Source organism: Cupriavidus mimosae (genome assembly GCF_023952485.1).
GTDB classification, from domain to species: Bacteria; Pseudomonadota; Gammaproteobacteria; order Burkholderiales; family Burkholderiaceae; genus Cupriavidus; species Cupriavidus taiwanensis_C.
The window spans coordinates 1-56,907 of the sequence record NZ_JALHRY010000002.1 but is presented as its reverse complement, the minus strand read 5'-3'; the positions used below and the strand labels follow the sequence as shown (position 1 = coordinate 56,907).

Annotated in this window: 48 protein-coding genes and 1 tRNA gene; 26 read left to right on the top strand and 23 right to left on the bottom strand. The window is 68.3% G+C overall.

What is annotated here, in order from left to right; genetic code table 11:
- Positions 1-51 precede the first annotated feature (51 nt).
- Positions 52-321, bottom strand: coding sequence for a hypothetical protein (locus MKD50_RS04250; RefSeq protein WP_240072402.1), 270 nt, complete (start codon positions 319-321; stop codon positions 52-54).
- 56 nt (positions 322-377) lie between these two features.
- Positions 378-647, bottom strand: a complete 270-nt coding sequence (locus MKD50_RS04245; protein ID WP_115704065.1) for a hypothetical protein — start codon at positions 645-647, stop codon at positions 378-380.
- Positions 648-1,055: 408 nt separating this feature from the next.
- Here MKD50_RS04245 and MKD50_RS04240 point away from each other — a divergent pair, with 408 nt between their 5' ends.
- Complete coding sequence (locus MKD50_RS04240; RefSeq protein ID WP_115704063.1) at positions 1,056-3,140, top strand: serine/threonine protein kinase; 2,085 nt, start codon at positions 1,056-1,058, stop codon at positions 3,138-3,140.
- Positions 3,141-3,189: 49 nt separating this feature from the next.
- On the opposite strand, the gene MKD50_RS04235 is transcribed toward MKD50_RS04240, so the two are convergent.
- On the bottom strand, positions 3,190-4,281 hold the full coding sequence (locus tag MKD50_RS04235; RefSeq protein WP_371925292.1) for a formylglycine-generating enzyme family protein: 1,092 nt from the start codon (positions 4,279-4,281) through the stop codon (positions 3,190-3,192).
- A 419-nt stretch (positions 4,282-4,700) separates the two neighbouring features.
- Here MKD50_RS04235 and MKD50_RS04230 point away from each other — a divergent pair, with 419 nt between their 5' ends.
- The 9 genes from MKD50_RS04230 to MKD50_RS04190 all read left to right on the top strand — a co-directional run bounded on the left by MKD50_RS04230 (position 4,701) and on the right by MKD50_RS04190 (position 17,402).
- Positions 4,701-5,126, top strand: a complete 426-nt coding sequence (locus MKD50_RS04230; protein WP_115704059.1) for a DUF4399 domain-containing protein — start codon at positions 4,701-4,703, stop codon at positions 5,124-5,126.
- Between the two features lie 57 nt (positions 5,127-5,183).
- The gene (locus MKD50_RS04225) at positions 5,184-5,612 is read left to right on the top strand and encodes a DUF4399 domain-containing protein (RefSeq protein ID WP_092307142.1); all 429 of its coding nucleotides are present in this window, start codon (positions 5,184-5,186) and stop codon (positions 5,610-5,612) included.
- Between the two features lie 302 nt (positions 5,613-5,914).
- Positions 5,915-6,181, top strand: coding sequence for a hypothetical protein (locus MKD50_RS04220; protein ID WP_115704057.1), 267 nt, complete (start codon positions 5,915-5,917; stop codon positions 6,179-6,181).
- 207 nt (positions 6,182-6,388) lie between these two features.
- Complete coding sequence (locus tag MKD50_RS04215; protein WP_115704055.1) at positions 6,389-7,822, top strand: efflux transporter outer membrane subunit; 1,434 nt, start codon at positions 6,389-6,391, stop codon at positions 7,820-7,822.
- Positions 7,823-8,050: 228 nt separating this feature from the next.
- On the top strand, positions 8,051-10,750 hold the full coding sequence (locus tag MKD50_RS04210; RefSeq protein ID WP_252666501.1) for an FHA domain-containing protein: 2,700 nt from the start codon (positions 8,051-8,053) through the stop codon (positions 10,748-10,750).
- Positions 10,747-12,129, top strand: a complete 1,383-nt coding sequence (locus MKD50_RS04205; protein WP_240072397.1) for a beta-barrel domain-containing protein — start codon at positions 10,747-10,749, stop codon at positions 12,127-12,129. The genes MKD50_RS04210 and MKD50_RS04205 overlap by 4 nt, the downstream gene beginning before the upstream one ends.
- Positions 12,130-12,206: 77 nt before the next feature.
- Complete coding sequence (locus MKD50_RS04200; RefSeq protein WP_252666500.1) at positions 12,207-12,959, top strand: peptidylprolyl isomerase; 753 nt, start codon at positions 12,207-12,209, stop codon at positions 12,957-12,959.
- On the top strand, positions 12,940-16,053 hold the full coding sequence (locus tag MKD50_RS04195; RefSeq protein ID WP_252666499.1) for a peptidase domain-containing ABC transporter: 3,114 nt from the start codon (positions 12,940-12,942) through the stop codon (positions 16,051-16,053). The genes MKD50_RS04200 and MKD50_RS04195 overlap by 20 nt, the downstream gene beginning before the upstream one ends.
- A complete protein-coding gene (locus MKD50_RS04190) occupies positions 16,050-17,402 on the top strand; it encodes a sigma-54 interaction domain-containing protein (RefSeq protein WP_240072394.1) in 1,353 nt (450 codons plus the stop codon). Before MKD50_RS04195 ends, MKD50_RS04190 begins: the two co-directional genes overlap by 4 nt.
- Positions 17,403-17,443: 41 nt before the next feature.
- Here MKD50_RS04190 and MKD50_RS04185 read toward each other — a convergent pair whose 3' ends face one another.
- Together MKD50_RS04185 and MKD50_RS04180 are read right to left on the bottom strand one after the other, a co-directional pair.
- Entirely contained in the window at positions 17,444-18,220 is a 777-nt protein-coding gene (locus MKD50_RS04185; RefSeq protein ID WP_240072393.1) for a PP2C family protein-serine/threonine phosphatase, read from the bottom strand.
- A gap of 65 nt (positions 18,221-18,285) precedes the next feature.
- Complete coding sequence (locus MKD50_RS04180; RefSeq protein WP_252666498.1) at positions 18,286-18,852, bottom strand: hypothetical protein; 567 nt, start codon at positions 18,850-18,852, stop codon at positions 18,286-18,288.
- A gap of 37 nt (positions 18,853-18,889) precedes the next feature.
- On the opposite strand from MKD50_RS04180, the gene MKD50_RS04175 reads away from it, so the two are divergent.
- From MKD50_RS04175 to MKD50_RS04165, 3 genes are all read left to right on the top strand, one after another.
- Positions 18,890-18,964, top strand: a tRNA-Arg gene (locus MKD50_RS04175).
- A gap of 177 nt (positions 18,965-19,141) precedes the next feature.
- Positions 19,142-19,363, top strand: a complete 222-nt coding sequence (locus MKD50_RS04170; RefSeq protein ID WP_115704041.1) for a DUF2188 domain-containing protein — start codon at positions 19,142-19,144, stop codon at positions 19,361-19,363.
- Positions 19,364-19,486: 123 nt separating this feature from the next.
- Positions 19,487-19,765: a hypothetical protein gene (locus MKD50_RS04165; protein ID WP_111521460.1), complete on the top strand. Its 279-nt coding sequence runs from the start codon at positions 19,487-19,489 to the stop codon at positions 19,763-19,765.
- A 97-nt stretch (positions 19,766-19,862) separates the two neighbouring features.
- On the opposite strand, the gene MKD50_RS04160 is transcribed toward MKD50_RS04165, so the two are convergent.
- Complete coding sequence (locus MKD50_RS04160) at positions 19,863-20,195, bottom strand: DMT family transporter (RefSeq protein ID WP_252666671.1); 333 nt, start codon at positions 20,193-20,195, stop codon at positions 19,863-19,865.
- Positions 20,196-20,454: 259 nt separating this feature from the next.
- On the opposite strand from MKD50_RS04160, the gene MKD50_RS04155 reads away from it, so the two are divergent.
- Positions 20,455-20,973, top strand: a complete 519-nt coding sequence (locus tag MKD50_RS04155) for a hypothetical protein (RefSeq protein ID WP_115704039.1) — start codon at positions 20,455-20,457, stop codon at positions 20,971-20,973.
- Between the two features lie 20 nt (positions 20,974-20,993).
- Here MKD50_RS04155 and MKD50_RS04150 read toward each other — a convergent pair whose 3' ends face one another.
- Positions 20,994-22,172: a benzoate/H(+) symporter BenE family transporter gene (locus tag MKD50_RS04150; protein WP_115704682.1), complete on the bottom strand. Its 1,179-nt coding sequence runs from the start codon at positions 22,170-22,172 to the stop codon at positions 20,994-20,996.
- Positions 22,173-22,513: 341 nt separating this feature from the next.
- On the opposite strand from MKD50_RS04150, the gene MKD50_RS04145 reads away from it, so the two are divergent.
- Positions 22,514-24,448 (top strand): ATP-binding cassette domain-containing protein, encoded by a 1,935-nt coding sequence (locus MKD50_RS04145; protein WP_240072392.1) that lies wholly within the window; start codon positions 22,514-22,516, stop codon positions 24,446-24,448.
- An 83-nt stretch (positions 24,449-24,531) separates the two neighbouring features.
- On the opposite strand, the gene MKD50_RS04140 is transcribed toward MKD50_RS04145, so the two are convergent.
- A complete protein-coding gene (locus MKD50_RS04140) occupies positions 24,532-24,672 on the bottom strand; it encodes a hypothetical protein (protein WP_252666497.1) in 141 nt (46 codons plus the stop codon).
- Positions 24,672-25,883 carry an MFS transporter gene (locus MKD50_RS04135; RefSeq protein WP_115680706.1) on the bottom strand — a complete coding sequence of 404 codons (1,212 nt, stop codon included), beginning with the start codon at positions 25,881-25,883 and terminating at the stop codon, positions 24,672-24,674. The genes MKD50_RS04140 and MKD50_RS04135 overlap by 1 nt, the downstream gene beginning before the upstream one ends.
- 347 nt (positions 25,884-26,230) lie before the next feature.
- On the opposite strand from MKD50_RS04135, the gene MKD50_RS04130 reads away from it, so the two are divergent.
- The 3 genes from MKD50_RS04130 (at position 26,231) to parC (ending at position 31,558) form a co-directional block, all read left to right on the top strand.
- A complete protein-coding gene (locus tag MKD50_RS04130) occupies positions 26,231-28,222 on the top strand; it encodes a DNA topoisomerase IV subunit B (RefSeq protein WP_115680705.1) in 1,992 nt (663 codons plus the stop codon).
- Between the two features lie 95 nt (positions 28,223-28,317).
- On the top strand, positions 28,318-29,139 hold the full coding sequence (locus tag MKD50_RS04125) for a lytic transglycosylase domain-containing protein (protein WP_115704031.1): 822 nt from the start codon (positions 28,318-28,320) through the stop codon (positions 29,137-29,139).
- 79 nt (positions 29,140-29,218) lie between these two features.
- Complete coding sequence (parC, locus tag MKD50_RS04120; protein WP_252666496.1) at positions 29,219-31,558, top strand: DNA topoisomerase IV subunit A; 2,340 nt, start codon at positions 29,219-29,221, stop codon at positions 31,556-31,558.
- A gap of 68 nt (positions 31,559-31,626) precedes the next feature.
- On the opposite strand, the gene MKD50_RS04115 is transcribed toward parC, so the two are convergent.
- Positions 31,627-33,456, bottom strand: coding sequence for an ABC transporter ATP-binding protein (locus MKD50_RS04115; protein ID WP_252666495.1), 1,830 nt, complete (start codon positions 33,454-33,456; stop codon positions 31,627-31,629).
- A 179-nt stretch (positions 33,457-33,635) separates the two neighbouring features.
- A complete protein-coding gene (locus tag MKD50_RS04110) occupies positions 33,636-35,318 on the bottom strand; it encodes an L-lactate permease (RefSeq protein WP_115704026.1) in 1,683 nt (560 codons plus the stop codon).
- 413 nt (positions 35,319-35,731) lie between these two features.
- Here MKD50_RS04110 and MKD50_RS04105 point away from each other — a divergent pair, with 413 nt between their 5' ends.
- Positions 35,732-36,385 carry a LysE family translocator gene (locus tag MKD50_RS04105; RefSeq protein ID WP_240072386.1) on the top strand — a complete coding sequence of 218 codons (654 nt, stop codon included), beginning with the start codon at positions 35,732-35,734 and terminating at the stop codon, positions 36,383-36,385.
- A gap of 27 nt (positions 36,386-36,412) precedes the next feature.
- On the opposite strand, the gene MKD50_RS04100 is transcribed toward MKD50_RS04105, so the two are convergent.
- From MKD50_RS04100 to MKD50_RS04070, 7 genes are all read right to left on the bottom strand, one after another.
- Positions 36,413-37,057 carry a glutathione S-transferase family protein gene (locus tag MKD50_RS04100; protein WP_115704024.1) on the bottom strand — a complete coding sequence of 215 codons (645 nt, stop codon included), beginning with the start codon at positions 37,055-37,057 and terminating at the stop codon, positions 36,413-36,415.
- A 39-nt stretch (positions 37,058-37,096) separates the two neighbouring features.
- The gene (locus tag MKD50_RS04095) at positions 37,097-38,281 is read right to left on the bottom strand and encodes an aminotransferase-like domain-containing protein (RefSeq protein ID WP_240072385.1); all 1,185 of its coding nucleotides are present in this window, start codon (positions 38,279-38,281) and stop codon (positions 37,097-37,099) included.
- A 71-nt stretch (positions 38,282-38,352) separates the two neighbouring features.
- Positions 38,353-38,820 (bottom strand): RidA family protein, encoded by a 468-nt coding sequence (locus MKD50_RS04090; protein ID WP_115704021.1) that lies wholly within the window; start codon positions 38,818-38,820, stop codon positions 38,353-38,355.
- A gap of 11 nt (positions 38,821-38,831) precedes the next feature.
- On the bottom strand, positions 38,832-39,755 hold the full coding sequence (locus MKD50_RS04085) for a DMT family transporter (RefSeq protein ID WP_252666670.1): 924 nt from the start codon (positions 39,753-39,755) through the stop codon (positions 38,832-38,834).
- A gap of 119 nt (positions 39,756-39,874) precedes the next feature.
- Positions 39,875-40,537 carry a LysE family translocator gene (locus tag MKD50_RS04080; protein ID WP_240072384.1) on the bottom strand — a complete coding sequence of 221 codons (663 nt, stop codon included), beginning with the start codon at positions 40,535-40,537 and terminating at the stop codon, positions 39,875-39,877.
- A complete protein-coding gene (locus tag MKD50_RS04075; protein WP_115704015.1) occupies positions 40,534-41,247 on the bottom strand; it encodes an alanyl-tRNA editing protein in 714 nt (237 codons plus the stop codon). Before MKD50_RS04075 ends, MKD50_RS04080 begins: the two co-directional genes overlap by 4 nt.
- Positions 41,248-41,277: 30 nt before the next feature.
- Positions 41,278-41,955, bottom strand: coding sequence for a VOC family protein (locus MKD50_RS04070; protein ID WP_252666494.1), 678 nt, complete (start codon positions 41,953-41,955; stop codon positions 41,278-41,280).
- 84 nt (positions 41,956-42,039) lie between these two features.
- Between MKD50_RS04070 and MKD50_RS04065 the strand changes: the two genes are divergently transcribed.
- From MKD50_RS04065 to MKD50_RS04040, 6 genes are all read left to right on the top strand, one after another.
- The gene (locus MKD50_RS04065; protein WP_240072382.1) at positions 42,040-43,614 is read left to right on the top strand and encodes an aminotransferase-like domain-containing protein; all 1,575 of its coding nucleotides are present in this window, start codon (positions 42,040-42,042) and stop codon (positions 43,612-43,614) included.
- 119 nt (positions 43,615-43,733) lie between these two features.
- On the top strand, positions 43,734-45,635 hold the full coding sequence (gene htpG / locus MKD50_RS04060; RefSeq protein WP_252666493.1) for a molecular chaperone HtpG: 1,902 nt from the start codon (positions 43,734-43,736) through the stop codon (positions 45,633-45,635).
- Between the two features lie 84 nt (positions 45,636-45,719).
- Positions 45,720-46,223 (top strand): DNA-deoxyinosine glycosylase, encoded by a 504-nt coding sequence (locus MKD50_RS04055; protein WP_115704008.1) that lies wholly within the window; start codon positions 45,720-45,722, stop codon positions 46,221-46,223.
- A 231-nt stretch (positions 46,224-46,454) separates the two neighbouring features.
- Positions 46,455-46,892, top strand: a complete 438-nt coding sequence (locus MKD50_RS04050) for a universal stress protein (RefSeq protein WP_111521449.1) — start codon at positions 46,455-46,457, stop codon at positions 46,890-46,892.
- A 224-nt stretch (positions 46,893-47,116) separates the two neighbouring features.
- Positions 47,117-47,869, top strand: coding sequence for a tetratricopeptide repeat protein (locus MKD50_RS04045; protein ID WP_252666492.1), 753 nt, complete (start codon positions 47,117-47,119; stop codon positions 47,867-47,869).
- Between the two features lie 40 nt (positions 47,870-47,909).
- Entirely contained in the window at positions 47,910-48,782 is an 873-nt protein-coding gene (locus tag MKD50_RS04040; RefSeq protein WP_252666491.1) for a class I SAM-dependent methyltransferase, read from the top strand.
- 253 nt (positions 48,783-49,035) lie between these two features.
- On the opposite strand, the gene MKD50_RS04035 is transcribed toward MKD50_RS04040, so the two are convergent.
- The gene (locus tag MKD50_RS04035) at positions 49,036-50,685 is read right to left on the bottom strand and encodes an ABC transporter substrate-binding protein (RefSeq protein WP_252666490.1); all 1,650 of its coding nucleotides are present in this window, start codon (positions 50,683-50,685) and stop codon (positions 49,036-49,038) included.
- A gap of 118 nt (positions 50,686-50,803) precedes the next feature.
- Between MKD50_RS04035 and trmB the strand changes: the two genes are divergently transcribed.
- Positions 50,804-51,490, top strand: coding sequence for a tRNA (guanine(46)-N(7))-methyltransferase TrmB (gene trmB / locus MKD50_RS04030; RefSeq protein WP_115704001.1), 687 nt, complete (start codon positions 50,804-50,806; stop codon positions 51,488-51,490).
- Between the two features lie 61 nt (positions 51,491-51,551).
- Here the strand turns inward: trmB and MKD50_RS04025 are convergent, their stop codons facing one another.
- From MKD50_RS04025 to MKD50_RS04010, 4 genes are all read right to left on the bottom strand, one after another.
- Positions 51,552-52,754, bottom strand: coding sequence for a DUF2863 family protein (locus tag MKD50_RS04025; protein WP_115703999.1), 1,203 nt, complete (start codon positions 52,752-52,754; stop codon positions 51,552-51,554).
- A gap of 108 nt (positions 52,755-52,862) precedes the next feature.
- The gene (locus tag MKD50_RS04020; protein WP_165835099.1) at positions 52,863-53,018 is read right to left on the bottom strand and encodes a hypothetical protein; all 156 of its coding nucleotides are present in this window, start codon (positions 53,016-53,018) and stop codon (positions 52,863-52,865) included.
- Positions 53,019-53,235: 217 nt separating this feature from the next.
- Positions 53,236-55,941 carry an aconitate hydratase AcnA gene (gene acnA / locus MKD50_RS04015; protein WP_252666489.1) on the bottom strand — a complete coding sequence of 902 codons (2,706 nt, stop codon included), beginning with the start codon at positions 55,939-55,941 and terminating at the stop codon, positions 53,236-53,238.
- A 214-nt stretch (positions 55,942-56,155) separates the two neighbouring features.
- Positions 56,156-56,716, bottom strand: a complete 561-nt coding sequence (locus MKD50_RS04010; protein WP_115703995.1) for a hypothetical protein — start codon at positions 56,714-56,716, stop codon at positions 56,156-56,158.
- Between the last annotated feature and the right edge of the window lie 191 nt (positions 56,717-56,907).

Here is a 56,907-nt window from a genome sequence, read left to right as displayed (position 1 = left end):
CGCGGAGATCGCTGCGGTCAGGCAGGCGCTCCGCGCGCTGCGCATCGGCGATCAGCCGAAGATGTTGTTGGTGGCGTTCTGGTTGGTGTGCACGTCGGACTTGACGTGGTCCAGGAAGGCCGAGCCATTGCCGTTCAGGTTGGTGACGGACTGCATCTGCGCGATGCTTTGCACGGCGCTGATGCTCTTGTCGACCGACGCCTTGATCGGCATGTAGACGGCGGCGAAGGGCAGGTACGACATGCCGCCGCGCACGGCGTGCATGCGCTTGCTGTCGAGGGTTGCGGCGGCGGACAGGTCCTGGATGGTCAGCGTGGTCATGATGGTCTCCGGTATCGGTAGTCAGTGTCTGGATTCAGTCAGCGGAGCGCAAAGGCTCAGCCGTAGATGTTGTTGGTGGCGTTCTGGTTGGTGCGCACGTCGGACTTGACGTGGTCCAGGAAGGCCGAGCCGTTGCCGTTCAGGTTGGTGACGGACTGCATCTGCGCGATCTCCTGCACGGCGGTAATGCTCTTGTCGAGCGACAGCTTGACCGGGCTGTAGACGGCGGCGAACGGCATGTAGGCGATGCCGCCGCGCACGGCGTGCATGCCCTTGCGGTCCAGGGTTGCGGCGGAGGACAGGTCCTTGATGGTCAGCGTAGTCATGATGGTCTCCAGTAGAGGAAGGTGTTGCCTTGGGTTTGGGGTTCGAGCATCGGGTTGGTGTCGCGCTCGGGAGGGACAATCGCAGGGACTGTGCCAGGGCCATCGGCCCTAGCGCCGCGCATACGCAAGTGCCTGAATACAAGGGATATTTTCAGCCGATGTCGACTCGCGGGCACGGCCCGCGCGGCGCCGCCGGCGGTCCGGTGTGACGGGCCGCGGCCAACACCGGCGGCGCCGGTGTTGGCGCCGCCGCGACAGTGCCGGATTCATCAGGCCATGGCGCATGCAAAGCGCGCCAGGGTGCGGTCGCATGCCGCCTTCTCATGGTTTGCGCATGCCTTGGGTGCGCACTAGTATCCAGCGAGGAGAGGGCATATCCGCAGGGTGGGACAGGCCCTGCCAGCAACCATGTCAGGGCATCCCGTGGCCAGTCTCAAAGACCTGATCCGCAAGTTCCAGAACGGTGGTCTCTCCGACGACGAGTTCGTCGCGTCATTCGAAACGGCCCTGGCGCAAGATCCCACCACGCCGAGCCAGGCAGCACGGGTGGTGATCGAGGAAAACACGCGCTTTCCGTTTCCGCCCGCGGTCTATGCCGAAGTGATGCGGCGCATCGAGCGCCGCGGCGCCACCCAATACGACGGTGCCAGCGACGCCACGCGGCTGGCCGGCACGGAGACCGGCTCGATGTATGCGGCCTCGCCCGAGCCCGGCACGTTGCCGCAGACGCCGGCCACCAAGGGCGTGGGCGATACGCTCAATGGCCGCTTCGTGCTGGAGGAATGCCTGGGCGTCGGCGGCATGGGCACGGTCTACAAGGCGCTCGACCTGCGCAAGCTGGAAGCCTCGGACCGCCGGCCGTACATCGCCATCAAGGTGCTGAACCTGCAATTCAGCGGCCATCCCAAGTCGCTGATGGCGCTGCAGCGCGAGGCGCGCAAGGCGCAGACGCTGGCGCACCGGAATATCGTCACGGTCTATGACTTCGACCGCGACGGGCCGGTGGTCTTCCTCACCATGGAGTACCTGTCGGGCTCGTCGCTCAACCATGTGCTCAAGGCCCCGGGCTTTGCCGGCATGCCGATGGCGCGCGCCATGCCCATCATCCGGGGCATGGGCAATGCACTGGCGTATGCGCACGAACGCGGCTTCGTGCACTGCGACTTCAAGCCCGCCAATGTCTTCCTGACCGACAACGGCGAGGTCAAGGTGATCGACTTCGGCATCGCGCGCGGCTTCCTGCCGCCGGCCGACGAATCCGATCGCACGGTGTTCGATCCCGGTTCGCTGGGCGGCATGACGCCCGCGTATGCCAGCCCCGAGATGTTCGAGCATCGCGAGCCCGACCCCCGCGACGACATTTACGCGCTGGCCTGCGTGACCTACGAGCTGCTGAGCGGCAAGCATCCCTACCAGCGGCTGTCGGCCAACCAGGCGCGCGAAGCCGGGCTCAAGCCGGCGCCGCTGCCGCAGCTGGGCCGCACGCAATGGAAGACCCTGCGCGAAGCACTCTCGCTCGACCGCGAGACGCGCACGCCCACGGTCGCGCGCTTCCTGCAGGGCATGAGCGCGGCGCCGGCCGACGTCAGCGGCCCGGCGCGCCGCTCCGGGCCGCTGGTGGCGGGTGGCGTGCTGACCGCGCTGGCAGGCGTGGCGGCACTCGGCTACTACGCCTGGCAGTCGCAACGGCAGGCCGAAGCCCCGGCCGCGGATGCCGGCACCACGGCGCCGGTCAGCGCTGCCGCGCCGGCGGCGGAGCCGCCCGCTGCGCCAGCGCCTGCGCCGCCAGCGCCCGCGCCGGCCGTCGCGGCGGAACTGTCGATGGCCGAGGTCGGCAAATTGCTGGCCGCGGTGCCGTGCTCGCTGCTTGCCGGCGCGCGCCGGGACCAGACGCTGCACGTGCGCGGCTACCTGGCCGAGAGCGTGGGTGCCGCGCGCCTGCGCGAACAGCTCAGTAGTTTGCCCGGAGCCAAGGCGCTGCGCGAGGTGGTGGTGGACGCGCAGCCGCTGGCCGCCGACAAATGCGAGGTGGCCAGGATGATCGCGCCGTACTGGTCTGGCAACCGTCAGGGCGAGACGGCGTCGTCGCTGCAGTTGCGCGGCAAGGGCACGCAACTGACCGAGGGCGCGCCGATGGTGCTCGACCTGCGCACGCCGGCGCAGGATTCTTATGTCTATGTCGATTACTTTGCCGCCGACGGCAAGGTGGCGCATATGGTGCCGAGCCAGCGCATACCGGCCCACCAGGCGCCGCCGGCGTATCAGGCCACCATCGGCGACAGTGGCGACTGGATCGTCTCAGCGCCGTTCGGCAACGAACTGGTGGTGCTGCTGACCACGCCGGCGCCGCTGTTCGCGGCGCGCCGGGCCGAGGTGGAGTCGCGGCAGGAGTATTTGCGGGCGCTGGAAAAGCCGCTGGCGCAGATGGCGCGCACGTATGGCCGCGACCGCATCAGCGCGGACCTGGTGCAGATTTCCACGCGCGCACGCTGACGGCGCCGACCACGGTCCCCGGGCTTGCGCTTCACGCCGCAGCGGCCTCCTACTTCATGTCCCGCGCCACGCGGAAGCCGTTCTGCGATTGCCGCACGCTCGGGCTGTACTTGAAGCGGGTCGACGACACCATGTAGCTGGCGCCTTCGCGCCATGAGCCGCCGCGGATGACGCGCGCCCCGCAGGCGTTCTCGTTCCATGCGCGCCCGTCCGTGGGCGCCCCCTTGTAGGAGCTGTGCCAGCAATCGGCCACCCATTCCCACACGCTGCCGTTGACGTCATGCAGGCCGTAGGGGTTGGCCGCGAACGAGCCTACCGGCGCCGGCGCATCCTGGTTCCATGGGTCGCCGCAGTCCTTGCAGTTGGCATTGCCCTTGCGCATCTGGTCGCCCCACCAGTAAGTGCTGGCACTGCCGCCGCGCGCCGCGTATTCCCATTCTGCCTCGGTAGGCAGCCGGTAGCTTTTGCCGGTGGTCTTGCTGAGCCAGGCCACGTACTGCTGCGCGTCGTCCCAGCTGACGTCGCGAACCGGTGCGTTCCTGGCGCTGTCGGCGACGGTGGGAATGCGCTGGCAGCCGCCGGCGTCGGCACAGGCGTTCCACTGTTCGACCGTGACTTCATAGCGGCCGATGGCAAAGGGCTGGGCGATCGAGACTTGATGGGGCGGCTTTTCGGCAGGGTCGCTGGCGCTGCTGCCCATGGTGAAGCTTCCCGCCGGCAGCGTGACCAGCGCCGGGCAGGCCGGACAATCGCGGATCTCCGCGGTGCGCAGCGTGGTACTGACCACGCCGTCGCCCGCCGTGCCGGCGCGCGGCGCCGCGGGCGCTGGTGCTGGTGCTGGACGCGCGGCCGCGGGCGCGGCCGGTGCAGCCTTGGCCGGCGGTGCCGAAGCCGTGGCGGGCGCCGGGGATCGCGAAGCCTGTGCGCCGGCGCCGGTGCCGGCGCGTGGCTGCGGCGCGGGCGCCTGCGGCTTGGGCGCGGGAGCGCTGCCCGCCAGGCGCTCGAGCCGCGCCCTGGCCAGTCCCGCGAATCGGCCGTTGGGGTACTGCTTCAGGTAGGCCTCGTAGTCGGCGGCGTAGTTGCTGTTCTTGATCGATTCCCAGAAGCTCAGCTCATACTGCTCGTCGGTGTTCTTCGGCATGATGCCGGCGAGCAGTGTCCGGTCTTGCGCCGATTCGCCGGCCGCGGGCATTGCGGTGGCGAGCAGCGCTGCCGTGGCGGCCATCGGGATCATCGCAGCCACGCGTACGACTGGTAGGTTGCGCCACATCTTCACACCTCGCTGGAGCCGCCGCGATTCCATTGCATGCCGTACCCGCCGGCATGCGCTGGGCACATTGGGGTGTGGCCAGGACGTCGACCGGCTTGCTTCAAGATAGCACAGCGCGTGTGGATGCGGCGGAGCTTTGCGAGGCCGCCGCCGCACGCCGGGGTCGCCTTTTCCGCGCTTGCGTTCTAACCTGAATGACGAATCGCCGAGCGCTGACCAACAAGCAACAACAAGGGGCTTTCGGGACAACGTGATCGGGTTTCGGGATAGATCTCGGGGAGGCGACGCGTATGTCCAGACGATTCCTGCTCCGCCTGCTGGCGGCCGCCACGCTGGCTGCCGCGCCTTCGCTGTCGTTGCCGACGGCTGCCCCGCCCAATGCCGAGGTTTATATCATCTGGCCGTACGACGGCGCCGTCATCGGCGGCGGCAAGTTCTGGGTGCGCATGGGCCTGCGCAATATGGGCGTATGCCCGAAGGGCGTCGAATCGCCGCGCTGCGGCCACCATCACCTGCTGATCGATACCGAGCTGCCACCGCTCGACAAGGAAATTCCCTCGGACAAGAACCACCTGCACTTCGGCGCGGGCGAAACCGATGCGCGCGTCGAACTGCCGCCGGGCAAGCACACGCTGCAATTGCTGATGGGCGACGCCAGGCATGTCCCGTTCGAGCCGCCGATCTATTCGAAGAAGATCACGATCACGGTGAAATAGCGCCGCAGCGCGCCGCGCACGCCAGCAGAGGCCGATCAACAAACAGGGGAGAGCGCCATGTCCCGACTACTTGCCGCGGCTGTCTTCGCCGTCAGCCTGTTGCTGTCCGCGTGGGTGCAGGGCGGCCCCACGGCCGCGCCGCCCAATGCCTATCTCTACATCGGCTGGCCCAATGACGGCCAGACCCTGCCCGCCGGCAAGCCGTTCAAGGTGTGGTTCGGGCTGCGCAACATGGGGGTGGCGCCCAAGGACGTGAAGTTTCCCAATACCGGGCATCATCACCTGCTGATCGACGTGGAGTTGCCGCCGATGGACAAGGAGATTCCCAACGACCGCAACCATCTGCATTTCGGCGCGGGCGAGACCGAGACCATGATCGAACTGGCCCCGGGCAAGCACACCCTGCAACTGCTGATGGGCGATGACAAGCACATACCGACCAACCCGCCGGTATATTCGAAGCGGATCACGATCTACGTGAAGTAAGCCTGCAGCACGCAGGCTGGTGAATCGGCCTGAATCGGACCAGGTTGTTGGCCCGCTCCCAACACGCATCCTTCCATCTGTTGGTGGCCTCCCGCCACCACGCTCCGCGTCAAGCGCGCAGCAGTCGTCCCTGGCCACGCGCCGGAAACGAAAAACCCCCGTGTTTACAGGCACTTCAGCGATCTAGCCCGGCATCGCGGGCGCGCTGGCACAGTCCCTGCGTTTGTCCCTCCCGAGCGCGACACCAACCCGATGCTCGAACCCCAACCCAAAGGCAATACCTTCCTCTACCGGAGACCATCATGACCAAGCTGACCCTCACCGACCTGAGCACCGCCGAAACCCTGGACCGCAAGGGCATGCAGGCCGTGCGCGGCGGCCGCGCGCTGCCGTTCGTGGCCGTGTTCCAGCCGCTGAACCTGTCGTTCGACAAGAGCATCACCGCCGTGCAGGAGATCGCGCAGATGCAGTCCGTCACCAACCTGAACGGCAACGGCTCGGCCTTCCTCGACCATGTCCGTTCGCATGTGGATACCAACCAGAACGCCAGCAACAACATCTATCGTTGAGAGGATGGTTGAGATGGCGCAGCGCCGCGGGGCGTCCCCGCGGCGCTTTTGCCGACCCCGTGCCGATCGGGGTTGGAGCGCGCGCCCGCGCGCACCACAATACAGACAGACGTGGCGGCCCCGTTGTACCGGAACCGGTACAGCCCTGCCGACCGCCGCCGTCGCACGCAGGAAGACATCGTGCCCGCATTCCCTCTTGTTCCGTCCATGCTTGCGGTGATGCGCGCGCCGCGCCGTGCTGCCTGGCTTGCCGCGCTGGCGGGCCTGGCGCTGCTGGCGGGTTGCGCCGATTTCCGCCCGCCGGTGTACCAGCGTCCCGAAACGCCCGCCAAGGCTGAATGGTCGCGCCAGGACTCGATCACGGTGGCGCCGTCCGAAGCGGTGCAGCCCAACTGGTGGCTGGGCTTCAAGGACCCGTATCTGAACCAGCTGATCGAACGCGCGCTGGCCGGCAACTACGATATCAAGGTGCTGGCGGCGCGCATTCGCGTGGCCAACGCGCAGATCGGCGAGGCCCGCGCCGGCGGGCTGCCGGTGATCGACATCGGCGCGGGCGCGAGCTTCGAAAAAAGCACCGGGCAGAAGTCCACATGGACCTATAGCGCCGGCGCCCAGCTGAACTGGGACATCGATATCTGGGGCAAGGTCGAGAAGGGCGTGCAGGCGCAGACGGCCGAGTTCCGTGCCACCGAGGCGGACTGGCGCGCCGGCTACCTGACGCTGGTGGCCAATATCTCCACCACCTACTTCCAGATCCTGCAGTTCGACGAGCAGATCGAGCAGCAGTCGCGCACCGTGGGCAAGAACCAGCAGATTCTGTCCACCTACCAGGCCATGTACCAGAACGGGCTGGTGCCGAAGATCCGCGTGATGCAGCAGCAGGCCGAGATCAATCGGCTGAACAAGGACCTGCTCGAACTGCGCCGTTCGCGCGATGTGGCGGAGAACGCGCTGGCGACGCTGGTGGGCGTGCCCGCCGGCAATCTCAAGGTGCCGGCAGGGCGGCTGCAGGACCGCGTGCAGCCGCCGGCGGTGCCGGCGGGCCTGCCGTCGCAGCTGCTGGCGCGGCGCCCGGACGTAGTGGCGGCGGAGTACCGCGTGCTGGCCGCCTACAACATCGTCGGCCAGGCGCGCCTGGCGCAGCTGCCCAGCATCAGCCTGACCGCGCGCGGCGGCACCGCCAGTTTCGCCCTGAGCGACCTGCTCAAATCCTTCACCTTCGGCTTCATGCCGAGCATTAACCTGCCGATGCTGGACCCGAACGTGCGGGCACGGGTGAAGACCACCGAAGCGCAGGTGGGCGTGGCGGAAAACGAATATGGCCGCACCGTGATGACCGCGTTCGAGGAAGTCGAAACCGCGCTGGTCAACGTCGACGCCCACAAGAAACAGCGCATCGAGCTGCAGCAGCAGGTGGAACAGCTGCGCGTGGTATCCGCGCAGATCGAGGCGCAGCTGAAGGAAGGCGTGGTCTCGCAGCTTGAAGTGTTCGAAACCGAGCGCTCGCTGCTGGCCGCGCAGCTGCAGTTGTTGGCGGTCCACCAACAAATCCTGGGCGACACCATCACGCTCTACAAGGCGCTCGGCGGCGGCTGGCCCGAGGCCGATGTGCGCAACACCGCCCTGAATCCACCGCAGTAGGTGGTGCCGGCGATGCCGTGCCGGTGCAAAGGTGATGCCGGCGCAAGCAACGCGTTGCGTAACACCTGTGCGCACGCCAGCCACTGACTTCAAGCCGATGCCGCTGCCACCCCAACCACGCCTGCCGTGGCCGATTGACTAGCCTAGGCCGTCGCCTACTATGTTCTTAGTCGCTTCATCCCCCCTGGCCCGCCGCCGCGGCAGCCGCGCTGTTGGCTCGCTGGAAACATGGCTCCTGACGAAGCACTGATCATGGAAATGCCGGTGAAAATGGCCCAGGGATCCGCACGGGAACTCGCGCAGCATGCGGCGCCGAACGTGGCGCCGAACCTGGCGCAAAACGCGGGGCAGGAATTCGATGTATTCCTGACGCCGGTGGCGCGCCCCGAGCTCGGCGAGATCCGCATCGACGAAGCGCTGTTCGCGGTCGGCCGCAGCGAGCTGCCTTTCGCCGCCTACCCCGAAGCACTGGCCGCACCGCTGTCGCGGCGCCATGCACGCATTTTTGCCGAGCATGGCGCGGTCTATGTAGCGGACCTCGGCAGCAAGAACGGCACGCGCGTAAACGGCGTGGCCGTGGCGCGCCAGCCGGCGCGCCTCAGCGATGGCGATGAAGTCGCGTTCGGGCCGATGCTGTCGTTCCGGGTGCGGCTGTCGCCGCGCGCGCTGCGGCCCGAGCCGCCGCGCGTGGCGCTGACGCTGGTACCGGAACGCCATGACGTCGGGCTGCAGCCGCTGCACGTGGAGCAGTTCCCGTACCTGATCAGCAAGGGCGACGATGCCTTCGCGCGCTTTCGCGACAGCTATCCGCACCAGGTCAACTACCTGTCGCGACGCCATGCGCATATCTACCTGAAGGGCGGCACCCCCTTCGTCGAGGACCTGGGCAGCACCAATGGCACCTTCGTCAACGGCAAGCGCCTGGCCGACCACGGTGTGCCGCTCGACGATGGCGACCTGATCGCGTTTGGCGGCAACCACTTTGTCTACCAGGCGCAGGTGCGGTCTGACGGCGCCGGCGATGCCACGGCGACGCGTTCGCTGCTGCAGCTTCCAGACACGCCCGACCCGCCCGGCCCGCCCGCATCGTCTGCCGCCGTGGCTGCCACAAGCGCCACGGCTCCCGCCCGCGACGACGGCGACCGCACCACCTTTGTCGGCGCGCCCGATTCCTTCCTCGACATCTTTTGCGTCGACTACGCCGCCCATCAGGAGGATGAGGTCAACGCAGAAGCGGAGGCCCAGGCCGCGGCAGCCACCAGCGCCGGCGACGGCGCGCGCGGGGGCCATCGTGCGCGCGGCCGTGCCGCGCTGCTGCTGGCGGAAGGGGCGCGGCTGTTCGGACTGGACCAGCCGGCGCGCACGCGGTACGCGGCGCGCTGGGGCGGAGCCTTGCTGCTGCTCGTGCTGGTCGCGGGCGCTGCGTTCTATTGGCGTGGCGCGCCGGAGCGCGCGGTGCAGTCGCGCTTTGCCGCGGGCGATCACGCCGGCGCGGCGCAGGCGGCCGACAGCTACCTGGCGCGGCATCCCGGAGATATCGAGGTCCAGGCCGTCGGTACCGAAGCCCTGTTGCGCGCGTACGTGCCCGACTTTGCCGCCAGGCTCAAGGCCGGCGACATGGCCGGCGCCGATGCCGTGCTGGCGCGCTTGCGCCAGCTCAGCACGCACAACGCGGAAGCGCGGCCGCTGGTGGCCGAGCTCGACTGGATCGGCAGGCTCGAGCGCTTCGCCGCGACGCGCGGCACCGATGCGCCGATCCGGCTCTACACCGACGAAACGCCGATGCGCCAGCTGCTGGCGTACTGGAACCAGGACACCGCCGCGCATCAGCGCGCGCTCGGGCGCATTGCCGCCGACGTGCCCGCGTTCCGCGACCTGTATGCCGATGCGCTCAGCGATGTGCGACGGCTGCAGAACGACGCCTCGGTCTATCTGGCGGCGATCGACCGGCTCAATGCCACCATCGCTGCCGAACTGGGCCGCGACCGCCCGGAGGCCTTGCAGCCGGTGCTTGCCGAATACCGCGAGAAATATCCGCGCCTGGCCGGCCTGGACCGGCTGCAGTCGGACCTGGATCGCTACACGGGCCTGCTGCAGGCATTGCGCTCGCGCCGGCCGGGGCCACTGGTGGCCCGGCTGGCCGACAGCCGTTTCGCCACGCCGCCGTTCCAGGCGCAACTGGCCAGCCTGGGCGCGCGCCTGCCGCCGCCGGAGGTGGCGCGCCCGTATGCGAACGCAGCCGGGGCGTGGCAACGCGGCGACAGCACTGCCGCGCTGGCGGCGCTCGGGCAGATCCGCGGCGGGCCGTGGGCCGAGGACCTGGCGCGCGACGTGGCGCACAAGCAGCAGGTCGCGGCGCAGTACGCCGCGTTGCAGTCCGCGCGCGGCAGCCGTGGCTACGAGGACCGCCTGCTGGATTTCTATGCGATGCTCGAGGCGGAGGAAGACGGCTATTTCGCCAAGGCGGTCGAGGCCGATGTCAATGGCGTGCGCGACAGCGCCCTGCGTCGCGCGCGTGAGCTGATGGCGAGCGCGCTCGCGGCGTGGAAGCAGTATCGCGCCAACGGCGTGATCGGCGGCGAGCAGCGGCTCGAGCCCGGCATCTCGCCCAAGTTCCGCGCGCAGGCGCGGCTGCTGTCACAGGCGCAGGACGACGCGCGCCGCGGCATGCGCATCTTCACGCAACTGCGTGCGGGCGAAAGCGCCGACCTGGCGCAGCTGGCCAAGGTCGAGCAGGAGATCCGCGCCGAGGCCGAGCAGCAGCGGCACGCGCTGCGCGAACTGGGCACGGTGCTCGATCCCGCGGTGCTCAAGGCCAAGCTCGCGCTGATCGGCGGTGAAGACACCGGCAAGGCGCCCGAGTCGGTCGCGCCTGCGTCTGCGGCGGCGGCCGCGCTCCCGCCACCCGCGGCAGTGGGGAAGCCATGAAGGACGATGCCCGCCACGCCGGCCTCAAGCCACTGTCCGAGGCGCTCGAAGACCACGGCGCCGAAGGCATCGGCCTGCTCAGCGCAGAGCCGTCGCGCCTGGGCCTGCTGACCATCGTCACCACCTTCGCGTTGGTGCTGTGCGGGCTGGTCTGGTCGTTCGTCGGCCATGCCGATGTCATCGTCACCGCGCAGGGTACGCTGGCGCCGGAGTCCGAGGTGCGGCGCTTCTATGCCCCGGTGGACGGCGAGCTGGCCGACCTTTACGTGGCGGAAGGGCAGCCCGTGTCCAAGGACGATGTGCTGGCGCGCCTGAATGCGCGCGGCGCGATCGAGGCTGCCGCCAACGCGCTGGAGGCGCAGCTCAAGCTGGAAGACTCCGAACGCGAGTGGAAGCAGTTCCCCGACAAGAAGGCGCTGATGGAGCGTCGCGCGGCGGCGCTCAAGCAGCAGATCGACGTGGCCACGCGCCAGCACGAGACCCGCATCGCCGAAGGCACCACGCGGCTGGCCGAGCAGCAGCGTGCCCAGCTGCAGGAAGCGCGCAGCAACCTCGACAACGCGCGGCGCGCGCGCGAGTTCGCGCGCCAGGAGCAGGACCGCTATGCGCGCCTGCTGGCGCTGCCCGGCGGCGGCGGGGTTTCGCAATCGCAGGTCGATGCCAAGCGTGCCGCGGCGCAGGATGCGGAGAACAACCTGCGCGTGGCGCAGTCGCGGCTGGGCGAACTGGAGGCGCGCCTGGGCCGCGAGCTGACCCAGGCCAGCTCCGAGCTGGAAAGCAGCGGCCAGGACCTCGCCGGCCTGCGCGTGCAATATGACGCGGCGCTGCGCGAGATCGCCAATACCGAGGACAAGCTGCGCCTGCAGGTGCAGACCGCCCGCCTGGTAGCGGACGCCGCCGCGCGCATCCGCTTCGAGAACATCGACAAGGACAACTTCCTGCTGATCCTGGCGCCGGTGTCCGGCGTGATCACGGACGTGACCTCGACCCAGCGCGGCGACAAGGTGCAGGCCAATACGCCGCTGGGCGGCATTGCGCCCAAGGATGCGCGCCCGGTGGTGAAGATCGTGATCGCCGAGCGCGACCGCGCCTTCCTGCGCGAGGGGCTGCCGGTCAAGCTCAAGTTCAATGCGTTCCCGTACCAGCGCTACGGGATCATCGACGGCACGCTCGAGTTCATCTCGCCCGCGACCAAGCCGGGCGGGCCGGACAAGCAGCCGGTCTACGAGGGCCGCGTGCGCCTGGCGCGCGACTATTACACCGTGGCCGACAACAAGTATCCGCTGCGCTATGGCATGACCGCCACGGCGGAGATCGTGGTGCGCGAACGGCGCCTGATCGACCTCGGGCTCGACCCGTTCCGCGAGGTGGCCGGCTAGCGCCGCGGTGGCACACAGCAACAGCATCTGGGCAGACGGGCGCGCCGCCGCGCCAGGCCGCCAAAGGAGTCGGGAAAATGACTGGCATCGTACGTATCGACGACGAGGTGCTCGGGGTCGAGGAATTCGTGCGCCTGCTCAAGCTGACCGGGCAGTTCGAAGGGCTGGTCGAGCAGATCGTGCGCGACAAGCTGACCGTGCACGCCGCCAGGCGGCAGGGGCTGACGGTCACGCCGCAAGAGATCCAGGAACGCGCCGACCAGTTCCGCCGCGTGCAGGGCCTGCACCGCGCCGCCGACATGAACCACTACCTGGATGCGCTCAATGTCAGCCTGGACGAGTTCGAGACCTTCATCACCGACAGCCTGTATCAGGAGCGGATGATGGCGCAGGTGTGCAGCGACGCGGCGGTGCAGGAATACTTTGCGCTGAACTCGCCGCGCTTCGACAGCATCGAGGTCAGCCATATCGTGGTCGACAGCGAGGGCAAGGCCAGGGAGCTGATCTCGTACCTGCAGGACGATCCCGAAGCCTTTGCCGAGATGGCGCGCGAGCACTCGATTGCCGACACGCGCGAGCGTGGCGGCGAGATCGGCAAGGTGCTGCGCGGCTCGCTCAAGACCGAGATCGAGGCCAAGGTCTTCAACGCCGAGCCGGGCGACCTGCTGGGGCCGTTCCCGGCCGCCGACCGCTCGTTCTTCGAGGTCTTCCTGGTGCGCGCCAAGCATCCGGCCGCGCTCGACAGCGAGGTGGCGGTCGAAGTGCGCCGCCTGCTGCGTGAGGACTGGCTGATGGCCAGGGCGCAGGAACATGTCATCGAAGCCCGCTAGCGAGGCCGGACCGGCCGACGCCGCCACCGCCGCGCCGCAGCAGCCGGAGGCGGGGTCGGCGCTGGCCGCGTTCCTGGCGTCGGTCGAGATCCTGTCGGTGCTGACGCCGGCAGAGCTGGCGCGCCTGGCCGACGCCGCGCAGCTGCTGAACTTCGGCTTCGGCGATACCGTCTGCAATGCCGGCGAAACCGCGCCGGGCCTGTTTGTCGTCAAGTCCGGCTCGGTGCGCGTGTTCAACGACGAGCACGGCAAGGAAATCAGCATGGGGGTGCGCAAGACCGGCGAGGTCTTTGCCGATATCGCGCTGCTGCGCGAATACCGGCACGAGTCGTCGGTGCGCGCCTCGGGCAAGACCGAGTTGCTGATGATCCCGCGCGGCGTCAGCGAGCCCGTGGTGGCGGGCAACCCCGCGGCGCTGGCCTTCATCACCAGCTATGTCGCGATCAGTTCGGCCGGCGGCTTTGTCGCGCGGCTGTTCGACCTGCGCGGCAAGCTCGACAAGCAGGAACTGGAAGACGCGGTGCGCAGCGTCGGCGTGAAGCGCGTCGCGGCAGGCCGGGAAATCCTGAAGCAGGACGGACGCGAGGACCGGCGCCTGTACGTGGTGCGCCAGGGCACGGTGCGCATCGTGCGCAGCGAAGAGGGCAGCGAGTTTCCGCTGGCGACGCTGGGGCAGGGCGACATCTTCGGTGAGCGCGCCTGCGTGATGCGGCAGGAGCAACTGGCCGCGGCCATTGCCGAGACCGACGTGCGCCTGCTGGTGATTCCCGAGAAAACCGTGCAGCTGATCCTCGAGCGCAATCCGCGCCTGCGCGAGGTGCTGGAGGAGCGCATCCGGGTACTGGACCGCGAGCTGCATCGGCAAAAGAAGCTGGCCGAGCGGCGCAAGCGTCCGGTACTGCTCGACCTGGCCTCCCGGCCCGAGCTGGGCGAGAAGCTGATCCGACGCTTCGCGCTGGTGGAGCAGGCCGAGGAAATGGATTGCGGCGCGGCCTGCCTGGCGATGATCTGCCGGCACTATGGCATCCCGATGACGCTGGGCAAGCTGCGCGAGCTGGCCAACGTCACCACGCAGGGCGCCACGCTCGACAGCCTGGCGCGCGCCGGCGAATCGCTGGGCTTCACCACGCGCGGGGTGCAATGCACGCGCGATTCGCTGATGGGATTCGAGCTGCCGTTCATTGTCCATTGGGAGGGCTACCACTACGTGGTGGTGTACGGGATCTCGTCGCGCTGGGTGTGGGTGGCGGATCCCGCCATCGGCTTCCGCAAGATGAGCGCCGAGGAGTTCGAGCGCGGCTGGAGCGGTACCTGCCTGCTGTTCACGCCGGGCGAGAGCATGACGCAGCTGTCGGTGCAGCGCTCGCCGTGGCTGCGCTTTATCGGCTATCTGGCGCCTTACAAGAAGATCCTGGCGCATCTGTTCCTGGCGACCTTCGTGATCCAGATGCTGGGGGTGGTGCCGCCGCTGATCATCCAGAACATCCTCGATGGCGTGGTGGTGCACCAGAACGTCGGGCTGCTGCACCTGCTGATCGCGGGCCTGATCATCTCGAGCGTGTTCTCGCAGCTGATGTCGACGATCCGCGCGTATCTGGCCAACTTCATGGTGCGCAACATGGATTTCGCCATGATGTCGCACTTCTTCAGGCACACGCTGTCGCTGCCGCTGTCGTTCTTCGCCAAGCGCAAGACCGGCGACATCTTCGCGCGCTTCCAGGAGAACCAGACCATCCGCGCCTTCCTGACCGAATCGACGGTGACCACGGCGCTGAACCTGCTGATGGTGTTTATCTACTTCACCATCATGTTTCTCTACAACGTCAAGCTGACGCTGCTGCTGATCGCCTTCGTGATCCCGATCGCGGCGCTGACGGTGGTGGTGACGCCCAGGGTCAAGAGCTACGCGCGCGAGGTGTTCACGGATTCCACCGACGCCAAGGCCTACCTGATGGAGACGCTGGGCGGCGCCGAGACCGTCAAGGGCATGGGCATCGAACGCCCGGTGCGGCTGCGCTGGGAGCGCAAGTACGCCAAGGCGCTGGATGCGCAATACCGGGCGCAGGCCTTCCATATCCTGGTGGGGCTGGTAAGCCAGCTGCTCAACGCCGCCACTACCATCGCGGTGCTGTGGGTGGGCGCGACGCTGGTGCTGGAGCGCGAGCTGACCATCGGCCAGCTGATCGCCTTCAACGCCTTCATGGGCAGCGTGCTGGCGCCGCTGATGGGGCTGGTGGCGTTGTGGAGCCAGCTCAACGACGCCGCCGTGGCGATGGAGCGGCTTGGCGACGTGCTCGATCTCGAACCGGAGCAGAAGCCGCAGGACGTGCTGTCGCGGGTGATGCTGCCCGACCTGCAGGGCGAGATCGTGATGAAGGACCTGTATTTCCGCTACGGCGGCGAAGACACGCCTTATGTGCTGGAGAACATCAGCTTCGCCATCCGGCCCGGCGAGATGGTGGCCATCGTCGGGCGCAGCGGCTCGGGCAAGACCACGCTGGCCAAGCTGCTGGTGGGCTTCTACAAGCCTACCGAGGGTTCGATGACGGTCGACGGCTATGACCTGAACGTGATCGACGCGGCGTTCTACCGCGCCCAGGTCGGCTACGTGATGCAGTCCAACCTGCTGTTCTCCGGCACCATCGCCGAGAACATCGCCTGCGGCGACGACAGCCCGGACCGGCGCCGCATCGAGGAGGTGGCGCGCATGGCGGACGCGCATGCCTTTATCAGCAAGCTGCCGCTGGGCTACGAGCAGGTCGTCGGCGAACGCGGCATCGGCCTCTCCGGCGGGCAGATCCAGCGGCTGTGCATTGCGCGCGCGCTGTACCACGACCCGCGCCTGCTGGTGTTCGACGAAGCCACCTCGGCGCTGGACACGCAGTCCGAGAGCAATATCCTGGCCAATATGCAGGAAATCCTGCGCGGGCGCACCGCGGTGATCATCGCGCACCGGCTCAGCACCATCATGCAGGCCGACAAGATCCTGGTGCTGTACGAGGGCGCGATCGTCGAGCAGGGCCGGCATGAAGAGCTGCTGGAGCGCAAGGGCATGTATTACCAACTGGTGCAGAAGCAACTGAGCGCAGCATGAAGCTATACAACCAGGGTGCCACCCCCGCCTCGGTGACTTCGCCGGTGTCGTTCGCCGGCCTGATCGAAAAAATCGAGATCCTGCGCTCGACGCTGCGCTGGGCGTCGAAGCTGGACCGGCCCGAGATCGAGAAGCTGCTCAAGCAGGCCACCACGCTGCGCGACGAGGTGATGGGCCTGTCGCACAAGGAGCGCTTCGTGCAGGCGGCTTCGTCGGCCGAAAGCGCGGCCGAAAGCGCTGCCCGCGCCGCGGCGGGGGACACGCCACCGCCGGAAGTCGAACGCCTGCCGCGCGAGCGCCGCCAGGCGCTGATGGAGCGCAGCTTTATCTTCGAAGGCACCTTCGGCGACAACCCCCGGCTGCTCGAAGCGCTGGAAATCGCCGAGAAGGCCGCGCCCACCGAGCTGCCGGTGCTGATCGACGGCGAAAGCGGCACCGGCAAGGAGCTGATGGCCAAGGTGATCCACGCCAACGGCGCGCGCACCGACAAGCCATTCATCTCGGTCAACTGCGGTGCCATTCCCGACAGCCTGCTCGAATCCGAGTTGTTCGGCCACAAGAAGGGCGCCTTTACCGGCGCCAGCAACGACCGGCGCGGCAAGTTCGAGAGCGCGCATACCGGCACCATCTTCCTGGACGAGATCGGCGAACTGCCGCTGACCGGGCAGGTCAAGCTGCTGCGCGTGCTGGAGGCGCACGAGATCCAGCGGGTCGGCTCGGACGAGATCATCTCGGTCGATGCGCGCATCGTCGCGGCGACCAACAAGGACCTGCGCCGCATGAGCCAGGCCGGCACCTTCCGCGAGGACCTGTTCTATCGCCTGAGCGTGATCCACGTCAGCCTGCCGGCGCTGCGCGAGCGGCGCGACGAGATCCCGCTGCTGGTGTCGTACTTCAGCGACGAGGCCGCCGGCATGCTCCGGCGCGCGCCGGTCAGGCTGACGCCGCGGCTGCGCGACTTCCTGCTGCACTACGACTACCCCGGCAATATCCGCGAACTGCGCAACCTGCTGTACCGGCTGAGCTGCCTGGCCGGCGATACCGCCGACCTGCCGCACCTGCCGCAGGACATCCGCCCGAAGCCCGCCGCGCTGGCGGTGGTGGGCAGCGGCGCATCCGGCGCCGACATCGCCATGGCGACCTCGCTGAGCGAAGCCAAGCGCGCGGCCAGCGACGAGGCCGAGCGCGCCTTCCTCGAGCGTGGCCTGCAGGAGGTGGGCGGCACGGTCGCCGAACTGGCGCGCCGCTTCGACATGAACCGCTCGCACTTGCAGATGCTGCTGAAGAAGCACGGCATCCATTCGAAGGACTTCCGCGCCAGCCGGCAGGCCGAAGCCGGCAAGGGCTAGGGCGCCGCGGGCTTCAGGCGTCAGGCGTCAGGTGTCAGGCGTCAGGTGTCGAGCTCGGGGTTGACCAGGGTGCGGTCCGAGCCGCAAGGGTCGGCCGCGCGCAGCACCACCACCGAGATGTTGTCGCGCCCGCCCGCATCGAGCGCCTTCTGCACCAGCGTCAGCGCGGCCTGCGCCACGTCCTGCTGCGCCAGCACCGCGGCGATCGCATCATCGTCGACTTCGTTGCTCAGGCCGTCGCTGCACAACAGGTAGACGTCGCCGTCGGCCACGTCGGTCAGCAGCTGATCCGGCGCCAGCGTCGGCGCTGCGCCCACGGCGCGCGTGATGGTGTTCTGCGCGGGATGGTGGCGCGCCTGCTCCGGCGTGATCAGGCCGCGCGCGAGCAGGCGCTCGACCTGGTTGTGGTCGCGCGTGAGCCGCGCCAGCTGGCCGCCGCGCAGCCGGTACAGGCGGCTGTCCCCGGCCCACAGGCAGGCACAGCGGCTGTCGCCGGCGAGCATGACCACCACCGTGCTGCCGATGCAGCGTACGCCCAGGCGCGCGGCTTCGTCGACCAGCGCCAGGTTCACGCCTTGCAAGGCCGCGCGCGTGGCATCGATGCGGTCTTCCAGCCGCGCCTGCGGCGGCAACGCCGCGAGCGCCCGCACCACTGCCTGGCTGGCGAAATCCCCCACGGCATGGCCGCCCATGCCGTCGGCCACGGCCCACGTTTCCTGTCCCGGCAGGTCCAGGCAAGCGTCCTCATTGCGCTCGCGCACGCGCCCGACGTCCGTGCACGCCGCCGAGGTCCACCGGAAATGCGAGTCGAAACCCAAGCTGGTCTCCGCTGCGATCCGCAACGATCCACGCCAGCGCCGGAGGGTGCCCGGGTACGGCCCGATCAGACCAGCCTGCCGTCGTTCCTGGCACCCTGGTCGCCCTGGACATTGATGTTGGCGTTCGGCGCGTTGTTGCGGATATCGATGTTCTGGAACTGGTTGTTTATCTGATCAGCATAGAAGCTGTAGTTGATCTCGTAAAAGTTGATCACCGTGCCGAGCGGCGCCGGCGACGACGGCACGAACGGGCGGATCCAGCCGAACACCCACTGCCCACCCGCGCCGCGTACGCGCGCCATGGCGGCGGGAGCCAGTTCGCGGCAGCCGGAAAGGTCATTGATCGAGAGGGTGGCCATATGCGGTCTCCGGTGGAAGGCGCCGATCGGCGGCGGTACGGACGGTTGAGCAAGCGGCGTGCCACCGGCGGGCAGGGGATCGGCGCAGGCCGGAATCCCGGGGCTGACGCGGGTTCCAGGCAAGGCGGGGACCAGCCGCCACCTGCAGCCGGCGCCGCCGCGTTGGATGCGCGCCGACACCCGGGCCTGCCGGTGTCGGTCAACACCCACCACTGCCGCGGCGCCGGGCCGCGGGCGTGCGGATTTTGATATACTCCCGCCCGTCTCCAGCATCACCGCGCCCGCGGCTTCGGTCCTGGCAGTCCTGTCCCTCGCCGTAGTTCAATGGATAGAACGAGCGCCTCCTAAGCGCTAGATACAGGTTCGATTCCTGTCGGCGGGACCATGATTCTTTTGGCAACCGTCTGCCAACTCCTTCCTCCCGCGTCACTCCAGGATTTTCAGCGGCCTTATCGCCTGCCGTATCTCACCTCCGCTGTTGCAAATCCGCCCTGTCGGACAAAATCCGATACCGACCCCGGGGCCGACTGCAGATACTCTCTCCGTCAGTTTTGGAGCAGCCATGTCGGACGTTCACGTATTGCGGATCGAAGGACTTCAGTGGGTGGTGGAACGCGCGTGCGGCAGCGAGGGCCGTCTGCTTTTCCCCAACCGGGAGGCGGCCATCGCGGCCGGCACGGCGAAGGCCGAGGAAGACCGCGTCGACCTGGTTGTGCACACGCGCGATGGCCGTGTCGGCCGGCGCATCTCCTTTGGCAAGGACAAGGTCCGAATCCACCCATAATGCCCTTGCCAGCGCGAATGATACGCGTTGCCCGGTGAGTTCCCGCTTTGTAGGACGGAGCCTGATACACAGGACTTTGCATCTGGCCTATCACCTAAGCATATCGCTCAGATGGAGGCGGCCATGCAACCGGGAGTCGAGCCCCTGCGCAGCATCGAGGAGGATCTCCAGGATCTGGACGAAACCGATCAGGCGATCGAGCGCCTGTCCAACAGAATCGATGCCCAGCAACTGCGGGTCGCGCAACTGAAGCGCGAGCGCATCAACGCCGACACGGCGGAATCGATGCTGGCAAATATGCGCGCGAGCCTCAAGCAGCTCGTCATGCATCGCGCGCTGGTGGTGCATGCCATGGCCCGGCGCAGTGCCGGGCGTACCCGCGTCGCCCGGTTCCAGAACTAGCCGGCCTGGCGTCGGCTCAAGCGGCGATCGGCGAGTGCGCGGCAATGCGGGGAATCCGGCGTCCCGGAACTGACCGATCCTGGCTTTTCCCGCCCTTTCAATGGGCACTCGTCTTCGAAAACAGCTGGATCACCGCCACCCCGGCAATAATCAGCCCGATCCCCATACAGGCCGCCAGGTCCGGCACCTGCCGGTACAACACCACTGCGATCAGCGATACCAGCACGATGCCCGCGCCGCTCCAGATCGCATAGGCGATGCCGACCGGGACGGTCCGCATCACCAGCATCAGCAGATAGAAGGCGGCGACGTAGCCAGTGACCACCAGCACACTGGGCAGCAGCCGGGTAAAGCCCTGCGAGGCTTTCAGGCTGCTGGTGGCGATCACCTCGGCGACGATGGCGAGGGCGAGAAGCACATATCCGTTCATGGCAAGCATAAGAGGCTGGCCGGCAAGGGCCTGAGCCGGCATCTTAGCGTCCCGCGCATGTTGCGCCAAAGCCGCGTCCCTCCCTCGCGGTGGTTGTGCGCGGCGGCAAGGGCGGTTTGAATGTGACGATCAGAACCATAACAAGCGGGTGCACGCTGGCCCGCGGCAACAGGGTCGTCCAGGCAGTCGCGGTAGTTTTGCCTGACCAAGCCGGCACGAGATGGCGATGCCGGCGGCGGGCACGGGATAGGGGAGCGGTATGCAGCACACTGGCATCGACGGCGCGGCCGTCGGGGCATCGTCGGCAACATCTGGGTCTGGGGTTCCGGCCATCGCGCCGGATGCGAATCCATGGCAGGACACCATTGCGGCGGCGGACCAGGCGCTGGAAGAGGCCGCGCGCATCCAGCGCGGCGTGCAGCACAACCTGAAGCTGTTGCAGGACGTGCGCGCGCTGCGTGAAGAGCTGCGCAAGGCCCATGCGGAGATCGACCGCTACCGCGGCATGCATGCCCGGGTGGTGGTGAGCATGCGCCAGCTCGAGGAAGAGCACACCAGCGCGATGAGCCGGCTGCATGCCGACAGCGAGATGCTGCGGGTGCGGCACCGGGTCTACCGGCTGCTGGCCGAGCACTACGCGCGCGTGGCGCTGCGGCTGGATCCGGCGACCTTTGCCGCGGACCGCGACCGCGTGCTGCAGCACATCCTGTTCCAGCGCCGCAAGGGCGTGCCGCCCGAGCAAATCGGCCTGTCCGACCTGGCTTTCCTGCTGCTGTAGCCCCCGCGCCGGGCCTGCCGTCAGGCTGCCCGGCGGCGCAGCACGTGGTAGGCGAGCATGCCGCCCACCACGCCCCAGAAGGCCGAGCCGATGCCGGCCAGGGTCATGCCCGAGGCCGTGATCATGAAGGTCAGCAGGGCGGCTTCGCGCTCGGCCGGGACCAGCATGGCGACGGTCAGGCCGTTGGCGATCGAGCCCAGCAGCGCGAACGCGGTCACGCCCACCACCAGCGCCTGCGGGAAGGCCGCGAACAGCGCGGCGATGCTGGCGGCCAGCGTGCCCGCGACCAGGTAGCCAACGCCGCAGACCACCGCCGCGGTATAGCGCCGATGTCGGTCGGGATCGGCCTGCGGGCCGGTGCAGATCGCGGCGGTGATGGCGGCCAGGTTGATGCCATGCGAGCCGAACGGCGCCAGCGCGGCGGAGGCCAGCCCGGTGACGGTGATCAGGCGCGAGGCCGGCACGTGGTAGCCATCGGCCTGCAGCACGGCCAGCCCGGGGATGTTCTGCGACGCCAGCGCGACGATGAACAGGGGGATCGCCAGGCTGATGAAGGCCGGCATCGAGAACGCCGGCGTGGTCCACACCGGCACCGCCAGTTCCAGCCGCACGCCCGAGAAATCGAGCTGCCCGAGCACCCCTGCCATCACCACGCCGGCCAGCAGCACCCCCGGCACCGCATAGGCCGGCCACAGCCGCCGCCCCAGCAGGAAAGCGGCGAACATCGCCAGCAGCAGCACGGTCTGGTGCTGCGCCTGCACGAACACGTCCACGCTGATGCGGAACAGGATCCCGGCCAGCAGCGCCGAGGCAATGCTGGCGGGCAGGGCGCGCATCAGCTTGTCGAACCAGCCGGTCATGCCGGCCGCGGTCATCAGCAATGCCGCCATCAGGAAGGCGCCGATCGCCTCGGCATAGGGCACGCCGGGCAGGCTGGCGATCAGCAGCGCCGCGCCGGGCGTGGACCATGCCACCACGATGGGCACGCGCAATGCCAGCGACAGGCCGATGGTGGTGATCCCCATGCCGATCGACAGTGCCCAGATCCACGACGAGATCTGCGCATCGGTCAGGTGGGCCGCGTGCCCTGCCTGGATCATCAGCACCAGCGAACTGGTATAGCCGGTGAGCGTGGCGACCAGCCCGGCGACGAGCGCCGACACGGACAGGTCGGAAAATTTAAGGGAGGCGGTGGTCATGGGGACGGGCAGCAGGCACTTGGGTACGGCCGCCATCTTCGCATGAGTGCCTTGGCCGTACCAATTTGGCCGGGCCCGACCAGGCCGCGGCGCGGCGACCGGCGTTGACGGGGCTTTCCCTTACGGACTTGTCCGACTGGAGCGGGCCGTGGGCCGTTGATATGCTGGTTCCGTGCCTTGCGAGCAGGGCACCGAGGAGAGACTCTTGGGCCCGCAATGCGCGGGCCCTTCTTTTTGCCCGGCCGGCTCGCGCTGCCGGTCGTCTACAATGCGGGCTGCCGCCGGGCGCGCCCGTGCCGCCGGCCCGTCCCTTCTTTCCTCGCTGTCTCGCCTTCCTTCCCATGGCCCTGTTTTCCATTACCGACGCCCAGCTTGCCTTCGGGCACGTGGCCCTGCTCGATCACACCGACTTTTCGCTGGAGGCTGGCGAGCGCGTGGGGCTGATCGGGCGCAACGGTTCGGGCAAGTCCTCGCTGCTGAAGATCGTGGCGGGGCTGTCGGCACCGGATGACGGGCTGATCGCCCGCCAGAGCGGCGTGACCAGCGCCTACGTGCCGCAGGAGCCGCAGTTCGCGCCCGGCATCACCGTGTTCGATGCGGTGTCGCAGGGCATGGGCGACGCGCACGACCTGCTGGTGCGCTACGAGGCCGCCGCCGATCGCGTTGCCGAGCACCACGACGACGAAGCGGCGCTGGCCGAACTGCACCGGCTGCAGTCCGAACTGGATGCCGCCGGCGCCTGGCAGCTGCGCACCCGCGTGGAAACCACGTTGGCCCGGCTGGGACTGGATTCGCACACGCGCGTCGACGCGCTCTCGGGCGGGCTGCAGAAGCGCGTGGCGCTGGCGCAGGCGCTGGTGGCCGAGCCCGACATCCTGCTGCTGGATGAACCCACCAACCACCTCGACGTGGAGGCGATCCGCTGGCTGGAAGACCTGCTGCTGCAGTTCCGCGGCAGCGTGCTGCTGATCACCCACGACCGCGCCTTCCTCGATCGCGTCGCCACGCGCATCGTCGAGCTGGACCGCGGTCGACTGGTGTCCTTCCCTGGCAACTTCGCCGCCTACCAGGCGCGCAAGGAAGAAATGCTGGCCGCCGAGCAGGTTGAGCAGGCCAAGTTCGACAAGCTGCTGGCGCAGGAAGAGGTTTGGATCCGCAAGGGCGTGGAAGCGCGGCGCACGCGCAGCGTGTCGCGCATCCAGCGCCTGGTGGCGATGCGCAACGAGCGCGCTGCGCGCCGCGAGGTGCAGGGGAACGTCAGGCTGGAAGTGTCGCAGGCCGACCGCTCCGGCAAGATCGTGGCCGAGCTGACCGACGTGAGCAAGGCGTATGGCGACAAGGTGGTGGTGCGCGACTTCACCGCCACCATCATGCGCGGCGACAAGGTCGGCCTGATCGGCCCCAACGGCGCCGGCAAGACCACGCTGCTGCGGCTGATCCTGGGCGAACTGGCGCCGGACAGCGGCATCGTGCGCAACGGCAGCAACCTGCAGGTGGCGTATTTCGACCAGATGCGCACCGCGCTGGATCTGGAGAAGTCGCTGGCCGACACCATCAGCCCGGGCAGCGACTGGGTCGAGGTCAACGGCCAGCGCAAGCATGTGATGAGCTACCTGGGCGACTTCCTGTTCGCGCCCGAGCGCGCGCGCTCGCCGGTCAAGTCGCTGTCGGGCGGCGAGCGCAACCGGCTGCTGCTGGCGCGGCTGTTCGCGCGGCCGGCCAATGTGCTGGTGCTGGACGAGCCCACCAACGACCTCGACATCGATACGCTGGAGTTGCTGGAGGAGCTGCTGCAGGACTACGGCGGCACCGTGTTCCTGGTGTCGCACGACCGCGCCTTCCTCGACAACGTGGTGACCTCGACGCTGGCCGCCGAAGGCGATGGGGTCTGGCGCGAATCGGTGGGCGGTTATTCCGACTGGGTCGAGCAATCAGCGCGCAGCGCCGCGCTGCAGGCGGCGCGCAAGCCGGCGGAGCAGAAGGCGGCGGAGCCGGCCAGGGGCAAGGATACGCGCGAGGCGCGTGGGGCCAACCGGACGGTCAAGCTGTCGTACAAGGAGCAGCGCGAGCTGGACGGATTGCCCGAGCGCATCGCCGCGCTGGAGTCCGAGCAGAAGACGATCTCGGCGCAACTCGAGGATGGGTCGCTGTATGTCAGCGATGCCGCCAAGGCGGCGCAGCTGGGCACGCGGCACGACGAGATCGAGATGGAACTGCTGGAAGCGCTGGAGCGCTGGGAAGTGCTGGAGGCGAAGTCGAAGGGCGAAGGCGCCTGAGGGCGTCCCGGTTTGCTCCCCTCTCCCGCCTGCGGGAGAGGGAGCACACAGTGGGCATGGGCAGACGTGTCAGCTAAGGACTCTCACCCACACCAGGCCAACACCATATTCGTCAGATCCACGATGAAGGCCGGCCGCAGATAACCGACGAACCCAAGCGCCAGCACCCCGGCCAGCATCGCCAGCCCGGCTGCCTTCGCCATGCGCGCCAGGGCCGTACTCATCACGCCGCCGCCGGCTGCGCCCGCACTACCGCCTGCTCGCGGATCGGCAGGTTGACCAGCGCCGCCAGCACCCCAAGCGCGATCGCGATCATCCACACCGTGTTGTAGCCCCCGGTGCGGTCATACAGATAGCCCCCCAGCCACGCGCCAAGGAAACTGCCGATCTGGTGCGAGAAGAACACCACCCCCGACAGCATCGACAGGTATTTCACCCCGAACACCTGCGCGATGATGCCGTTGGTCAGCGGCACGGTCGACAGCCACAGGAAACCCATCACTGCCGCGAACACCCAGGTGCTGGCGACTGTCAGCGGCAGCAGCAGGTAGGCGGCGATCACCACCGAGCGCGCCAGGTAGATTGCCGCCAGCAGGTAGCGCTTGGGCAGGCGCTGGCCCATTGCGCCGGCGGTATAGGTGCCGAAGACATTGAACAGGCCGATCAGCGCCAGCGCCACCACGGCCACCTTGGGATCGGTCAGCCCCTGGTCCTTCAGGTAGGGTGCCAGGTGCACGCCGATAAAGACTACCTGGAAGCCGCACACGAAGTAGCCCAGCGTCAGCAGCTGGAAGTTGCGGTTGCCGAAGGCTTCATGGATGGCCTGGCCGATGGTCTGGTGGTGGCCGCCAGTGTGGGCGGCCTCGCGCGGCTCGCGCAGGGTCAGCGCCAGCGGCAGCATCACGCACGCCATCAGCGCCATCACGTACAGCGCGTTCTGCCAGCCCAGGCCGGAGATCAGCCCCTGTTCCACCGGAATCATCAGGAACTGGCCGAACGAGCCTGCCGCGGCGGCGATGCCCATGGCCCAGACCCGCTTCTCCGGGCTGGCCACGCGGCCGATCACGCCGTAGACGATGCTGTAGGTGGTGCCGGACTGGGCGATGCCGATCATCACCCCGGCGCCGGTGGCGAAGGCGGTGCCGCTGGTCGCCAGCGCCATCACCACCAGCCCGGCGACGTACAGCGCCACGCCCACCAGCATGATGCGCAGCGCGCCGAACTTGTCGGCCAGGGCCCCGGCGAAAGGCTGGCTTGCGCCCCACATCAGGTTCTGCAGCGCCAGCGCAAAGGCGAAGGTCTCGCGGTTCCAGCCGTGCGCCTGCGTGATCGGCAGGTTGAACAGGCCGAAGCCGTGCCGGATGCCCATCGAAAGCGTGACCAGCAAGCCACCGCACACAAGCACGGTGGTCAGGGAGAGTTGTCGGTTCTGCATGTCTTGGCTCGGTGTGCGGCGGCCGCGCGGGGTGAAGCGGCGCCGACAGGGATTGTCTGTGCTTGTTGTTTTACCGCGCCGGGAACGGCAATCAGGCTTGCCGGGGCCGGGTGGTGGGCAGTTTACTCTGCCTCGGGAAAACGCGTACGGCGTCGCCCGCACCGGCGGCGCCCCGGCAAAAACTGCCGGCGGCCCGGCAAGCCGGACCCGGTGCGGGCTTGGGGCGTTGGCTTTTTTCTGCGGGATTGGCGTCGCGCGCTTCCATTACAATGCAGTGCCCGGTGCCCCGGCGCGTGCACAGTTGTACGCCTCGCGGCAGCCGGGACCATCACTTTCGTAGCGACTCCATGGCGAGCAAAACCAGTCAGTACAGCGAATCTTCCATCCGGGTCCTGAAGGGCCTGGAGCCGGTCAAGCAGCGCCCCGGCATGTACACCCGGACCGACAACCCCCTGCATATCGTGCAGGAGGTGATCGACAATGCCTCGGACGAGGCCCTTGGCGGCCACGGCTCCGAGATCCTGGTGACCCTGCATCGCGACGGCAGCCTCAGCGTGGAAGACGACGGCCGCGGCATCCCGGTGGGGATCCACCCGGAAGAGGGCGTGCCGGTGGTCGAGATCGTCTTTACCCGGCTGCACGCCGGCGGCAAGTTCGACAAGGGCAAGGGCGGCGCCTATGCCTTTTCCGGCGGCCTGCACGGCGTCGGCGTGTCCGTGACCAATGCCCTGTCGACGCAGCTGGACGTTACCGTTTGGCGCGACGGCATGTGCTCGACGCTGACCTTCTCCGGCGGCGACGTGACCGTGCCGCTGGCCTCGCGCAAGCTCGAGCGCGGCGAGAAAAAGAACGGCACGCGCGTGCAGGTGTGGCCGGATGCCAAGTACTTCGATTCGGCGGCGATTCCGCTGGCCGAACTGCAGCGACTGCTGCGCAGCAAGGCCGTGCTGCTGCCGGGCGTCAAGGTCACGCTGGTGACCGAAAAGACCGGCGAGCGCCAGACCTGGCAGTATGACCAGGGCCTGAAGGGCTACCTGGTCGAGGCGCTGGCGCAGGGTAGTGGCGCCGAGCTGGTGATCCCGATGTTCGAGGGCGAGCACTTTGCCGACCCCGACGCCAACCCCGGCGAGGAAGGCTTTGCCGACGGCGAAGGCGCGTCGTGGGTGGTGGCCTGGACCGAGGACGGCGCCCCGGTGCGCGAGTCCTACGTCAACCTGATCCCCACGCCGGCCGGCGGCACGCACGAGTCCGGCCTGCGCGAAGGGCTGTTCCAGGCGGTCAAGAGCTTTATCGAGATGCATGCGCTGCAGCCCAAGGGCGTCAAGCTGATGAGCGAGGACGTGTTCGCGCGCGCCTCGTTCGTGCTGTCTGCCAAGGTGCTGGACCCGCAGTTCCAGGGCCAGATCAAGGAGCGCCTGAACAGCCGCGACGCGGTGCGGCTGGTGTCCACCTTCAGCCGCCCGGCGCTGGAGTTGTGGCTGAACCACCATGTCGAGTACGGCAAGAAGCTGGCCGAGCTGGTGATCCGCCAGGCCCAGGCGCGCACGCGCGCGGCGCAGAAGGTCGAGAAGAAGAAGGGCTCCGGCGTGGCCGTGCTGCCCGGCAAGCTGACCGACTGCGAGTCCACCGACGTGACCCGCAACGAGCTGTTCCTGGTCGAGGGCGACTCCGCCGGCGGCTCGGCCAAGATGGGCCGCGACAAGGAATTCCAGGCCATCCTGCCGCTGCGCGGCAAGGTGCTCAACACCTGGGAGACTGAGCGCGACCGCCTGTTTGCCAACAACGAGGTGCACGACATCGCCGTGGCGATCGGCGTGGACCCGCACGGCGCCAATGACGAGCCCGACCTGTCCAACCTGCGCTACGGCAAGATTTGCATCCTGTCCGACGCCGATGTCGACGGCGCGCATATCCAGGTGCTGCTGCTGACGCTGTTCTTCCGGCATTTCCCCAAGCTGATCGAGACCGGCAACGTCTATGTGGCGCGTCCGCCGCTGTTCCGCGTCGATGCCCCGGCGCGCGGCAAGAAGCCGGCGCAGAAGCTGTACGCGCTGGACGAAGGCGAGCTCGAAGCGATCCAGGACAAGCTGCTCAAGGACGGCGTCAAGGAAAACTCGTGGCAGATCTCGCGCTTCAAGGGCCTGGGCGAGATGAGCGCCGAGCAGCTGTGGGAAACCACCATGAACCCCGACACGCGGCGCCTGCTGCCCGTGATGCTGGGCGAATACGACCTGCCGCAGACCGTCGAGATGATGAACATGCTGATGGGCAAGGGCGAGGCCGCCCAGCGCCGCAGCTGGCTGGAAGAGAAGGGCAACGAGGTCGAGGCCGACATCTGAGCCGGGGGCCGCGCCGCGGGCGCTGCCGCGCCGGTGCCGGCCAGGCCCGATTGGCGCATAATGCCCGCTCCGGTCCGCCTACTCTGGAACGCACGATGAAGACGAGAACCCACGGCAATCCCTGGCGCAAGGCAACCGCAGTCCTGCTGGCGCTGGCCGGGCTCGCCTGCGTGCCGGCGGCGCATGCCGAGCTGTGGGGCTTTATCGATGCCGACGGCGTGGCGCACTTCGCCGACCAGAAGCTCGACGCGCGCTACAAGCTGTTCATGAAGGACGGCGGCAGGCTCGACACCGGACGCCTGGCCGCGCGGCAGGCGCAGGCGGCGCGAGGTCACATCGACCTCGACATCGACCTCGAGCAGCACAAGCTGTATCGCTACGTCCTCAACCATCCCAATATCAAGACCGTCGAGCCGCTGATCCACCAGATCGCCGGCAAGCAGGATGTCGATCCGGCGCTGGTCAAGGCGGTGATGGCGGTGGAGTCGGGCTTCAACCCGGCGGCGGTGTCGCCCAAGGGCGCGATCGGCCTGATGCAGGTGATTCCCGACACCGGCGCGCGCTTTGGCGTCAGCGCCGATGCGCGCCGCACCATCGAGCAGAAGCTGGCCGATCCGCGCACCAACATCACCGCCGGCGTGCGCTACCTGAGCTGGCTGATGCAGCAGTTCCCCGACAACCTCGAGCTGGTGCTGGCTGCGTACAACGCCGGCGAGGGCGCGGTGCAGCGCTACAACAACCGCATCCCGCCCTATCCGGAGACCCGGCAGTATGTCAGCACCGTGCTGCAGTTCTACCGGCTGTACCAGCCGCAGCAGGGCGTGGTGCTCAGGCGCGCCAGCGCCGGCGCCGGCCCGGGCGATGGCGACGGCCCGCGCGTGAAGATGGTGCTCGGCGCGCGCCGGCCCATGCCCTGACCGGCACCCACGAATCACAAGCAACCGGCGCGCCGGCCGTTGAAATCGAACGCGTGGCGCGCCGAATCCTTGCCTATCCATGGAACAACAAGACATCACGTTTCAACCTGAAGAGCCGGCCGATTCGCTGACGCTGGCCCGCTACGCCGAGCGCGCCTACCTCGACTACGCCGTCAGCGTGGTCAAGGGACGCGCGCTGCCCGAGGTGGCCGACGGCCAGAAGCCGGTGCAGCGGCGCATCCTGTTCGCGATGCACGAGATGGGGCTGCGCGCCGACGCCAAGCCGGTCAAGTCGGCGCGCGTGGTCGGCGACGTGCTGGGCAAGTTCCACCCGCACGGCGACCAGTCCGCCTATGACGCGCTGGTACGCCTGGCGCAGGACTTCTCGCTGCGCTATCCGCTCATCGATGGCCAGGGCAACTTCGGCTCGCGCGACGGCGACGGCGCGGCGGCGATGCGCTACACCGAAGCCCGCCTGACGCCGATCTCGCGGCTGCTGCTCGACGAGATCGACGAAGGCACGGTCGACTTCATCCCCAACTACGACGGCTCGATGCAGGAGCCCAGGCTGCTGCCGGCGCGGCTGCCGTTCGTGCTGCTCAACGGTGCCTCGGGCATCGCGGTAGGCATGGCGACCGAGATCCCGCCGCACAACCTGCGCGAGGTCGCCGCCGCCACCGTGGCGATGATCCGCAACCCGAACATCGCGCTGGCCGAGCTGCTGGCGCTGATGCCCGGGCCGGACTATCCCGGCGGCGGCCAGATCATCTCGCCGGCGGCGGATATTGCCCAGATCTACGAGAACGGCCGCGGCAGCCTGAAGGTGCGCGCGCGCTGGACCATCGAGGAAATGGCGCGTGGCCAGTGGCAACTGGTGGTGACCGAACTGCCGCCGAATACCTCGGCGCAGAAGGTGCTGGAAGAGATCGAGGAAATCACCAACCCCAAGATCAAGACCGGCAAGAAGGCGCTGACGCCGGACCAGCAGCAGCTCAAGGCCACCGTGCTCGCGGTGCTCGACGCGGTGCGCGATGAATCCGGCAAGGACGCGCCGGTGCGGCTGGTGTTCGAGCCCAAGAGCAAGAACATCGGCCAGCAGGAGTTCATCCAGACCCTGCTGGCGCATACCAGCCTGGAATCCGGCGCGCCGATCAACCTGGTGATGATCGGCACCGATGGCCGTCCGCGCCAGAAGGGCCTGCGCGAGATCCTGGGCGAGTGGATCGCGTTCCGCTTCGATACCGTCACGCGCCGCACGCGCCATCGCCTGGGCAAGGTCGAAGACCGCATCCATATCCTCGAAGGCCGGATGCTGGTGCTGCTCAATATCGACGAGGTGATCCGCATCATCCGCGAGAGCGACGAGCCCAAGCCGGCGCTGATCGAGGCCTTCGGCCTGAGCGACCGCCAGGCCGAGGACATCCTCGAAATCCGCCTGCGCCAGCTGGCGCGCCTGGAAGCGATCCGGATCGAGAAGGAACTGAAGGAGCTGCGCGAGGAGCAGGCCGACCTGGACGTGCTGCTCAAGTCCGAGACCATGATGCGCCGTCGCATCATCAAGGAGATCGAGACCGACGCCAAGCAGTTCAGCCCGGAAGACAAGGACCCGCGCCGCACGCTGATCCAGGAAGAGCGCCGCGCCGCGGCCGAGGTGCGCGTGATCGACGAGCCGGTGACGGTGATCATGTCGCAGAAGGGCTGGGTGCGCACGCGCCAGGGCCATGGCCACGATCCGCAGCAGTTCACCTTCAAGGCCGGCGATGCGCTCTACAACACCTTCGACTGCCGCACCGTCGACGTGTTGCTGGTGTTCGGCACCAACGGCCGGGTCTACTCCGTGCCGGTCTCCAGCCTGCCGGGCGGACGCGGCGACGGGGTGCCCATCACCACGCTGATCGAGCTGCAATCCGGCAGCCAGGTGGCGCACACCTTTGCCGGCAGCGCCAGCCAGCGCGTGCTGATTGCCACGGCCAACGGCAACGGCTTCCAGACCACGGTGGGCGACATGACCGGCCGGCAGAAGGGCGGCAAGTCGTTCCTGACGCTGGACGACGGCGATGCCCCGCTGCCGCCCGCGCCGATCGGCGACGAGGCCACGCATGCGGCCTGCCTGTCCGGCAACGGCCGCCTGCTGCTGGTGGCGCTGGATGAAGTGAAGGTGCTGTCCGCCGGCGGCCGCGGCGTGATCCTGATGGAGCTGGAACCCAAGGAGAAGCTGCTGCAGGCGGTTGCCGTGGGCGCGCCCGGGCTGGTGCTGTCGGGCGCCGGCCGCGGCGGCAAACCGTCGTCGCAGAAGCTGGCCGGGCAGTCGCTGCTGCCGTATGTCGGCAAGCGCGCGCGCAAGGGCAAGCAGCTCGAGGCGAAGCTGAAGGAGCCGCGGATCGAGCCGGTGCGGGTGGAGGTGCCTGCGGGCAATTGAGTGGCCTGCTGGTTTGCTCCCCTCTCCCGCTTGCGGGAGAGGGAGCCCCCAATCCGGCGGGCAACATATCAATCCACCCCCACGAATCCCCCAGTCTGATGCGCCCACAGCCGCGCATACAGCCCGCCATGCGCAAGCAGTTCCGCATGCGTGCCGTTCTCGACGATATGCCCGTTGTCCAGCACCACCAGCCGGTCCATCCGTGCGATGGTCGAGAGCCGGTGCGCGATGGCGATCACGGTCTTGCCCTGCATCAGCGTTTCCAGGCTTTCCTGGATCGCGGCTTCCACTTCGGAGTCCAGCGCCGAGGTGGCTTCGTCCAGGATCAGGATCGGCGCGTTCTTGAGCAGCACCCGCGCAATCGCGATGCGCTGGCGCTGACCGCCTGACAGCTTCACGCCGCGCTCGCCGACCTGCGCCTCCAGCCCGGTGTTGCCGTGGGCATCGACCAGGTGCGGAATGAACTCGTCGGCGCGGGCGCGGTGCAGCGCCGCGGCCAGTTCGGCTTCGGTGCTGGCGGGCTTGCCGTAGAGCAGGTTCTCGCGGATCGAGCGGTGCAGCAGCGAAGTGTCCTGCGTGACCATGCCGATCTGCGCGCGCAGGCTCTCCTGCGTGACCGTGGCGATGTCCTGGCCGTCGATCAGGATGCGGCCGCGCTCGACGTCGTAGAGCCGCAGCAGCAGGTTGACCAGCGTCGACTTGCCCGCGCCCGAAGGTCCGACCAGCCCGATCTTTTCGCCCGACCGCACCGTCAGGTTGACGCCCTCGATCACGCCCGAGCCCTTGCCGTAGTGGAACCCGACCTGCTCGAAGCGGACTTCGCCGTGCGTGACGCGCAGCGGCTGCGCGTTGGCGCGGTCGGTGACCTGGCGCGGCACCGCGATGGTCTTCATGCCGTCCTGCACCTGCCCGACGTTCTCGAAGATGCCGTTGACCACCCACATGATCCAGCCCGACATATTATTGATGCGGATCACCAGCCCGGTGGTCAGCGCGATCGCGCCGGTGGTGACATGGCCGGTGCTCCACAGCCACACCGCCAGCCCGGTGGTGCCGGCGATCAGCGCGCCGTTCATCGCGGTGATGGTGACGTCCATGCCGCTGACCATGCGCCCGGCCTGCCGCGTCTTCTCGGTCTGCTCGGCCATGGCATCGCGCGCGTAGTCTTCTTCCTGCCGGGTATGGGCGAACAGCTTGAGCGTGGTGATATTGGTGTAGCCGTCGACGATGCGCCCCATCAGCCGCGAGCGCGATTCGGTGGCGATCACCGAGCGCTGCTTCACGCGCGGCACGAAGTACAGCAGCGCGGCCACGTAGCAGACCATCCACAGCAGCAGCGGGATCATCAGCCGCCAGTCGGCCTGCGCGAACAGCACCAGCGAACTGACCGCGTAGATCGCCACGTGCCACAGCGCGTCCACCTCCTGCACCGCGGAGTCGCGCAGCGAAAAGCCGGTCTGCATGATGCGCTGGGCGATGCGCCCGGCAAAGTCGTTCTGGAAGAACGACAGGCTCTGCTTGAGCACGTAGCGGTGGTTCTGCCAGCGGATCAGGTTGGACAAACTGGGGCTGATCACCTGGTGCACCAGCACGTCGTGCAGGCCGAAGAAGATGGGCCGCAGCAGCACCGCCACCACCGCCATCCACACCAGCTCGTTGCGGTGCCGGCTGAAGAACTCGGCGCCGGGCGTGGTCTGCGCCATGTCGACCAGCCGGCCGAGGAAGCTGAACAGCGCCACCTCGATCAGCGCGCCCACCAGCCCCACCAGCAACAGCAGCAAGAACACGCCCCAGACCTCGCGCAGGTACCAGGTGTAGAAGCGCAGCACCTGGCCTGGCGGCTCGCGGTCGGGCATGTGACGGAAGGGATCGATCAGTCTTTCCAGGCGACGCAACATGGCAGGGTTCCCGTTGTGTGCCACGGCACGCCCAGTCGTCCTTTGTCCTTGTGGGAACCCGGGGGCGCTTGCGGCGGATCAGACGCAACATGATACGCGCGTTGCCCAATGGAAAAGCCCCGCCAGGGGCGGGGCCTTGTCTGAAACGCTATGCCGAAATTATGGCAAAGGCAGCGCGATCAGGGATGGTGGATCACCATATGCGTGAACGGCGGCACGTAGGCCTGCAGCGTCACGAACAGGCCCACCAGGATCGCCAGCACGATCGAATGGAAGAACACGTAGCGCAGGATGTCGCCTTCGTGGCCGTACCATTTGGTGGCGGTCGAGGCCACCACGATCGACTGCGCGTCGATCATCTTGCCCATCACGCCGCCCGAGCTGTTGGCCGATGCCATCAGCACCGGCGACAGCCCCAGCTGCTCGGCGGTGGTTTTCTGCAGGCCGCCGAACAGCACGTTCGAGGCGGTATCCGAGCCGGTCAGCGCCACCCCCAGCCAGCCCAGCATGGTGCCGAACAGCGGGTAGAACACGCCGGTGTGGGCAAAGGCCAGGCCCAGCGTGGCATCGAGGCCCGAGTAGCGGGTCAGGTAGCCGACTCCGAACATCGCGCAGATGGTCAGCAGCGAGTAGCGCACCAGCTTGATGGTTTCCCAATACTCCTTGAACAGGCGCGGCACCGAGTAGCCCATCAGCAGGCCGCCGGCGATCGCCGAGACGAAGATGCCGGTGCCGGCCATCGACAGCACGTTGAAGTTGAACACCGCGCCTTCGATGACTTCCTTGGGCACCACCGGCGGCACCTTGACGATGGCCTTGTCGAGGCCCGGCACCGGGAATTTCCAGGCCCACAGGCTATCCATCAGCTTCTTGAACTCGGGGATGCCCCAGACAAAGACGAACACCGTCAGGATCACCCACGGCATCCAGGCCCTGGCCACCGAGATCCCGGCCGAGGCGGCGCTGGCGCGGGCGTCGGCTTCCAGCGCCTCGGGGTGGTCTACCTTGGAGTCGTCGTGGCGGCCGAGGATCTTGGTCGAGGTCCAGATTTCCTTCGGATGCCAGACCTTCAGGAACAGCGTCAGAGCGCCCATCGACACCAGCGCGGCGATCACGTCCACCAGCCACGGGCCGTGGAAGTTCGATACCAGGTATTGCGGCACGGCGAAGCTCACGCCTGCCACCAGGATCGCCGGCCAGATCGCCAGCATGCCGCGGAAGCCGGCGAAGGCCCAGATCAGCCAGAACGGCACGATCACCGAGAAGAACGGCAACTGGCGCCCGATCATCGCCGACAGGTCGAGCAGGTCCAGCCCGGTCACCGACGCCAGGCCAATGATGGGCGCGCCCAGCGCGCCGTACGCCACCGGCGCGGTGTTGGCGATCAGCGCCAGGCCCGAGGCCGCCAGCGGCGAGAAGCCCAAACCGATCAGGATGGCGCCGGTCACGGCCACCGGCGTGCCGAAGCCGGCCGCACCTTCGAAGAAGGCGCCGAAGCTGAACGCCACCAGCAGCAGCTGCAGGCGGCGGTCTTCGGTGATGCCCGAGATCGAGTTCTGCAAGACCTTGAAAGATCCATTCAGCGTGGTGAGCCGGTGCAGGAAGATGATGTTCAGCACGATCCAGCCGATCGGGAACAGCCCTGACACGATGCCCAGCCCCGCCGCCTTGCCCGCCATGGCCGCCGGCATGCCGAACACGGTGGACGCGACCACGATGCCGATCAGCAGCGCCAGGCCGGCCGCCAGGTGCGCCTGCATATGGAAGAACGCGAGCGCTGCCAGCAGCACGGCGACGGGAATGCCCGCGGCAATGGTCGACAGCGCCATATTGCCTAGCGGGTCATAGACTTGACTCCACACGATCGAAATCCTCCTCTGGTTTGGCTCGGGCGCCCGGGCGATCTGCGTGCCCTGGAACTCCCGCCTGCGCTTTGCACCGGCGTGCGGCAGCCGCCGCGCCGGCAAAGAACAAGGATTTTAAAAAAGGGCCCGTCCGCCGCCGCCGTACATCGCGTCATGGTCGCGATGAGCCACATTCAGGGATCAGGGTTTGCCCGGACGAGCAGCGAGGCGCACATGGGGCCCTTGCGGCACACCGGCCAGAGTACTCTAAACGGCGCCCGTTGCAAAAGTATGCAAGCCATGCGCGCGGCAGCGTGACTGGTCGTGGCGACGATTCCGGCCGGCTGGCGCGGGTACGGCCATGGCGCCATACTGGCGGGCAGCGCGCCGGCACGCCGCCGGCGCCATCACTCTTCTAGGCGAGGTTTCCCATGACTGAATTCCTTCCGCCGTGGCCGCTGCTGACGGCCTTCGGGGTGGCCAGCCTGGCGCTGGCGATCACGCCGGGCCCGGCCGTGGTCTATATCGTCACCCGCACGCTGGCGCAGGGGCGGCAGGCCGGCCTGGCCTCGATCGGGGCGGTGGCGCTGGGCAACCTGGGCAATGCCATCGGCGCCTCGCTGGGGCTGGCGGTGCTGTTCTCGGTCTCGGCGCTGGCCTTTACGGTGGTCAAGTACGCCGGCGCGGCCTACCTGATCTGGCTGGGCCTGCGCGCGCTGCGCGGCGCCGGCACCGGCGCCGATGGCGGCGCCCCGGAAGTGTCGCCGCGCAGCCTGCGCCAGGTGGTGCGCGACGGCTTCGTGGTGGCGCTGCTCAACCCCAAGACCGCGATCTTCTTCGCCGCCTTCCTGCCGCAGTTCATGAACCCGGCGGGCTCGGCGCTGGCGCAAAGCCTGGCGCTGGGCGTGGCCTTCGTGCTGATCGCCGCGACCACGGATGCGTGCTACGTGATGGCCGCCGCCGCGGTGATGCCGGCGCTGCGCCGCGCCGGCCGGGCGCGCGCGCTGGGCCGCTACCTGACCGGCGCGGCCTTTATCGGGCTGGGAGTGTTCACGGCGGCGTCGGGCTCGCGCGCGCCGAAGTAGCAGGACGGGTGAAAAAACTGCCGCGGCTCAGCGCAGCGGCAGTTCCAGGATGCCGCCGGCGGCGGGGCGGGCGCGCATGGCGTTGAGCCAGCGCTCCAGCTCGGGGCGCGGCTGGTGCTGGCGCGGCAGTCCCATCCAGCGGTGCGCGGCACAGGCCAGCGAGATGTCGGCCATGGTGAAGCGGTCGCCGCCGATGAACTCGCGTCCGGCCAGGGCCTTGTCCAGCAGCGCGGCGAGCGGCTCGGTGCGCTCGCAGGAGGCCTCGATGGCGGCCGGGTCGCGCTCGGCTTGGGGCTTGCGCACCAGGTTCAGGAACGCGGTCACCATCGCCGGGCTGAAGGCGGTGGTCTGCCAGTCCATCCAGCGGTCGGCCGAGGCGCGCGCCTTCACGTCCTCGGGCCACAGCGTGCCTTCGCCGTAGCGTGCGCACAGGTAGCGCACGATCGCATTGGACTCCCACAGCACGAACGGCTCGCCGCCGACGTCCGTGCCGCGGAAATCCTCGATCACCGGGATCTGGCGGTTCGGGTTCAGGCGCACGTAGGCCTCGGTGTCGAGGTCGCCCTTGTTGACGCCGATATCGACGCGCTCATGGTCCAGGTGCAGCTCGCGCGCGCACCAGACCACCTTCTGCACGTTGATGGAGGAAAGCCGGCCCCAGATACGCAACATGTCGTCTCCCAAGTCAGGTGCGCCCGTCTAGCCGTGGCTTCAGGCCGCGCGCGGCTGCCGCGCCGCGGCAATGGCTTCGCGGAACAGCTCGCCGAGGATCGCCACGCCTTGTTCGATGCGCTCCGCCGGCACCGTAACGAAGGCCAGGCGCAGCGCGTTGCGCTTCGGGTTGTTGGCGTAGAACGGCGCGCCCGGCACGTAGGCGACGTTGCGCTTCACCGCTTCCTCAAGGATCGCCATGCTGTCCAGGCCCTCGGGCAGTTCCATCCAGATGAACATGCCGCCTTCGGGCGTGTTCCAGCTGACGCCCTCGGGCATGTGGCGCCTGAGCGCATCCAGCATGGTCTGGCACTGCTTGCCGTAGAGCTCGCGGATGGTCGGGATATGGGTGTCGAGCAGCCCGTCGCGCACGGTCTCGTAGGCCACGCGCTGGGTAAAGGTGGGCGTGTGCAGGTCCGAGGCCTGCTTGGCCTGGCACAGCTTGAAATGCAGCTCGGGCGGTGCGATCACGTAGCCCAGGCGCATGCCGGGGGCCAGCACCTTCGAGAACGAGCCCATGTAGATCACGCCGTCGGGGTTCATCGACAGCAGGCTCGGCAGCTGGTCGCCGGTGTAGCTGAGCGCGCCGTACGGATCGTCCTCGACCAGCAGCACGCCCTGTTCCTGCGCGCGCGCCACCAGCGCCTGGCGGCGTTCCAGCGGCAGGCGGCGCCCGGTCGGGTTCTGGAAGTTGGGCAGGGCGTACAGGAAGCGCGCGCCGGCGGTCAGCTCCGGCGTCAGCGCGTCGGGCAGCAGGCCCTTGTCGTCGCTGGGGATCGAGACGAATTCCGGCTCGAACAGCGAGAACGCCTGCAGCGCGCCGAGGTAGCTGGGGGTTTCCACCATCACCTTGCTGCCCGGGTCGATCATCACCTTGGCGATCAGGTCCAGCGCCTGCTGCGAGCCGGTGGTGATCAGCACGCGCTCGACCGACACGTCATGGCGCCGCGCGACGAACTCGCGCAGCGGCAGGTAGCCTTCGGTCGCGGCGTATTGCAGCGCCGCCTGCGGGTTGTCGGCGAAGACGCGGGCCGTCGCGGCTTCCATCGCCGCTACCGGGAACGAGGCCGGGGACGGCAGGCCACCGGCGAACGAAATGACTTCCGGACGCTCGGTAACCTTCAGGATTTCGCGGATGGCCGAGCTGGTGAGTTGCTGTGCCCGGCGGGAAATGGCCCATTTCATGATGTGTCTCTTGTCTGCGGTGATTCTTGGGAGAGCGGCCGGCGGCCGGCCGCTCAGTCAACGATAAAGCTTCAGCCCTGCACTTCGGCGATCAGTTCGATCTCGACGCACGCGCCCAGCGGCACCTGCGCCACGCCGAACGCGCTGCGCGCGTGCTTGCCCTTGTCGCCGAAGACTTCGGCCAGCAGTTCGGAGGCGCCGTTGGTGACCAGGTGCTGCTCGGTGAAGTCGGTGGTCGAATTGACCAGGCTCATCACCTTGACGATGCGGGTGACGCGGTTCAGGTCGCCGACATGCGCATGCAGCGTCGCCAGCAGGTCGATGGCGACGGCGCGGGCGGCGGCCTTGCCGGTGTCGGTGTCGATCTCCTGGCCCAGCTTGCCGGTCCATACCTTGCCGTCCTTGCGCGCGATATGGCCGGACAGGAACACGGTGTTGCCGGTTTGCGCGGCCATCACGTAGGCGGCGGCGGGGGCGCTGACGGCCGGCAGTTCGATGCCGAGGCGGGCAAGGGTATCGTAGACCGAGGTTTGGGACATGTAGGCTCCAGTCAGTGAATGCGTCCGGGAAGGATCGGTGAGGGTTCCGGGGCGGGGGCAGGTGCGGATTGCTGCACGGCCGCGCCGCGGCCCAGGGCCACGACGGCAATCACCGCCACCGCGAAGGCGATGGTGGCAGCGTCGAGCGGCTCGGACAGGATCAGCGCGCCGCCCGCCAGTGTCAGGAACGGCTGCAGCAATTGTATCTGGCCGACGCGGGCCACGCCGCCTTTTGCCAGGCCGGCGTACCAGAAAAGAAAGCCCACGAACATCGAGAACACCGAAACATAGGCCATGCCGCCCCAGGCCCGCGGCGACGCCGCGGCAATCGCCGGCAGCTCGCGCAGCGTCAGCCAGGTCACCACCGGCACCAGCACCGGCAGCGATACCACCAGCGCCCAGCTGATGGTTTCCAGCCCGCCCAGCTCGCGCGACAGCTTGCCGCCCTCGGCATAGCCCAGCGCGCCCAGCAGTACCGCGCCGAACAGGAACCAGTCGGCATGCTGCAGGCCGCCGGCCCCCTGCCACACGGCAAAGCCGACCACCAGCGCGCTGCCGGCCACGGCCGACAGCCAGAACGCCGGCGACGGCCGCTCGCGCCCGAACCACGCGGCGAACACCGCGGTGGCCAGCGGCAGCAGCCCGATCACGATGGCGCCGTGGCTGGCCGGCACCTCGCGCATGGCCAGCGAAGAAAACAGCGGAAAGCCCGCCACCACGCCCAGCGCGGTCACGGCCAGCCGCGCCCATTGCCCGCCGCGCGGGCGCCGGCGCGCGCGCAGCGCGCCGCGCCAGGCCAGCAGCGCCAGCGCCAGCAGCGCGGCCAGCACGGCCCGCGCCAGCGCGACGAAGATCGGGTCCAGTTCGGCCACCGCCATGCGCGTGAACGGCAGGGTCTGGCTGAAAATCGCCACGCCGACCAGGCCCAGCAGCATGCCGCCGGAGGCCGGCACGGCAGCAGCCGGGGGTGTCGTCGATGACAAGGGCGTTGGCGGAGCGGGGCGGCTGGCGGGCATGATTGGCCTCTGTGTTGTCAGGGTGTTGATCTCGCGGGTCAGGCTGCCGCGGGCACGCCGGGGCGGGCCCCGACCGCAATCCACAGCGCCGTCAGCGCCAGCGCCGCGCCCATGGCGCGGTTGAACCAGCGCACGCGCTGGCCGTGCTGCAGCCACTGCCGCAGCGACGCGCCCACCGCGCCATAGACACCGTTGCTGACGAAGCCCAGCACGCCGAACACGCCGCACACCAGCAGCACACGCTGCACCGGCGACGCCGCGCCCGCCATGTATGACGCCGCCACCGCCAGCGCCAGCATCCACGCCTTGATATTGGCGTACTGCAGCGCCGCCGACTGCCATACGCTGAGCGGGCGCAGCACCTGCTTTTCGGCCAGCGCGGTGCTGCGGGCGATCTTCCACGCCAGCCACAGCAGGTAGGCGACGCCGGCCGCGTGCACCGCGGCGGCCAGCGCGGGCTGGCCCAGCACCAGCGCGCCCACGCCCAGCGCGCACAGCGCCAGGATGCTGGCAAAGCCGAAGGCGACGCCGACGCAATGCGGCAGCGTCGCGCGCAGGCCGAAGTTGGCCCCGGTCACCGCGGCGATGGTGGTGTTGGGCCCCGGCGTGAACAGGCCCACCGTCAGCAGCGTCAGCAGCGCCGCGAACTGCGCCGTGCTCAGGCCGGTGAGCAGCTCCGTGAGCAGTGCCGAAGCGCTCATGCGAACGCCACCGCCACGCGCCGGTTGGTGCGGCTCTTCTTTTCGATCCTGGTCACCACCACCGCGCCGATCTCGCCGGTGTTGGCCACGTGCGTGCCGCCGCACGGCTGGCGGTCGACCCCGGGGATCTCGATGATGCGGATGCTGGCCGTGCCCGCCGGCGGCGCGGCGCCGATGGTGCGCACCAGGTCGGGCTGCGCGGCCAGTTCCTGCGGCGTGATCAGGGTGGTGCGCACCGCGGTGTTGGCGCGGATCAGCGCGTTCAGGCGCTCGCTCAGGTCGGCCTTGTCGAGCGTCGATTCCGGCAGGTCGAAGTCGATGCGCGCTGCATCCGGCGAGATGCCGCAGCCGGTCACCGGCACCGGGATCAGCGAGCCCAGCAGGTGCAGGCAGGTGTGCAGGCGCATCAGCCGGTGGCGGCGGTCCCAGTCGATCGCCACGGCGACGCGCTCGCCGACGCGCGGCAGCGGCGCCCCGGCGGCCGGCACATGCAGGATGCGGCGGCGGTCGTCGGCGTAGATCGTGTCGACGATGGCCACGGTGTTGCCGTCGGCCAGCGCCAGCGTCGCGGTGTCGCCGGCCTGGCCGCCGCTGCGCGCATAGCACACGGTCTCGTCGAGTTCGATCCCTTCGGCGCTGGCGGCCACCACCGTGGCGGCGCAGTGGTCGAGGTAGGGGTCTTCGTCGAAACGCTTGCGGGTGGCGGGCATCCGGGCTCCTTGGGCTGGTTATGGGGATGGCTAGCGCAGGGTGCGGATGCCCTGCGCGGTTTCGATCTCGGCAATCAGCTCGGGCGGGCCATCGTCCTGCTCCACCGCGAGCAGGTGATCGGCGCCCAGCCAGGCCAGTCCCTGGCGCAGCAGCTCGGCGCGCGGGTGGCGCGCGCACAGCCGGCGCAGTGCCAGGTCCTGCCGCGGCAGGCTGGCGCCGGGGGCGGGGGTCACGTCCCACTGGATCAGGCTGGGCAGCGCGCCGTCGCCGGCGCTGCCGGCTTCGCCGGGCCAGGCCGGCAGGCTGCCGTCGGCGGGTACGGTGATGCGCCAGTGCAGGCTGCCGCGGCTCATCGGGATGACCGGGGCGATGCGTTCGGGATACTGCGCCTGCCAGCGGCTCAGGTCGGCGGGCCGCTCCACGCGGGCGGCCCAGTGCAGCAGGAACGGGCCATCGCGCAGGCGCTGCTGGACTGCTTCGCTGTCCAGGCCGAACCAGCGCGGCCGTGCCGGCGCAGCCGCGGCCGGGTCGATCGCGATCACTTCCAGGTAGATGCCGCCGAACAGGCCCAGCACGCGGTTGTGCGTGCCCATGGCCGCATGCGCGCCGCCGCTCCGGGGCGCAATGCCCAGCACGCCGGCAACGTAGTCGGTGCCGGCGTCGAGGTCAGGGGCGGCAACGACGAGGTGATCGAGGGCTAGCTTCATCTTGGCTTGATGGTAGACAAGGTACTCGGTACAGTACCGGTACAGTTGCACGGATCGTCTTCAGTACAGTTGCAGGAGCAGCACATGGATGCCCAACCCAGCAAGGGCGACGCCGGCGCCGACAGCGCCGCCGTGGCCCGCCAGAAGGATAGCCGAGGCGGCACGCCGGCCGCTGGTAGTGCCGCTGCCGGCGCCACTGCCGAGCCGGCACCCGCGCGCGCGCTGCAGCTGGTGCTGCCGTCCACCACACGCTTGCCGGACCCGGTGCCGTCGGCGCAGATGACGCTGGTCGAGCAGCTGACCGAATGGGCGCGCATGCGCATCGACGAGCGCGTGTTCCGCGCCGGCATGCGCATGCCGTCGATCCGGCAGCTGGCGCAGGAGAAGGGCATCTCGCGCTTTACCGTGGTCGAGGCCTACGAGCGGCTGGTGGCGCTGGGCTACCTGGAATCGCGCCGGGGCTCGGGCTTCTACGTGCGCGAGCGGGCTCCGGCCGCGCCGGCGGCGCCGGTCTCGCGCGAGGCGCCGGCGGCGCGCAAGATCGACGTGACCTGGCTGCTGCGCAGCATGTTCCATACCGCCGAGGCACACAAGGCGCCGGGACTGGGCTTCCTGCCCAACGACTGGCTCGACGGCGAGCTGATCGCCAGCGCGCTGCGCGGGCTCGGCCGCCAGCCCGGCAACCATTTCCTCGCCAGCGGCACGCCGCAGGGCTTCCTGCCGCTGCGCCAGCAGCTGCGTACCCGGCTGGAAGAGCTGGAAATCCGCGCCGGCGCCGAGCAGATCGTGCTGACCTCGGGGATCACCCAGGCGCTCGACCTGATCGCCCGCCTCTACCTGCAGCCCGGCGACGCGGTGCTGGTGGGCGACCCGGCGTGGTTTGTGATGTTCGGCCGCTTTGCCGCGCAGGGCGCGCAGGTGATCGGCGTGCCCTACACCGGCGAAGGGCCGGACCTGGAGGCGCTGGAGCGCATCGTGCAGGCGCACCGACCCAGGCTGTTCGTCATCAACTCGGTGCTGCACAACCCGACCGGCACCTCGCTGTCGGCTGCCAAGGCCTTCCAGCTACTGCGCCTGGCCGAGCAGTACGACTTCCTGATCGTCGAGGACGACATCTACTGCGACCTGTGCCCCCCCGGCCACGCGGCTACCCGGCTGGCCAGCCTGGACCAGCTGCGCCGGGTGATCTACCTGGGCAGCTTTTCCAAGACGCTGGCGGCCAATCTGCGCGTCGGCTTTGTCGCGGCGCATCCGGAGACGGCCGCGGCGCTGACCGACGGCAAGCTGCTGGCCGGGCTGGCCACGCCCGAGATCAACGAGCGGGTGCTGTACAAGGTGCTGACCGAAGGGCATTACCGCAAGCACGTCGAGCGCGTGCGCGCCCGGCTCGACCGCGCCCGCGACGAGACCCGGCGCGAGCTGGAGCGGCTGGGCCTGCGCCTGTTCCCCGGCCAGCATGCCGGCATGTATCTGTGGGCCGACACCGGCCGCGACTCCAATGCGATCACCACCGCCGGCCACGAAGAAGGCTACCTGTTCGCCCCGGGCAGCCTGTTTTCGCCGTCGCAGATGCCGTCCGGCTGGATGCGCTTCAACGTCGCCAGCAGCGGCGATCCCGACATGCTGCGCTTCCTGGCGCGGCAGCTCGAACGGCTGTAGCCGGGGCGTCCGGCGCGCCACCGGGTCTTGAAAATGGCCCGGGCGTCCCTATTTTTGCCGGCACGGCCCCCGCGGCCACCCAACCCATCCCAGACTCGCCTGTTTTGAAGAGGAGAACCATGACCGCACCGCACGAGACGATGAGCTTCCAGGCGGAAGTGAAGCAGCTGCTGCACCTGATGATCCACTCGCTGTACAGCAACAAGGAAATCTTCCTGCGCGAGCTGGTCTCGAATGCTTCGGACGCCACCGACAAGCTGCGCTTCGAGGCGATCGCGAATCCCTCCCTGCTCGAGAATGACGCCGACCTGGCCATCCGCATCGAAGCCGATGCGCAGGCACGCACGCTGAAGATCACCGACAACGGCATCGGCATGAGCCGCGACGAGGCCATCCGCAATCTCGGCACCATCGCCCGTTCGGGCACCAGGGAATTCTTCCAGCAACTGTCCGGCGACCAGCAGAAGGACGCCGCGCTGATCGGCCAGTTCGGCGTTGGCTTCTATTCGGCCTTCATCGTCGCCGACAAGGTCACCGTGGAAACCCGCCGCGCCGGCGTGGGCGCCGAGGAAGCGGTGCGCTGGGAAAGCAGCGGCGACGGCGAGTTCACCGTCGATGCCATTGCGCGCGCCGAGCGCGGCACCACCATCACGCTGCACCTGCGCGAGGGCGAGGACGATTTCCTGTCGGCGTGGCGCCTGAAGAGCATCATCCAGAAGTACTCGGACCATATCTCGCTGCCGATCCGCATGCCCAAGGAAGTGTGGGACGCCGAGGCCAGCGCCTACAAGCGCACCGACGAGTGGGAGAGCGTGAACCAGGCCAGCGCGCTGTGGACCCGCGCCAAGTCCGACATCACCGACGAGCAGTACACCGCCTTCTACCAGCACATCGCGCACGACAACGAGGCGCCGCTGGCGTGGACCCACAACCGCGTCGAAGGCCGCAGCGAATACACCCAGCTGCTGTACATCCCGGCGCGCGCGCCGTTCGACCTGTGGGACCGCAACCACAAGGCCGGGCTCAAGCTGTACGTCAAGCGCGTCTTCATCATGGACGATGCCGAGCAACTGCTGCCGGGCTACCTGCGCTGGGTCAAGGGCGTGGTCGATTCCGCCGACCTGCCGCTGAACGTGTCGCGCGAACTGCTGCAGGAAAGCCGCGACGTCAAGGCGATCCGCGAAGGCTGCACCAAACGCGTGCTGTCGATGCTGGAATCGATGGCGGACAGCGAGGACGAAGCCGAGCGCGCCAAGTACGACACCTTCTGGCAGCAATTCGGCCAGGCGCTGAAGGAAGGCGCCGGCGAAGACCAGGCCAACCAGGAACGCGTGGCAAAGCTGCTGCGCTTCGCCTCGACCCATAACGACACCGCCGAGCAGAACGTGGCGCTGGCCGCCTATGTCGGCCGCATGAAGGAAGGGCAGGACAAGATCTACTATGTGACTGCCGACACCTGGTCCGCCGCCAAGAACAGCCCGCACCTGGAAGTGTTCCGCAAGAAGGGCATCGAAGTGCTGCTGCTGACCGACCGCGTCGACGAATGGATGCTGTCGTACCTGCGCGAGTTCGACGGCAAGGAACTGGTGTCGGTGGCGCGCGGCGACCTCGACCTGGGCAAGCTTGCCGACGAAGCCGAGAAGGCCGAGCAGGAAAAGGCCGAAGCCGACTGGAAGGACGTGGTCGAGCGCGCCAAGGCCGTGCTGGCCGGCAAGGCCAAAGACGTGCGCGTGACGCTGCGCCTGACCGAGTCGGCATCGTGCCTGGTCTCGGACGAGGGCGACATGAGCGGCTACCTGCAGCGCCTGCTCAAGCAGGCCGGCCAGAAGGCGCCGGACGCCCAGCCGATCCTGGAGCTGAACCCTGAGCATGCCCTGGTGAAGAAGCTGCGTGACCTGCGGGAGGGCGAGGCCTTCAGCGACCGCCTGCAGGTGCTGTTCGACCAGGCGCTGCTGGCCGAGGGCGGCATGCTGGAAGACCCGGCCGCCTACGTGCAGCGCGTGAACAAGCTGCTGGCCTGAGCGGCGCGATGGGATGCTTCCCTCTCCCATAAATGGGAGAGGGGAGACAACAATCGCAGTTTTTGCTCGGCCTGCGTTGCTGCCATGCCCGACACGTTCCCGCCTCAACCCGATCTCCACCAGGGCCTGCCCCCCGTCATCGACACTCACACACGCGTGCTGGTGCTCGGCAGCTTTCCCGGTGCCGCGTCGCTCGCCGCGCGCCAGTATTACGCCCATCCGCGCAACCAGTTCTGGCCGCTGCTGGGCGCGCTGACCGGCGAGCCGCTGGCGCAACTGCCCTATGCCGAACGGCTGGTGCGGCTGCTGGCGCATCGCATCGGCGTGTGGGACGTGCTGGGCGCGTGCCAGCGCGAAGGAAGCCTGGACAGCAATATCCGCTATCCGCAGGCCAACGATTTCACGCGCCTGCGCGCGTTGGCGCCGTCGCTGCGGCGCATCGGCTTCAATGGCGGCACCTCCGGCCGCTTTGCGCCGCAGTTTGCCGCGCAAGGCTACGAGACCCTGGTGCTGCCATCGTCCAGCCCGGCGCATGCCGCGCGCAGCTTCGAGCAGAAGCTGGCGTTATGGCGCAGCCTGCTGGACTGAAGCGCATCGCGGCGGCATTGCGCGTATCGAATCGGCCTGCCCGGAAGTGACGCGTTCCGGATTGTCGTGGGCCATCGCGCACCTATACTGGAATCGGGTCGGTCCCTATTCCCAACCGGGAGTATCGGCCGCTCCTTGTGCGCCTTGCGGGCTCGCACTTTCTGACGCATGGCGCGAATGCATCGGAAGTGAGTTGCCCGAGCCGGCAAATATGCAGGCAAGGAGGCAATCATGTTCAAGCATCTGCTGCTGGCGGTCGATGGTTCCGACCTGTCTGAATCGGCGTTCCGCAAGGCGCTCGCGCTGGCGCGGGACATGGGGGCGCGTACCACCGCGGTGCGGGTCTGTCCGAACTACCATGTGCTGACCTACCAGGTCGAGATGCTGGAGGACACCCGCGAAACCTACGTCAAGGAAGCCGCGGCGGGCGCCACGCAGTACCTGCGCGAGCGCGCCGAGGAAGCCAGCGCGGCGGGGGTGCCGTGCGACACCGCCTACGCGGTCAACGACCATCCCTATGAGGCCATCATCAAGACCGCGGAGGACAAGGGCTGCGACCTGATCGTGATGGCATCGCATGGGCGGCGCGGCATCCAGGGCATGCTCATCGGCAGCGAGACGCTGAAGGTGCTGACGCACAGCAAGATCCCGGTGCTGGTCTATCGCTAGCACGGCGAAGCGCGTCAACCAGCAGGCCCCGGCGGGCACCGGTTGCGAGACCGGCGCTGCCGGGGCTGCTTTTTTGCCGCCGCCAGGCGCTTCTGGCATCCTGAGGGCCTGTCCGCAGCCCCGTTTGCAACCCTATGCGGCCCCGCGCCGGGCCTGCCGCCGCGCCTTTCTGTCACAATGCCGGCGGCTGGCGCGCCCGCCATGGTTTCAAAGGTGATCTCCCTATGCGTATCTTCGGCATCAGCATCCACATCATCGTCGCACTGTTCTTTGCCGTGCACGCGGTGCGCACGCACCAGAACATGTATTGGCTGCTGATCCTGTTCCTGTTCCCGGGGTTGGGCAGCGTGGTCTATTTCTTTGCGATCTACCTGCCCGAGCTGCGCCAGTCGCGCGGCGCGCGCGCCGCCACGCGCGCCATCTCGCAGCTGGTCGACCCCAACCGCGCGGTGCGCGAGGCCCGCACCGACTTTGACCGCGCCCCGACCGTGGCGCACCGCATGCGCCTGGGCGCTGCGCTGCTCGAAGCCGGCGAGCCGGCCGAGGCGCTGCAGCACTACCAGGCCGCGGCCAACGGGCCGTTTGCCTCCGATCCGGCGCTGCTGCAGGGGCTGGCCCAGGCGCAGTTCGCCACCGGCGACGCGGCGGCGGCACTGGCGACGCTGGAAAAGCTGTTCGCTGCCAGCCCGCATGCGCGCCAGCAGCCCGAGCCCGCCTTGCTGTATGCTCGCGCGCTGGCCGCCACCGGCGCGCCCGGCACGCGCGCCGCGTTCGAGCAGGCACTGACCAGCGCCAGCGATGTCGCGCCGCGCTGCCTGTTCGCCGACTGGCTGGCAACGCAGCCCGAAGCCGCCGACCGCGAACGCGCGCGCGAGCTCTATGCCGAGATCGTCCACGACGCCCGCCACTGGCCGCGCCATGCCCGCGAACACAACCGCGAGTGGCTGCAGCGCGCGCAGGCGGCGCTGGGCAAGTAAGGCGCCTACCGGCGACCCCGGTCCATGTATTCCCGACAATATGACCCTACTGAAACGCAAATCGATTGAAGCCGTGGCCTCGCGCCGTCCGGCACGCGGCACCCGCACCCGCGGCGAGGTCCCTGTCCGCGAAGAAAAACGCATGACGCCGCGCTTCGCGCCGGTGACGTTCTCGGAAATGGAAGGCGTGCGCTACCTGCACTTCGGCACCGAGTGGGTGCAGGGCGCGATGCGGCTGCGCAAGCCCGACGCGATCGAGCTGGAATACGCGCAGCAGATGATGGCCTGGCTGCTGTTCCTGTCGCCGTCGGTCGATGAATTCCACGTGGTGCAGCTAGGCCTGGGCGCCGCGGCGCTGACCAAGTTCTGCCATCGCCAGTTCAGCCGCGCGCGCGTGACCGCGGTGGAGCTGAATCCCGCCGTGATCGTCGCCGGGCGCAGCATGTTCGGCCTGCGCGAGGACGACGCGCGCCTGACCGTGCGCGAGCAGGACGCCTGGGACTACGTGATGGACGGCGCCCACGCCGGCGCCATCGACGTGCTGCAGGTCGACCTGTACGACGCCACCGCGCGCGGTCCGGTGCTGGACACCACCGCGTTCTACCGCGCCTGCCGCCGTACGCTGAAGGCGCCGGGTGTGATGACGATCAACCTGTTCGGCGACCACGACAGCTTTCCGAAGAACATCGAGCGCATCTGCGATGCCTTCGACAACCGCGTGCTGGTGTTCCCGGAAGTGCATGACGGCAACATCATCGCGCTGGCCTTCAACGGGCCGGATATCGATGTGGCGTGGGACGTGCTGGCAGCGCGCGCCGACGTGGTCGAGGGCACCACCGGGCTGCCGGCGCGGGACTGGGTGCAGAAGCTGCGCGCGGCCAATGCGCGGCAGGAAGAGCGGTTGATGATTTAAGCGATAACGCAAAAAAGGAGAGCGCGGTGTCGGGTGCGCCCAAGCCGCCCGAGCTGGCCCAAGCAAGGTGTTCTCCCTCTCCCCTCACGGGGAGAGGGCCGGGGTGAGGGGTGGTTCAGCTAGGAACCGCATCAAGCGGAGCCTCCGGTTTTTTCCAGCACCGTGGCTCCGGCAAGCGCCCGCCCTCACCCCCACCCCTCTCCCGCAGGCGGGAGAGGGGTGCCTGCTGCAAGCGTGGACGCGCCGCCCGTCCTCACTCCTTGTGAAAGAACTGCGCCAGCGACCACTCGTCGGTGCGCGCCTCGTACTTCAGCCCCTTCTTCATCGCCCACATCGCCAGCTGACTGTGCGACGGAATGATCGCGTGGTCGGCCAGCGCGAATTTTGCCGCGGCGCGGGCATTTTCCTCGCGCGCCTTGTCGCTGCTGACCGTGGTCAGCGACTTCTCGATCAGCTGGTCCAGCTGCGGGTTGCTGTACTTGCCCCAGTTCCAGGTGCCGTAGCCGGTCTTCGGGTTGGGCGTGCCGGTGATCGAGCGCAGCGCCACGTCGGCCGCGGCCGAGCCCCAGCCCAGCATCTGGAAGGCAAACTCGCCCTGCCGCGCGCGCGTGAAGTAGGCCGCCACCGGCATGGTTTCCACCTTGGTCTGGATGCCGATGCGGGTCAGCATGCTGGCGGTGGCCTGCGCCACCGCGGCGTCATTCAGGTAGCGGTTGTTGGTGGCGTGCAGCGTCAGGCCGAAACCGTCCGGGTAGCCCGCCGCGGCCAGCAGCTTCTTCGCGCCTTCCGGGTCGTAGGCTTCGGGTTTGGTGCCGGGATGGCCGAAGATCTGCGGCGACACGATCGACGATGCCGGCACCGCCAGCCCCTCCATGATGCGGCTGACGATGGCGTCGCGGTTCAGCGCCTTGCTGACCGCGGCGCGCACGCGTGCATCCTTGAACGGGTTCTTGCCCAGCGGCTTGCCGGCCTTGTCGGTAACGAAGGGCGGATTGTCGCGCGACTGGTCCATCTGCCAGAACACGGTGCGCCACGACACCTGCTGCTCGATCCTGAACTTCGGGTTCTGCTTGAGCTTGGCCACGTCGGCCGACGGCACGCTCTCGATCACGTCGACATCGCCCGCCAGCAGCGCGGCGCTGCGCGCGCCGTTGTCGGTGATGATGCGGAATACCGCGCGGTCCCACTCGGGCTTGGGGCCCCAGTAGTCGGGATTGCGCGCCATCACGATTTCCTGGCCGCGCGCAAAGCGCACGAACTTGAACGGGCCGGTGCCGATCATGGCCTTGCCTGAATCGAAATCGCTCTGCGTCAGCGTGGCCGCGATCTTTTTCGGCATGATCGGCACGCTGTTCAGGTCATTGGCCAGGTTGGCGTAGTTGGGCACGCTCATGGTCAGGCGCACGGTCAGCGGGTCGGGCGTGTCGATGCGCGCGATCGGCTTGGTGTAGCTGGTGAACGAGCCCGGGCTGTTGACCAGCTTCTCCGGGCGCTCCAGCGAGGCCTTGACGTCCTCGCTGGTAAAGGGAGAACCGTCGTGCCACTTCACGTTGGGACGCAGCTTGATCTCCCAGGTGATGGCGTTGACCGGTTTCCACGACAGCGCCAGGCCGGGGATGTAGCGGGCGTTCTTGTCCATGAACACCAGCGACTCGAACACATGCAAGGCGATGGCGTTGTTGGGGCCGGCATTGTTCCAGTGCGGATCCATCGACGTCACGTCGGCGGCCAGGCCGATGCGCAGGTCTTCGGCATGCGCGGCGCCGGCCGGCAGCAAGGGGAAGGCGGCGCTGCCGAATACGAGCGCCGCGGCGGCACGGAGCACCGCGCGGCGCGCGTGGCGGGCCGGGCGGGCAGGGCGGTGCGAGGGACATTGCGGCGGCAAGGCGTGGATCATGGTCATCGGGCAGGCTCCTCGTACGGGTCCGCGCCGGCGCGGACGGGTTCTCAGACGGGTTTGTCCCGCATTGTGCCGCTAAAGTGGCATGGTTGCAGCGTTCCCGCCGGGGCTGCCCGGTAAAATGGCGTCCATGTTCGCCAATTCCCGCACCATCGTCTCGGCACAGTCCGAGGTCCATGAACACCTGGCCGCGCGCGTCGCGCGCCACCTGGCCGAGCCGTTCCGCAAGCCCATCGGCGAGCCCAGCCGGCGCGAGCTGGCCGCGGCGCTGCAGCGCTGGCAGCAGGCCGGCGGCGCGCCGCTGATCCTCGATGCCGGCTGCGGCGTGGGCGAAAGCACGTTGCGCCTGGCCACGCAGTTCCCCGACCATTTCGTCATCGGCGTCGACCAGTCCGAAAAGCGCCTCGCCGCCGGCAAGGACTGGTGGGGCGAAGCGCCGATGCCGGCCAATTTCTGCTGGGCCCGCGCCGACCTGGTCGATGTCTGGCGCCTGCTGCAGGCGGATGCGGTGCCGGTGGTGCGCCACTACGTGCTGTATCCCAACCCGTGGCCGAAGATCGGCCACCTGGGGCGGCGCTGGCAGGGACACGCGGTGTTCCCGGCGCTGGCGGCGTGCGGCGACTATCTGGAGTGCCGCAGCAACTGGCGCATCTATATCGACGAATTCGCGCAGGCGCTGGAACTGGCGGGACGGCCTGCGCGGGTCGAGGCCTGGGCGCCGGCGCAGCCGATGACGCCGTTCGAGCGCAAGTACGCGGCCTCCGGCCATGGCTTGTGGCGCTGCGTCAGCGCGCCCCGGGCCGGCTGAACGCCCAAAGAAAACGGCCCGCAACGCGGGCCGTTTCGCTGTCTGGCGCGGCCAGCGCGCCTCAGTGGAACAGCGGCTGCTGCGTGGGTGCGTCCTCGGGCAGTTCGGCGTGGACGATCTCGCCGTTGCGGTCGGCGTACAGCGGCGTGCCGCAGTCTTCGCAGTATTCCGGGTCGAACAGCGCGGCGTGGCGGAAGATGTCCTCGACGCCGGCATTGCGCAGTTCCTCGCAGATCTGCTCGAGCGGATTGCCTTTTTCATCGGCATCGACCTCGCCGGCTTCGCGGCCGTAGACCGGCCAGACAATGCCGTAGATCACATCCTTCTCGCCGCGCATGGTGAAGCCGACGCGGTATTCCTCGACCACTTCCTCGCCGAAGGCGGCCACCACCGCGGCCAGTTGTCCCGCGGAGATGTCCAGCGTGCCGCACAGGTAGTTGACGGCGGCGCGCACGGTGAGCGGGCGGATGCTCTTGTCGGATTCGCGGCAGGACAGGAAGAACGCGTCCGGCAGCAGCAGCTCGAACTCGCAGCCCGGCAGCAGCAGCGCCACCGACGGCTGCACCTGGCTGCGCCATTGCTCCAGGCAGGTCGAGCGCTCGGCGTGGTGGTCCTTGGCGTCTTCCTGCCAGCGGAACAGCGCCTGTTCGCGCGGCGCCACCACCACCGCCAGCAGGTAGCGCGGGTCGGCCAGGATGGGCGCGGTCTCGGGCAGGTCGCGCAGGTCGACCTTGGGCACCGCGCCGGCCAGCGCCGCCGCCGCCAGCTTGTGGGTCAGCGCGAAGGTGTCGCTGTGCGTGCGCGGCAGCTGGTCGATGCTGTACAGGTAGGGCGACAGCGCGGCCCGGGTGCCGTTGGCGAGCACGTGTGCCTGCAGGTGCACGGCCAGCGTCTGCGCCAGTTCCGGCTTGAGCGCGCCGGACGGAATCGCGTAGCGCGTGTGCGCCAGGATCGGCGCGGCGATCAGCAGCGCGTCATAGTGCTGGCCGTCGACCTCGATCGAAGCGGATTCGGCCAGGGTCTCGGCCTGCTCGGCGAGCACGTCGGAGGCGTCGGCATTGTGCTTGAACAGGTGCTCCAGCGCCGCGTCGAGCGCGGTCTGGCTACCGTTCTTCAGCAGGCGGCCAAGGCGTTGCGAAAGCCGCCGCTCCCAGTATCCGTCCTCCATGCGGCTGCCCGATGCGTCGAGGGCAAGCGCATCGGCCACCAGACGCTCGGCGTCGGGAGAGAGTCGCGGGGAAGCCTTGGGGCGAAAACCTGCCATAGAAAGAAACCGTCCGTTTTTTGCGTAAAACGGTATTCTACTCGTTGCGTTGACAGGGAGACCGCTATATGCGTGCGGCCGGTGTGAACGCTGCTGCCTGCGAGGGGATTATTTCTCGGCCGGCGCGGATGCTGCGGGGGCCGCAGGCGCGTGGCTTTCGACGCTGTGCGACTCGCCGGAAATGGAAACGTCGCTGCCGCCCTTGGTCAGCAGGTAGAGGGCGGCGCCGGCGACGACGATGAATGCGATAAGGATCTTGACCATGGTGTCTCCTGGTTCTGGGGTGATGCCGGGGTCCGGCTTGCGGTCGTTCTGCCGCGTTCTTGTGCGACACAGTTTGATAGCCATGGCTTGCGTCAAACTTACACGCGTTTGGCCGGGCCGCAGGTGATGTCCGGGTCGCAAGCGCCACGAAAAAAACCGCCGCTCGCCCGGCCCCCGGAAAAGGGCACGGCAGGCGGCGTCGATGGCGCGGTGGCGCTCAGGCGGCCAGCAGCTGGCGCAGCACGAACGGCAGGATGCCGCCGTGGTTGTAGTAGTCGACCTCGATCGGCGTATCGATGCGCAGCAGCACCGGCACGCGCTGCACGTCGCCGTTGGCGCGCTTGATCACCAGCACCACGTCCTGCTGCGGCTTCAGGTCGCCCTCGATCCCCTCGATGTCGAAGGTCTCGTTGCCGGTGATACCGAGCGTCTGGGCGCTGTCGGTGCCCTTGAACTGCAGCGGCAGCACGCCCATGCCGACCAGGTTGGAGCGGTGGATGCGCTCGAAGCTGCGCGCGATCACGGCCTTCACGCCCAGCAACTGGGTGCCCTTGGCGGCCCAGTCGCGCGACGAGCCGGTGCCGTATTCTTCGCCGCCGAACACCACCGTGGGCGTGCCCTCGGCGACATACTTCATCGCCGCGTCATAGATCGACATCTGCTCGCCGGTGGGCTGGTGGAGGGTGATGCCGCCTTCCACGCGCGCGCCGTCCGCGGTCGGCGGGATCATCAGGTTCTTGATGCGCACGTTGGCGAAGGTGCCGCGCATCATCACCTCATGGTTGCCGCGGCGCGAGCCGTAGCTGTTGAAGTCGGCCTTGAGCACGCCGTGCGACAGCAGGTACTTGCCTGCCGGCGAGGTGTCCTTGATCGAACCGGCCGGCGAGATGTGGTCGGTGGTCACCGAATCGCCGAAGATGCCCAGCGCGCGCGCGCCGCGCACGCTGGCCGAGGCCGCCGCCGGCTCCATGCTGAAGTCCTGGAAGAAGGGCGGCTCGGCGATATAGGTGGAGCGGGGCCAGTCGTAGACCTGGCCCTTGGTGCCCTGGATCGCGCCCCACAGCTTGCTCGGCTTCTTGACCTGCTCGTAGTTGCCCTTGAAGGTCTTGGCGTCCATCGCGTACTTCATCAGCGCGTGGATCTCGTCCGAGCTTGGCCAGATGTCGCCCAGCCAGATGTCGCGGCCATCGTTGCCCTTGCCGACCGGCTCGGTCATCAGGTCGCGCGTGACATTGCCGGCGATGGCATAGGCCACCACCAGCGGCGGCGACGCGAGGAAGTTGGCGCGAATGTTCGGGTGGATGCGGGCCTCGAAATTGCGGTTGCCCGACAGCACCGCGGCGGCGACCAGGTCGTTGCTGGTGATGGCCTCGTTCAGCTCCGGCGTCAGGTCGCCGGCATTGCCGATGCAGGTGGTGCAGCCGTAGGCGGTCACGCCGAAGCCCAGCTTTTCAAGGTACGGCAGCAGTCCGGCGGCCTTCAGGTATTCGGTGACCACGCGGCTGCCCGGCGCCAGCGAGGTCTTGATGTGCGGCGCCACGCTCAGGCCGGCTTCGACCGCCTTCTTGGCCAGCAGGCCGGCGCCCAGCAGCACGCTGGGATTGGAGGTGTTGGTGCAGGAGGTGATGGCGGCGATCAGCACGTCGCCGTTGCGCACTTCGATGCCGTCGGCGGTGCTGTAGCTGCGGCCGAGGTCGGCGGCATCCTTGTTGAAGCCGTTTTCCGCCACCGGCTTGCTGAACAGCGAGGCAAAGGTGCTCTTGACGTTGCCGATCTCGATGCGGTCCTGCGGGCGCTTCGGCCCCGCCAGCGACGGCGCCACCGTGCCCAGGTCCAGCGTCACCACCTTGCTGTAGTCGATCTCGCCGGCTGCGGGGATGCCGAACATGTTCTGCGCGCGGAAATAGCCCTCGAACGCGGCGATTTCCTCGTCGGTGCGGCCGGTGCCACGGAAGTACTCGATGGTCTTCTCGTCCACCGGGAAGAAGCCCATGGTGGCGCCGTATTCGGGCGCCATGTTGCCGATGGTGGCGCGATCGGGCAGGGCCAGGCTGGCGGTGCCTTCGCCGAAGAATTCGACGAACTTGCCCACCACCTTTTCCTTGCGCAGCATCTCGGTGATGGTCAGCACCAGGTCGGTGGCGGTGACGCCTTCGCGCAGCCGGCCCTTGAGTTCCACGCCGACCACGTCGGGCGTCAAGAAGTACACCGGCTGGCCCAGCATGCCGGCCTCGGCCTCGATGCCGCCGACGCCCCAGCCGACCACGCCGATGCCGTTGATCATGGTGGTGTGCGAATCGGTGCCGACCAGCGTGTCAGGGTAGTAGACGCCGTCCTTCCGGTGCACGCCGCGCGCCAGGTATTCCAGGTTGACCTGGTGCACGATGCCGAAGCCCGGCTGCACCACGCCGAAGGTGTCGAAGGCCTGCATGCCCCACTTCATGAACTGGTAGCGCTCGTTGTTGCGCTGGAATTCCAGCTGCATGTTCAGGTCGAGCGCCTTTTTTTCGCGGAAGTGGTCGATCTGCACCGAGTGGTCGACCACCAGGTCCACCGGCACCAGCGGCTCGATCTGCTTGGGGTTCTTGCCCATCTTCTCGGCGACGTTGCGCATCGCCGCCAGGTCGGCCAGCAGCGGCACGCCGGTGAAGTCCTGCAAGACCACGCGCGCCACCACGAACGGGATCTCGTCGACGCGCTCGGCGTTGGGCTTCCAGCTGGCCAGCTGGCGGACGTGTTCCTCGGTGACCTTCTTGCCGTCGCAGTTGCGCAGCACCGATTCCAGCACCACGCGGATTGACACCGGCAGGCGGCCGAGGTCCAGGTCCAGCGCCTCGCCCAGCTGGGGCAGGGAGTAATACTGGCCCTTGCCGGAAGAGCCGATGCTGAATTCTTTTAGCGTGTTCTTGAGGTTGTGGGGCATTGCCGTACTCCGATCGAAGGATGATGCGATGGCATTGGCTCGGACCTGAATCGAGACCCCGGTGCGCTGCCACGGCGTTTGACCGCGGTCCGAGGCAGGCAGCGCACTGCAACTGCATACTCTAACCGGGGTGCGGCTTTGCCGCCACCCGGCACGGCAAGGAAAAAGGGCGCTGGCGGCCGCAAGGCAGCGGCCGCCAGCGCCCCGGTACAGCTTACTGCTTGGGCGCGGCGGTTTGCTGGGTGCTTCCCGGCTGAATCGTCTGGCCGTCCGGCGGGGTGACCAGCAGCGGGCTCGTGGCCGGCGCGCGCAGGCCGCCGGCCTGGGTCGGGGCCGCGGCGCCGGCCTGCATGGCGGCGCTCTGGCAGTCGTCGGCGAGACGCTGGCCCAGGTTCTTGTTGAACAGCATGGCCTTGCTCGGGATCACCACCAGATCCAGGCCGGTGCGGGCGTCGTAGTAGCGGTCGGCGCCGGTCACGGTGGGCTGGCGCGGCAGCTTGTAGTCGCGGCCCTGCCAGTGCACGGTCAGGATTTCGTCGCGCAGCATGTCGCCGGCGATATACAGGCTGTTGCCCAGTTCGCACTGCCACTTCTCGCCGCTCGGGGCCACCGCCGCAGCGGTGCCGGCCGCGGCGGCTGCGCCGGCGGCGGCCTTCTTCTTGGTCGACGACTTCTTCTTGGTGGTGGTCTTCTTGGCCGGTTCCTGTGCCATCACGGCGGTGGCAGTGGTCAGGCTGAAGGCGCCGATGCAGGCGGCAAGGACAAGATGTTTCATTTTGTGAGTGCCTTTCGGATACTGAAGTCGAATTGTTGTCATGTGCCGCCGGCAGGCGGGCGGCGCTGGGATCATTGCCGCCGCTATTCTCTACGATTTGGCCGGGGCGGCGTAGTGCTCTGGGCTTTGGTTACATAATCGGCGCCGCTGTTGGGCCGGCTTCACTTGGGCCGGCTTCACTTGCGCTTGCC

Coding starts and splice junctions, on each gene's coding strand:
- MKD50_RS04040 (WP_252666491.1), top strand. CDS start 47,910: ATGACCCTACTGAAACGCAAATCGATTGAAGCCGTGGCCTCGCGCCGT.
- MKD50_RS04165 (WP_111521460.1), top strand. CDS start 19,487: ATGCAACCGGGAGTCGAGCCCCTGCGCAGCATCGAGGAGGATCTCCAG.
- MKD50_RS04150 (WP_115704682.1), bottom strand. CDS start 22,172: ATGACCACCGCCTCCCTTAAATTTTCCGACCTGTCCGTGTCGGCGCTC.
- MKD50_RS04190 (WP_240072394.1), top strand. CDS start 16,050: ATGAAGCTATACAACCAGGGTGCCACCCCCGCCTCGGTGACTTCGCCG.
- MKD50_RS04020 (WP_165835099.1), bottom strand. CDS start 53,018: ATGGTCAAGATCCTTATCGCATTCATCGTCGTCGCCGGCGCCGCCCTC.
- MKD50_RS04090 (WP_115704021.1), bottom strand. CDS start 38,820: ATGTCCCAAACCTCGGTCTACGATACCCTTGCCCGCCTCGGCATCGAA.
- MKD50_RS04105 (WP_240072386.1), top strand. CDS start 35,732: ATGACTGAATTCCTTCCGCCGTGGCCGCTGCTGACGGCCTTCGGGGTG.
- acnA (WP_252666489.1), bottom strand. CDS start 55,941: ATGCCCCACAACCTCAAGAACACGCTAAAAGAATTCAGCATCGGCTCT.
- MKD50_RS04225 (WP_092307142.1), top strand. CDS start 5,184: ATGTCCCGACTACTTGCCGCGGCTGTCTTCGCCGTCAGCCTGTTGCTG.
- MKD50_RS04070 (WP_252666494.1), bottom strand. CDS start 41,955: ATGAAGCTAGCCCTCGATCACCTCGTCGTTGCCGCCCCTGACCTCGAC.
- MKD50_RS04130 (WP_115680705.1), top strand. CDS start 26,231: ATGGCGAGCAAAACCAGTCAGTACAGCGAATCTTCCATCCGGGTCCTG.
- MKD50_RS04205 (WP_240072397.1), top strand. CDS start 10,747: ATGAAGGACGATGCCCGCCACGCCGGCCTCAAGCCACTGTCCGAGGCG.
- MKD50_RS04135 (WP_115680706.1), bottom strand. CDS start 25,883: ATGCAGAACCGACAACTCTCCCTGACCACCGTGCTTGTGTGCGGTGGC.
- MKD50_RS04195 (WP_252666499.1), top strand. CDS start 12,940: ATGTCATCGAAGCCCGCTAGCGAGGCCGGACCGGCCGACGCCGCCACC.
- MKD50_RS04050 (WP_111521449.1), top strand. CDS start 46,455: ATGTTCAAGCATCTGCTGCTGGCGGTCGATGGTTCCGACCTGTCTGAA.
- MKD50_RS04095 (WP_240072385.1), bottom strand. CDS start 38,281: ATGAAATGGGCCATTTCCCGCCGGGCACAGCAACTCACCAGCTCGGCC.
- MKD50_RS04085 (WP_252666670.1), bottom strand. CDS start 39,755: ATGCTGCTGGGCCTGGTCGGCGTGGCGATTTTCAGCCAGACCCTGCCG.
- MKD50_RS04200 (WP_252666500.1), top strand. CDS start 12,207: ATGACTGGCATCGTACGTATCGACGACGAGGTGCTCGGGGTCGAGGAA.
- MKD50_RS04080 (WP_240072384.1), bottom strand. CDS start 40,537: ATGAGCGCTTCGGCACTGCTCACGGAGCTGCTCACCGGCCTGAGCACG.
- MKD50_RS04240 (WP_115704063.1), top strand. CDS start 1,056: ATGTCAGGGCATCCCGTGGCCAGTCTCAAAGACCTGATCCGCAAGTTC.
- MKD50_RS04210 (WP_252666501.1), top strand. CDS start 8,051: ATGGCTCCTGACGAAGCACTGATCATGGAAATGCCGGTGAAAATGGCC.
- MKD50_RS04235 (WP_371925292.1), bottom strand. CDS start 4,281: ATGCCGAAGAACACCGACGAGCAGTATGAGCTGAGCTTCTGGGAATCG.
- MKD50_RS04160 (WP_252666671.1), bottom strand. CDS start 20,195: ATGAACGGATATGTGCTTCTCGCCCTCGCCATCGTCGCCGAGGTGATC.
- MKD50_RS04115 (WP_252666495.1), bottom strand. CDS start 33,456: ATGTTGCGTCGCCTGGAAAGACTGATCGATCCCTTCCGTCACATGCCC.
- MKD50_RS04250 (WP_240072402.1), bottom strand. CDS start 321: ATGACCACGCTGACCATCCAGGACCTGTCCGCCGCCGCAACCCTCGAC.
- MKD50_RS04075 (WP_115704015.1), bottom strand. CDS start 41,247: ATGCCCGCCACCCGCAAGCGTTTCGACGAAGACCCCTACCTCGACCAC.
- MKD50_RS04065 (WP_240072382.1), top strand. CDS start 42,040: ATGGATGCCCAACCCAGCAAGGGCGACGCCGGCGCCGACAGCGCCGCC.
- htpG (WP_252666493.1), top strand. CDS start 43,734: ATGACCGCACCGCACGAGACGATGAGCTTCCAGGCGGAAGTGAAGCAG.
- MKD50_RS04035 (WP_252666490.1), bottom strand. CDS start 50,685: ATGACCATGATCCACGCCTTGCCGCCGCAATGTCCCTCGCACCGCCCT.
- MKD50_RS04025 (WP_115703999.1), bottom strand. CDS start 52,754: ATGGCAGGTTTTCGCCCCAAGGCTTCCCCGCGACTCTCTCCCGACGCC.
- MKD50_RS04220 (WP_115704057.1), top strand. CDS start 5,915: ATGACCAAGCTGACCCTCACCGACCTGAGCACCGCCGAAACCCTGGAC.
- MKD50_RS04140 (WP_252666497.1), bottom strand. CDS start 24,672: ATGAGTACGGCCCTGGCGCGCATGGCGAAGGCAGCCGGGCTGGCGATG.
- MKD50_RS04100 (WP_115704024.1), bottom strand. CDS start 37,057: ATGTTGCGTATCTGGGGCCGGCTTTCCTCCATCAACGTGCAGAAGGTG.
- MKD50_RS04145 (WP_240072392.1), top strand. CDS start 22,514: ATGGCCCTGTTTTCCATTACCGACGCCCAGCTTGCCTTCGGGCACGTG.
- MKD50_RS04045 (WP_252666492.1), top strand. CDS start 47,117: ATGCGTATCTTCGGCATCAGCATCCACATCATCGTCGCACTGTTCTTT.
- MKD50_RS04155 (WP_115704039.1), top strand. CDS start 20,455: ATGCAGCACACTGGCATCGACGGCGCGGCCGTCGGGGCATCGTCGGCA.
- MKD50_RS04125 (WP_115704031.1), top strand. CDS start 28,318: ATGAAGACGAGAACCCACGGCAATCCCTGGCGCAAGGCAACCGCAGTC.
- MKD50_RS04245 (WP_115704065.1), bottom strand. CDS start 647: ATGACTACGCTGACCATCAAGGACCTGTCCTCCGCCGCAACCCTGGAC.
- MKD50_RS04215 (WP_115704055.1), top strand. CDS start 6,389: ATGCTTGCGGTGATGCGCGCGCCGCGCCGTGCTGCCTGGCTTGCCGCG.
- parC (WP_252666496.1), top strand. CDS start 29,219: ATGGAACAACAAGACATCACGTTTCAACCTGAAGAGCCGGCCGATTCG.
- MKD50_RS04055 (WP_115704008.1), top strand. CDS start 45,720: ATGCCCGACACGTTCCCGCCTCAACCCGATCTCCACCAGGGCCTGCCC.
- MKD50_RS04180 (WP_252666498.1), bottom strand. CDS start 18,852: ATGCTGGAGACGGGCGGGAGTATATCAAAATCCGCACGCCCGCGGCCC.
- MKD50_RS04010 (WP_115703995.1), bottom strand. CDS start 56,716: ATGAAACATCTTGTCCTTGCCGCCTGCATCGGCGCCTTCAGCCTGACC.
- MKD50_RS04230 (WP_115704059.1), top strand. CDS start 4,701: ATGTCCAGACGATTCCTGCTCCGCCTGCTGGCGGCCGCCACGCTGGCT.
- MKD50_RS04170 (WP_115704041.1), top strand. CDS start 19,142: ATGTCGGACGTTCACGTATTGCGGATCGAAGGACTTCAGTGGGTGGTG.
- trmB (WP_115704001.1), top strand. CDS start 50,804: ATGGCGTCCATGTTCGCCAATTCCCGCACCATCGTCTCGGCACAGTCC.